Source organism: Geobacillus uzenensis (genome assembly GCF_002217665.1).
GTDB lineage: Bacteria > Bacillota > Bacilli > Bacillales > Anoxybacillaceae > Geobacillus > Geobacillus subterraneus.
Map to the genome: position 1 here is coordinate 230686 of NZ_NEWL01000001.1, position 54234 is coordinate 284919.

At 54.0% G+C, this 54234-nt stretch carries 67 protein-coding genes (2 of these 67 cut by a window edge); 52 read left to right on the forward strand and 15 right to left on the reverse strand.

Annotated elements, in window-relative coordinates; translation table 11 throughout:
- A protein-coding gene (gene sufB / locus B9L21_RS01055; protein ID WP_063164841.1) for a Fe-S cluster assembly protein SufB crosses the window boundary here: on the forward strand, window positions 1-366 show its 3' portion. Its footprint begins 1032 nt before the window's first position; 366 of the gene's 1398 nt are visible here — the last part of the coding sequence; its start codon lies off the left edge, out of view; the stop codon is at window positions 364-366.
- A gap of 512 nt (window positions 367-878) precedes the next feature.
- Here the strand turns inward: sufB and B9L21_RS01060 are convergent.
- Complete coding sequence (locus B9L21_RS01060) at window positions 879-1511, reverse strand: LysE family translocator (RefSeq protein WP_063164842.1); 633 nt, start codon at window positions 1509-1511, stop codon at window positions 879-881.
- 195 nt (window positions 1512-1706) lie between these two features.
- On the opposite strand from B9L21_RS01060, the gene B9L21_RS01065 reads away from it, so the two are divergent.
- The 10 genes from B9L21_RS01065 to B9L21_RS01110 all read left to right on the forward strand — a co-directional run bounded on the left by B9L21_RS01065 (window position 1707) and on the right by B9L21_RS01110 (window position 11034).
- On the forward strand, window positions 1707-2555 hold the full coding sequence (locus tag B9L21_RS01065; protein ID WP_063167274.1) for a DUF72 domain-containing protein: 849 nt from the start codon (window positions 1707-1709) through the stop codon (window positions 2553-2555).
- 15 nt (window positions 2556-2570) lie between these two features.
- Window positions 2571-3473 (forward strand): sulfite exporter TauE/SafE family protein, encoded by a 903-nt coding sequence (locus tag B9L21_RS01070; RefSeq protein ID WP_063164843.1) that lies wholly within the window; start codon window positions 2571-2573, stop codon window positions 3471-3473.
- 20 nt (window positions 3474-3493) lie between these two features.
- A complete protein-coding gene (locus tag B9L21_RS01075; protein ID WP_063167275.1) occupies window positions 3494-4876 on the forward strand; it encodes a bifunctional metallophosphatase/5'-nucleotidase in 1383 nt (460 codons plus the stop codon).
- 61 nt (window positions 4877-4937) lie between these two features.
- On the forward strand, window positions 4938-5240 hold the full coding sequence (locus B9L21_RS01080) for a YunC family protein (protein WP_063164844.1): 303 nt from the start codon (window positions 4938-4940) through the stop codon (window positions 5238-5240).
- A gap of 53 nt (window positions 5241-5293) precedes the next feature.
- Entirely contained in the window at window positions 5294-6040 is a 747-nt protein-coding gene (yunB, locus tag B9L21_RS01085; protein ID WP_063164845.1) for a sporulation protein YunB, read from the forward strand.
- Window positions 6041-6412: 372 nt separating this feature from the next.
- Window positions 6413-7597 (forward strand): ABC transporter substrate-binding protein, encoded by a 1185-nt coding sequence (locus tag B9L21_RS01090; RefSeq protein ID WP_063164846.1) that lies wholly within the window; start codon window positions 6413-6415, stop codon window positions 7595-7597.
- Between the two features lie 105 nt (window positions 7598-7702).
- Window positions 7703-8581, forward strand: a complete 879-nt coding sequence (locus B9L21_RS01095; protein WP_044742715.1) for a branched-chain amino acid ABC transporter permease — start codon at window positions 7703-7705, stop codon at window positions 8579-8581.
- Window positions 8582-8596: 15 nt separating this feature from the next.
- Window positions 8597-9571 carry a branched-chain amino acid ABC transporter permease gene (locus tag B9L21_RS01100; protein WP_063164847.1) on the forward strand — a complete coding sequence of 325 codons (975 nt, stop codon included), beginning with the start codon at window positions 8597-8599 and terminating at the stop codon, window positions 9569-9571.
- A complete protein-coding gene (locus B9L21_RS01105) occupies window positions 9546-10325 on the forward strand; it encodes an ABC transporter ATP-binding protein (protein ID WP_063164848.1) in 780 nt (259 codons plus the stop codon). Before B9L21_RS01100 ends, B9L21_RS01105 begins: the two co-directional genes overlap by 26 nt.
- Window position 10326: 1 nt before the next feature.
- The gene (locus B9L21_RS01110; RefSeq protein ID WP_063164849.1) at window positions 10327-11034 is read left to right on the forward strand and encodes an ABC transporter ATP-binding protein; all 708 of its coding nucleotides are present in this window, start codon (window positions 10327-10329) and stop codon (window positions 11032-11034) included.
- A 122-nt stretch (window positions 11035-11156) separates the two neighbouring features.
- Here B9L21_RS01110 and B9L21_RS01115 read toward each other — a convergent pair whose 3' ends face one another.
- Window positions 11157-12113 (reverse strand): M23 family metallopeptidase, encoded by a 957-nt coding sequence (locus tag B9L21_RS01115; protein WP_225995607.1) that lies wholly within the window; start codon window positions 12111-12113, stop codon window positions 11157-11159.
- Window positions 12114-12309: 196 nt separating this feature from the next.
- On the opposite strand from B9L21_RS01115, the gene lipA reads away from it, so the two are divergent.
- Entirely contained in the window at window positions 12310-13206 is an 897-nt protein-coding gene (lipA, locus tag B9L21_RS01120; protein ID WP_063164851.1) for a lipoyl synthase, read from the forward strand.
- Window positions 13207-13272: 66 nt separating this feature from the next.
- Here the strand turns inward: lipA and B9L21_RS01125 are convergent, their stop codons facing one another.
- Complete coding sequence (locus tag B9L21_RS01125; RefSeq protein WP_063164852.1) at window positions 13273-13959, reverse strand: YhcN/YlaJ family sporulation lipoprotein; 687 nt, start codon at window positions 13957-13959, stop codon at window positions 13273-13275.
- Between the two features lie 112 nt (window positions 13960-14071).
- Here B9L21_RS01125 and B9L21_RS01130 point away from each other — a divergent pair, with 112 nt between their 5' ends.
- The gene (locus B9L21_RS01130) at window positions 14072-14347 is read left to right on the forward strand and encodes a YutD family protein (protein WP_033010389.1); all 276 of its coding nucleotides are present in this window, start codon (window positions 14072-14074) and stop codon (window positions 14345-14347) included.
- Window positions 14348-14568: 221 nt separating this feature from the next.
- Here the strand turns inward: B9L21_RS01130 and B9L21_RS01135 are convergent, their stop codons facing one another.
- Together B9L21_RS01135 and B9L21_RS01140 are read right to left on the reverse strand one after the other, a co-directional pair.
- Window positions 14569-14853: a hypothetical protein gene (locus B9L21_RS01135; protein WP_063164853.1), complete on the reverse strand. Its 285-nt coding sequence runs from the start codon at window positions 14851-14853 to the stop codon at window positions 14569-14571.
- 57 nt (window positions 14854-14910) lie between these two features.
- Window positions 14911-15180: a DUF3055 domain-containing protein gene (locus B9L21_RS01140; RefSeq protein WP_063164854.1), complete on the reverse strand. Its 270-nt coding sequence runs from the start codon at window positions 15178-15180 to the stop codon at window positions 14911-14913.
- A 93-nt stretch (window positions 15181-15273) separates the two neighbouring features.
- On the opposite strand from B9L21_RS01140, the gene hepT reads away from it, so the two are divergent.
- Together hepT and B9L21_RS01150 are read left to right on the forward strand one after the other, a co-directional pair.
- Window positions 15274-15711, forward strand: coding sequence for a type VII toxin-antitoxin system HepT family RNase toxin (gene hepT, locus B9L21_RS01145; protein ID WP_063164855.1), 438 nt, complete (start codon window positions 15274-15276; stop codon window positions 15709-15711).
- 192 nt (window positions 15712-15903) lie between these two features.
- A complete protein-coding gene (locus tag B9L21_RS01150) occupies window positions 15904-16674 on the forward strand; it encodes a TIGR01457 family HAD-type hydrolase (protein WP_063164856.1) in 771 nt (256 codons plus the stop codon).
- 118 nt (window positions 16675-16792) lie between these two features.
- Here B9L21_RS01150 and B9L21_RS01155 read toward each other — a convergent pair whose 3' ends face one another.
- Window positions 16793-17290, reverse strand: coding sequence for a phosphatidylglycerophosphatase A (locus tag B9L21_RS01155; RefSeq protein ID WP_063164857.1), 498 nt, complete (start codon window positions 17288-17290; stop codon window positions 16793-16795).
- Window positions 17291-17634: 344 nt separating this feature from the next.
- On the opposite strand from B9L21_RS01155, the gene yutH reads away from it, so the two are divergent.
- From yutH to thrB, 5 genes are all read left to right on the forward strand, one after another.
- Complete coding sequence (gene yutH / locus B9L21_RS01160; protein WP_063164858.1) at window positions 17635-18636, forward strand: spore coat putative kinase YutH; 1002 nt, start codon at window positions 17635-17637, stop codon at window positions 18634-18636.
- 331 nt (window positions 18637-18967) lie between these two features.
- Window positions 18968-19942, forward strand: a complete 975-nt coding sequence (locus B9L21_RS01165; RefSeq protein WP_063164859.1) for a 2-hydroxyacid dehydrogenase — start codon at window positions 18968-18970, stop codon at window positions 19940-19942.
- A gap of 140 nt (window positions 19943-20082) precedes the next feature.
- Window positions 20083-21381 (forward strand): homoserine dehydrogenase, encoded by a 1299-nt coding sequence (locus tag B9L21_RS01170; protein ID WP_063164860.1) that lies wholly within the window; start codon window positions 20083-20085, stop codon window positions 21379-21381.
- Window positions 21381-22442, forward strand: coding sequence for a threonine synthase (thrC, locus tag B9L21_RS01175; protein WP_063164861.1), 1062 nt, complete (start codon window positions 21381-21383; stop codon window positions 22440-22442). Before B9L21_RS01170 ends, thrC begins: the two co-directional genes overlap by 1 nt.
- Window positions 22439-23353 (forward strand): homoserine kinase, encoded by a 915-nt coding sequence (gene thrB / locus B9L21_RS01180; RefSeq protein WP_063164862.1) that lies wholly within the window; start codon window positions 22439-22441, stop codon window positions 23351-23353. Before thrC ends, thrB begins: the two co-directional genes overlap by 4 nt.
- A gap of 38 nt (window positions 23354-23391) precedes the next feature.
- Here the strand turns inward: thrB and B9L21_RS01185 are convergent, their stop codons facing one another.
- Entirely contained in the window at window positions 23392-23634 is a 243-nt protein-coding gene (locus tag B9L21_RS01185) for a NifU family protein (RefSeq protein ID WP_225995604.1), read from the reverse strand.
- 84 nt (window positions 23635-23718) lie between these two features.
- On the opposite strand from B9L21_RS01185, the gene B9L21_RS01190 reads away from it, so the two are divergent.
- On the forward strand, window positions 23719-24048 hold the full coding sequence (locus tag B9L21_RS01190; RefSeq protein WP_063164863.1) for a DUF1462 family protein: 330 nt from the start codon (window positions 23719-23721) through the stop codon (window positions 24046-24048).
- Window positions 24049-24237: 189 nt separating this feature from the next.
- Here the strand turns inward: B9L21_RS01190 and B9L21_RS01195 are convergent, their stop codons facing one another.
- Entirely contained in the window at window positions 24238-25308 is a 1071-nt protein-coding gene (locus tag B9L21_RS01195; RefSeq protein WP_063164864.1) for an NAD(P)/FAD-dependent oxidoreductase, read from the reverse strand.
- Window positions 25309-25475: 167 nt separating this feature from the next.
- Here B9L21_RS01195 and B9L21_RS01200 point away from each other — a divergent pair, with 167 nt between their 5' ends.
- The 4 genes from B9L21_RS01200 to B9L21_RS01215 all read left to right on the forward strand — a co-directional run bounded on the left by B9L21_RS01200 (window position 25476) and on the right by B9L21_RS01215 (window position 27505).
- Entirely contained in the window at window positions 25476-25715 is a 240-nt protein-coding gene (locus B9L21_RS01200) for a YuzB family protein (protein ID WP_063164865.1), read from the forward strand.
- A gap of 133 nt (window positions 25716-25848) precedes the next feature.
- Window positions 25849-26721 (forward strand): diaminopimelate epimerase, encoded by an 873-nt coding sequence (gene dapF, locus B9L21_RS01205; RefSeq protein WP_063164866.1) that lies wholly within the window; start codon window positions 25849-25851, stop codon window positions 26719-26721.
- A gap of 46 nt (window positions 26722-26767) precedes the next feature.
- A complete protein-coding gene (locus B9L21_RS01210; protein WP_063164867.1) occupies window positions 26768-27133 on the forward strand; it encodes a HesB/IscA family protein in 366 nt (121 codons plus the stop codon).
- Window positions 27134-27505, forward strand: a complete 372-nt coding sequence (locus tag B9L21_RS01215; RefSeq protein ID WP_225995605.1) for a lipopolysaccharide assembly LapA domain-containing protein — start codon at window positions 27134-27136, stop codon at window positions 27503-27505.
- Between the two features lie 119 nt (window positions 27506-27624).
- Here the strand turns inward: B9L21_RS01215 and B9L21_RS01220 are convergent, their stop codons facing one another.
- Window positions 27625-28623 (reverse strand): NAD(P)/FAD-dependent oxidoreductase, encoded by a 999-nt coding sequence (locus B9L21_RS01220; RefSeq protein ID WP_172796419.1) that lies wholly within the window; start codon window positions 28621-28623, stop codon window positions 27625-27627.
- Window positions 28624-28903: 280 nt separating this feature from the next.
- On the opposite strand from B9L21_RS01220, the gene B9L21_RS01225 reads away from it, so the two are divergent.
- The 5 genes from B9L21_RS01225 to B9L21_RS01240 all read left to right on the forward strand — a co-directional run bounded on the left by B9L21_RS01225 (window position 28904) and on the right by B9L21_RS01240 (window position 32332).
- The gene (locus tag B9L21_RS01225; RefSeq protein WP_063167276.1) at window positions 28904-30127 is read left to right on the forward strand and encodes an NAD(P)/FAD-dependent oxidoreductase; all 1224 of its coding nucleotides are present in this window, start codon (window positions 28904-28906) and stop codon (window positions 30125-30127) included.
- Window positions 30128-30244: 117 nt separating this feature from the next.
- Window positions 30245-30742, forward strand: coding sequence for an NUDIX domain-containing protein (locus tag B9L21_RS01230; RefSeq protein ID WP_063164870.1), 498 nt, complete (start codon window positions 30245-30247; stop codon window positions 30740-30742).
- Window positions 30743-30870: 128 nt separating this feature from the next.
- Complete coding sequence (locus B9L21_RS17505) at window positions 30871-31008, forward strand: YuiA family protein (RefSeq protein ID WP_168157866.1); 138 nt, start codon at window positions 30871-30873, stop codon at window positions 31006-31008.
- Window positions 31009-31063: 55 nt separating this feature from the next.
- Window positions 31064-31387 carry a YuiB family protein gene (locus B9L21_RS01235; RefSeq protein WP_063164871.1) on the forward strand — a complete coding sequence of 108 codons (324 nt, stop codon included), beginning with the start codon at window positions 31064-31066 and terminating at the stop codon, window positions 31385-31387.
- A gap of 306 nt (window positions 31388-31693) precedes the next feature.
- On the forward strand, window positions 31694-32332 hold the full coding sequence (locus B9L21_RS01240; protein WP_409071348.1) for a 3D domain-containing protein: 639 nt from the start codon (window positions 31694-31696) through the stop codon (window positions 32330-32332).
- A gap of 19 nt (window positions 32333-32351) precedes the next feature.
- Here the strand turns inward: B9L21_RS01240 and B9L21_RS01245 are convergent, their stop codons facing one another.
- The gene (locus tag B9L21_RS01245; RefSeq protein WP_063164872.1) at window positions 32352-33164 is read right to left on the reverse strand and encodes a cobalamin-binding protein; all 813 of its coding nucleotides are present in this window, start codon (window positions 33162-33164) and stop codon (window positions 32352-32354) included.
- A gap of 207 nt (window positions 33165-33371) precedes the next feature.
- Here B9L21_RS01245 and B9L21_RS01250 point away from each other — a divergent pair, with 207 nt between their 5' ends.
- From B9L21_RS01250 to B9L21_RS01260, 3 genes are all read left to right on the forward strand, one after another.
- The gene (locus B9L21_RS01250; RefSeq protein WP_063164873.1) at window positions 33372-34865 is read left to right on the forward strand and encodes a leucyl aminopeptidase; all 1494 of its coding nucleotides are present in this window, start codon (window positions 33372-33374) and stop codon (window positions 34863-34865) included.
- Window positions 34866-35057: 192 nt separating this feature from the next.
- A complete protein-coding gene (locus B9L21_RS01255; protein ID WP_020961074.1) occupies window positions 35058-35678 on the forward strand; it encodes a DUF47 domain-containing protein in 621 nt (206 codons plus the stop codon).
- A gap of 17 nt (window positions 35679-35695) precedes the next feature.
- The gene (locus B9L21_RS01260) at window positions 35696-36694 is read left to right on the forward strand and encodes an inorganic phosphate transporter (RefSeq protein ID WP_063164874.1); all 999 of its coding nucleotides are present in this window, start codon (window positions 35696-35698) and stop codon (window positions 36692-36694) included.
- A 39-nt stretch (window positions 36695-36733) separates the two neighbouring features.
- Here B9L21_RS01260 and B9L21_RS01265 read toward each other — a convergent pair whose 3' ends face one another.
- Window positions 36734-37342: a biotin transporter BioY gene (locus B9L21_RS01265; RefSeq protein ID WP_063164875.1), complete on the reverse strand. Its 609-nt coding sequence runs from the start codon at window positions 37340-37342 to the stop codon at window positions 36734-36736.
- 184 nt (window positions 37343-37526) lie between these two features.
- Between B9L21_RS01265 and B9L21_RS17510 the strand changes: the two genes are divergently transcribed.
- Together B9L21_RS17510 and B9L21_RS17515 are read left to right on the forward strand one after the other, a co-directional pair.
- Entirely contained in the window at window positions 37527-37685 is a 159-nt protein-coding gene (locus B9L21_RS17510) for a hypothetical protein (protein WP_168157867.1), read from the forward strand.
- 259 nt (window positions 37686-37944) lie between these two features.
- Window positions 37945-38160 (forward strand): hypothetical protein, encoded by a 216-nt coding sequence (locus B9L21_RS17515; RefSeq protein ID WP_156485816.1) that lies wholly within the window; start codon window positions 37945-37947, stop codon window positions 38158-38160.
- Here B9L21_RS17515 and B9L21_RS01275 read toward each other — a convergent pair.
- Entirely contained in the window at window positions 38149-38502 is a 354-nt protein-coding gene (locus tag B9L21_RS01275; protein WP_063164876.1) for a hypothetical protein, read from the reverse strand. The two genes, B9L21_RS17515 and B9L21_RS01275, sit on opposite strands and share 12 nt — an antisense overlap.
- Window positions 38503-38887: 385 nt before the next feature.
- Between B9L21_RS01275 and B9L21_RS01280 the strand changes: the two genes are divergently transcribed.
- The 10 genes from B9L21_RS01280 (at window position 38888) to B9L21_RS01325 (ending at window position 46266) form a co-directional block, all read left to right on the forward strand.
- Window positions 38888-41284 (forward strand): Na+/H+ antiporter subunit A, encoded by a 2397-nt coding sequence (locus tag B9L21_RS01280; protein ID WP_063164877.1) that lies wholly within the window; start codon window positions 38888-38890, stop codon window positions 41282-41284.
- Window positions 41277-41693, forward strand: coding sequence for a Na(+)/H(+) antiporter subunit B (locus tag B9L21_RS01285; RefSeq protein WP_063164878.1), 417 nt, complete (start codon window positions 41277-41279; stop codon window positions 41691-41693). The genes B9L21_RS01280 and B9L21_RS01285 overlap by 8 nt, the downstream gene beginning before the upstream one ends.
- Complete coding sequence (locus B9L21_RS01290) at window positions 41694-42035, forward strand: Na(+)/H(+) antiporter subunit C (protein ID WP_033010707.1); 342 nt, start codon at window positions 41694-41696, stop codon at window positions 42033-42035.
- Entirely contained in the window at window positions 42028-43500 is a 1473-nt protein-coding gene (locus tag B9L21_RS01295) for a Na+/H+ antiporter subunit D (RefSeq protein WP_063164879.1), read from the forward strand. Before B9L21_RS01290 ends, B9L21_RS01295 begins: the two co-directional genes overlap by 8 nt.
- Window positions 43501-43506: 6 nt before the next feature.
- A complete protein-coding gene (locus B9L21_RS01300; RefSeq protein WP_063164880.1) occupies window positions 43507-43983 on the forward strand; it encodes a Na+/H+ antiporter subunit E in 477 nt (158 codons plus the stop codon).
- Window positions 43980-44261, forward strand: coding sequence for a Na(+)/H(+) antiporter subunit F1 (locus B9L21_RS01305; RefSeq protein ID WP_063164881.1), 282 nt, complete (start codon window positions 43980-43982; stop codon window positions 44259-44261). Before B9L21_RS01300 ends, B9L21_RS01305 begins: the two co-directional genes overlap by 4 nt.
- A 22-nt stretch (window positions 44262-44283) precedes the next feature.
- Window positions 44284-44607: a monovalent cation/H(+) antiporter subunit G gene (gene mnhG / locus B9L21_RS01310; protein ID WP_050368719.1), complete on the forward strand. Its 324-nt coding sequence runs from the start codon at window positions 44284-44286 to the stop codon at window positions 44605-44607.
- A gap of 166 nt (window positions 44608-44773) precedes the next feature.
- Window positions 44774-45394, forward strand: coding sequence for a 3'-5' exonuclease KapD (gene kapD, locus B9L21_RS01315; protein WP_063164882.1), 621 nt, complete (start codon window positions 44774-44776; stop codon window positions 45392-45394).
- Between the two features lie 74 nt (window positions 45395-45468).
- A complete protein-coding gene (locus tag B9L21_RS01320) occupies window positions 45469-45684 on the forward strand; it encodes a hypothetical protein (protein WP_063164883.1) in 216 nt (71 codons plus the stop codon).
- Window positions 45685-45783: 99 nt separating this feature from the next.
- Window positions 45784-46266 carry a superoxide dismutase family protein gene (locus tag B9L21_RS01325; protein WP_409071377.1) on the forward strand — a complete coding sequence of 161 codons (483 nt, stop codon included), beginning with the start codon at window positions 45784-45786 and terminating at the stop codon, window positions 46264-46266.
- Window positions 46267-46410: 144 nt separating this feature from the next.
- On the opposite strand, the gene B9L21_RS01330 is transcribed toward B9L21_RS01325, so the two are convergent.
- Window positions 46411-47571, reverse strand: a complete 1161-nt coding sequence (locus B9L21_RS01330) for a MalY/PatB family protein (protein ID WP_063164885.1) — start codon at window positions 47569-47571, stop codon at window positions 46411-46413.
- 83 nt (window positions 47572-47654) lie between these two features.
- Between B9L21_RS01330 and B9L21_RS01335 the strand changes: the two genes are divergently transcribed.
- The 4 genes from B9L21_RS01335 to yugI all read left to right on the forward strand — a co-directional run bounded on the left by B9L21_RS01335 (window position 47655) and on the right by yugI (window position 50116).
- Complete coding sequence (locus B9L21_RS01335; protein WP_063164886.1) at window positions 47655-47921, forward strand: DUF1871 family protein; 267 nt, start codon at window positions 47655-47657, stop codon at window positions 47919-47921.
- Window positions 47922-47976: 55 nt separating this feature from the next.
- The gene (locus B9L21_RS01340) at window positions 47977-48477 is read left to right on the forward strand and encodes an Lrp/AsnC family transcriptional regulator (protein ID WP_063164887.1); all 501 of its coding nucleotides are present in this window, start codon (window positions 47977-47979) and stop codon (window positions 48475-48477) included.
- Window positions 48474-49646, forward strand: coding sequence for an aminotransferase (locus B9L21_RS01345; protein ID WP_063164888.1), 1173 nt, complete (start codon window positions 48474-48476; stop codon window positions 49644-49646). Before B9L21_RS01340 ends, B9L21_RS01345 begins: the two co-directional genes overlap by 4 nt.
- Before the next feature lie 104 nt (window positions 49647-49750).
- On the forward strand, window positions 49751-50116 hold the full coding sequence (gene yugI, locus B9L21_RS01350; RefSeq protein WP_063164889.1) for a S1 domain-containing post-transcriptional regulator GSP13: 366 nt from the start codon (window positions 49751-49753) through the stop codon (window positions 50114-50116).
- Window positions 50117-50148: 32 nt separating this feature from the next.
- Here the strand turns inward: yugI and B9L21_RS01355 are convergent, their stop codons facing one another.
- The gene (locus tag B9L21_RS01355; protein ID WP_063164890.1) at window positions 50149-50382 is read right to left on the reverse strand and encodes a DUF378 domain-containing protein; all 234 of its coding nucleotides are present in this window, start codon (window positions 50380-50382) and stop codon (window positions 50149-50151) included.
- A gap of 147 nt (window positions 50383-50529) precedes the next feature.
- Here B9L21_RS01355 and B9L21_RS01360 point away from each other — a divergent pair, with 147 nt between their 5' ends.
- Window positions 50530-51693, forward strand: a complete 1164-nt coding sequence (locus B9L21_RS01360; RefSeq protein WP_063164891.1) for an iron-containing alcohol dehydrogenase — start codon at window positions 50530-50532, stop codon at window positions 51691-51693.
- Window positions 51694-51974: 281 nt separating this feature from the next.
- Here B9L21_RS01360 and B9L21_RS17200 read toward each other — a convergent pair whose 3' ends face one another.
- Window positions 51975-52160 (reverse strand): hypothetical protein, encoded by a 186-nt coding sequence (locus B9L21_RS17200; RefSeq protein ID WP_143424830.1) that lies wholly within the window; start codon window positions 52158-52160, stop codon window positions 51975-51977.
- Between the two features lie 71 nt (window positions 52161-52231).
- On the opposite strand from B9L21_RS17200, the gene B9L21_RS01365 reads away from it, so the two are divergent.
- Together B9L21_RS01365 and B9L21_RS01370 are read left to right on the forward strand one after the other, a co-directional pair.
- A complete protein-coding gene (locus B9L21_RS01365; protein WP_063164893.1) occupies window positions 52232-53581 on the forward strand; it encodes a glucose-6-phosphate isomerase in 1350 nt (449 codons plus the stop codon).
- A 311-nt stretch (window positions 53582-53892) separates the two neighbouring features.
- Window positions 53893-54234, forward strand: partial view of a YugN-like family protein gene (locus tag B9L21_RS01370; RefSeq protein WP_063164894.1) — the 5' portion only. Its footprint extends 63 nt past the window's final position; the window shows 342 of its 405 coding nt (coding positions 1-342); it begins with the start codon at window positions 53893-53895; its stop codon lies beyond the right edge, outside the window.

The window sequence follows — 54234 nt, forward strand, 5'->3', positions numbered from 1 at the left end:
AAATCGATCTCGAAACAAGGCGGGAAAGTCACGTACCGCGGCATCGTTCATTTCGGCCGCAAAGCGTCCGGTTCGCGTTCAAACATCGAATGCGATACGCTCATTCTTGACAACCAATCGACATCGGATACGATTCCGTACAACGAAATTTTAAATGACAACATCTCGCTTGAACACGAGGCGAAAGTGTCGAAAGTGTCCGAAGAGCAGCTGTTCTACTTGATGAGCCGCGGCATTTCCGAACAGGAAGCGACGGAAATGATCGTCATGGGCTTCATCGAGCCGTTTACCCGAGAGCTGCCGATGGAATACGCCGTCGAGATGAACCGCTTGATCAAGTTTGAAATGGAAGGAAGCATTGGGTAAGCTTGATGAATCAAGGGTGGAGCGCTCCAGCGTGGGCGCTTGACCCACAAAACGCCCACATGATCAACGCAGGACAAAACAAGGGAGCGGCCGCCGTCCCTTATTCTTTCCGGTGATCTCCGGAAGCGTCAAGGCCGCTCCGCAGGCCATTTCTTCCCTCATAGGAGCATGTTTTTAGGGGAGCGCTCTTTTTGGGCGCTCCCCTGTCGTGTGCGCCCGGCATGGGTGCAGTCTATAGGGTGAAAGTCCCGAACTGCGAAGGCAGAAGTAGCAGTTAGCTTAACGCAAGGGTGTCTGCGGCGACGCAGAATCTGAAGGAAGCGGGCGGCAAACTTCCCCAAGGGCTGAAGAGTCTTTATCAACGATATGAATCTCTGCGTCAGACTTAATGGAACCGCCGTATACCGAACGGTACGTACGGTGGTGTGAGAGGACGAGGGTTAGTCACCCTCTCCTACTCGATTCCTTTTCCATGCCAGGCGGCTCTGTTCAGCCGCGCCCGGTCTTCCTGTTTAGCTCTGGACTTTTTCAAGCGCCAATTTGATGCCGAACCCGATCATCACCGCGCCCGTGATGCCTTCGATCCATTTCTTCGTTTTCGGCCGCTTCATGAAATCGCTGATATAATGGATGAAGGAAATGTAAAACAAAAACCATATCGCGGTCATCGCCGTATAAGCCGCCCCCATCAGGAGAAACGGAACAAAGGAGTGCGAGCCCGGTGCTACGAATTGCGGCAAAAAGGTTAAGAAAAAGGCCGCCACTTTCGGATTTAAGAAATCGGTCAGAAACCCTTGCTTGAAGCAGGCGGTATGTTCTCCTCCTCCTCTGATGTCCGTTTCCACACTGGGGGCTTCGCCTTTTTTCATGACCCCATATAATGCCTTAACGCCTAAATACGTTAAGTACACAGCACCCACATACTTCAGGATCGAAAACAGCAAGGCCGATTGCATAATGACGGCGGAAAGCCCGAGCGACGCCGCGGCGGTGTGGAGAAACAAGGCGCAGCAAACCCCTAGTGCGGTTTTCAAGCCGCCGATCTTCCCTGCGGAAATGGTGTTTTTGGTCACCACCGCTGTGTCGGGGCCGGGCAGCACAATCAAAAATATCGATAAGAGAAGAAACGGGTACAGATGGATCATTGGACAGCCCTCCCATTGTCAGAATGTTTCGATGGGTATCATTGTATCGCAATCGTTCCTCGATTGTAAATTATGGACGTTATGAATCTATGAACTGACATTGCCCTTGATGGTGCGGCGGTCATTTTTATTTCGCGCCGCCCGCGCTTATGGTATAGTGAAGATAGCTGGAAATCGAACGAATTGGTGATCGTGATGATTTACATCGGACTGACTGGTTGGGGGGATCATGACAACCTCTATCCGCCAGGTCTTGCGGCGAAAGACAAGTTGCTGGAATACGCGGCCCATTTTCCAACGGTCGAGGTCGATTCGTATTTTTACGCCATTCAACCGCGGACGAACGTGGAAAAATGGATTCGCGAAACGCCGCCGTCGTTTCAGTTTATCGTGAAGGCCTACCAAGGGATGACCGGGCATGAGCGCGGCCCGATTCCATATGAGAACAAGGAAGAGATGTTTGCGGCGTTTTTGGAGTCTGTGGCGCCGTTTCAAGAGGCGGGCAAGCTGGCGATGGTGCTGTTTCAGTTTCCGCCGTGGTTTGACTGCCGGCGCGAGCATGTCGCCTACTTGCGCTCGGTCAAGGCGCGGATGGGAGCGGTGCCTGTCGCCTTGGAGTTTCGTCATCAGTCGTGGTTTTCGCCCCGGTTTTACGATAAAACGCTCCGTTTTATGGAAGAGGAAGGATGGATTCACAGCATCTGCGATGAGCCGCAAGCGGGGGAAGGGTCGGTGCCGACCGTGTTGCATCCGACTGATCAGGAAAAGACGCTCATCCGCCTGCACGGGCGCAATGTGCACGGCTGGAACAAGGCGACGGCCGGAGAGAACTGGCGGGCGGTCCGCTATTTGTACCGCTACAATGAGCGCGAGCTAAGCGAATGGGCGAATCATATCAAGGCATTAATGGGAAAGACGGCACATATTTATGTGTTGTTTAACAACAATTCCGGCGGGGATGCCGCCGACAACGCCAAGCAGTTGATCGATTTGCTTGGCATTGAGTACAAAGGGCTTGCGCCGCGCCAGCTCGGGTTGTTTTGAAGAGGGGGAGGCAAGATGGCTTATGCGTTGCTTCTGTTCATCGGGTTTGTCGCCGGAACGCTCGGGAGCTTGGCCGGCCTCGGCGGCGGGGTGATCATCGTGCCGGCGCTGTTATTTTTCGGCGCCCTTGGCTGGCTCGCGGCGGTGACGCCGCAAGTGGCGGTTGGCACGTCGCTTGTTGTTATTATTTTTAATGGTTTGTCATCGACATTGTCATATATGAAAGATAAAATGGTTGATTACCGAAGCGGGCTGCTGTTTTGCCTCGGCAGTATTCCCGGGACGGTTCTCGGCGCGTGGGTGAACAATACGCTCAGCGTCGCCCATTTTTCATTGTATTTTGGGCTGTTTTTAATCGCCATGTCGCTCTTTTTGTCGTTGAGCCAAAAGAAAACGAAGCCGCGGGCATCGGAAGAGGGCGCGGCGGCAAAGGAAAACGGGCTGGAGCCGGATGCCTTCGCCCCAGAACGAAAGGAAACGGCCCATCCGCCGTGGTGGAGGCGAAAAGTAGTGCGCACGTACACCGGACGGAACGGGGAAATGGCCGTGTACGGCTATCATCCGGTTGCGGCGGTCGCCATCGCGTTTGTCGTCGGCTTTTTCGGCGGGCTGTTTGGCATTGGCGGCGGCTCGCTCATGGTGCCGGCGATGATCGTGCTGTTTCGCTTTCCGCCCCATGTGGCGGTGGCGACGTCGATGTTGATGATTTTCCTGTCCTCCCTCATCGGTTCGCTCACCCATGTCGCGATGGGAAACGTGCAATGGCCGTTTGCCCTTGCCCTCATTCCCGGGGTGTGGATCGGCGCGAAAACAGGGGCGTGGATCAATAAGCGGATGCCGAGCCGGACGCTTGTCGTCGTGCTGCGGCTAGTGCTTGTGCTGCTCGGGGCCCGGCTTGTATGGGAAAGTTTGGCGTAATGGAAGGAGGGGCGCGCGTTTTGAAGCAAACTATCTACATTTATCATACGAACGACGTGCATAGCCATTTTGAACATTGGCCGCAAATCGCCCGCTTTTTGTCGGAACGGAGACGGGAACATCGCGCCCGCAACGAGGCGATGCTGTTGTTTGACGTCGGCGATTTTCTCGATCGCGTGCACCCGATTACCGAGGCGACGCGCGGAAAAGCGAATGTGGATTTGTTGAATGATCTCGGCTATGATGCGGTGACGATCGGCAACAATGAAGGAATCACGCTTGATTACGACGAGCTTGATACGCTGTACGAGCGGGCTCGGTTTCCGGTTGTGGTCGCCAATTTGTTCCGCCGCAACGGCGAGCGGCCGCATTGGGCGCTTCCGTATGTCGTTATCCCGGCGACAGAGACGTTCCGCATCGGCGTAGTCGGTGCCACCGCCCCCTTTTCCCATTTTTACGAGTTGCTTGGCTGGAAAATTGCCCCACCGTTTGATTTGTTGGCCGCAGCGGTGGAGGAAGTGAAACGAAAAGCTGATTGCGTCGTCGTCTTATCCCATCTTGGGGTGAATGAAGATGAAAAAATCGCTGCGACGATTCCGGGCGTGGATATTGTGTTGGGCGCTCATACCCACCATGTGTTTCCAGAAGGCAAGGAAGTAAACGGTGCGCTTCTTTGCGCGGCTGGGAAATACGGACAATATGTCGGCGTCGTTAAGCTGGAAGTGGAAGGGCGACGTCTTGGGCGGGCGTCTGCGAAGGTGGTGGATGCTGGTGTGATGCCGTTTTCCGAAGAAGTGGCGTGCCGCCTTCGCTCCCTTGAACAGAAAAGTTTGGCGCGGCTTGAAGCGGAACAAGTCGCTGTGCTCCATGATGACTTGCCGCTTGACTGGTTCGCTCCGTCGCCGCTTGCCCGTTTGCTTGCGTCTGCGCTGCGCGAATGGTGCCAGGCCGACATCGGCATGGTCAACGCCGGCGTGTTGCTTGAACCGCTGTCAAAAGGACCGGTGACGAAAAAAGATGTGCATCGCATTTGCCCGCATCCGCTCAACCCGTGCAAGGTGAAGCTGCGCGGCGCGGAGCTCAAAGAGATTATCCTTGAGGCCAATACGGAACGGATGAAGCATTTGCGGTTTAAAGGGTTCGGCTTCCGCGGCGAAGTGATGGGGGAAATGGTGTACGACGGCGTCGAGATCGAAACGGAGCTGGAAGAAGACGGCGCCTGGCATATCCGCGCCATTCGAATCAACGGCGAGCCGCTCGAGCCGGAGCGCACCTATGACGTGGCGACGACCGACATGTTTGCCATTGGTCATTTTTACCCGCAAATTCAGCGGGCGGCGGAGAAAACGTACTATATGCCGGAGTTTTTGCGCGATCTTCTCGCCTGGAAATTGGCCCAATAGGCAGGCACTTCTTTTTCCATGCTTCATACATTGGAGTATGGAAAGGAGAGTGACTGCGGCGATGGTGGAAGTGACGCCGATCATCATTGACGGGTATCCGTTGATTGCCGTATCTGTGAAGCTGCCAAAGACGAATTTGCTGGCGGTGGCGAGCGACAAAGGATATATTATGTGCGGGGCGCTCGATGTCGCCTTATTGAACGAAAAGCTGCGCGACCGCGGCATCATCGCCGGCCGGGCGGTCGGGGTGCGCACGATCGAACAGCTGCTTGAAGCACCGCTCGAGTCGGTGACAATCGCCGCCCGAGAGCTTGGCATTGAACCGGGAATGAAAGGGAAAGACGCGCTGTTGAAAATGCGGTGAAAAAATCCCTCCTTGCAAGCATACATATAGCTTGTAAAGGAGGGATTTGTATTTTGGTGCGCCCCCGGTTGCTGCGAAGAGGCCCGCTCCCGTTCCGCTACGTGTTTTTATTGACGTTCGTTTTTTTTATGTTTTCAACGGCGGCAAGCCTTTGGATTGTGAATAAAGGCATGAAGCCCGTGCTGCTGGAAATAGCTGAAACGGAAACGAAGCGGATCGCCAATTTAGTGATCAACAATGCGTTGGAACAACAGTTCAGCAAAGAAAATCCTGAATTCCAGAAAATTGTCACCCTTCAACAAGATCAGAACGGCAAAGTCGTGTCTGTCGATTTCAACACAGAAATCATCAACCGCATTTTAGAAGAAACAGACGATCATGTGATGGAAAGCTTGAAGGCGGCGACAGAGGGGCGGATTGAACGCATGGTGCTCCCTGAAGTCGAATCCGGTCAAGGGAACAGCCGCGGCATCATTTACTACATCCCGCTCGGGCAAGTGACGAACAACGCACTGTTAGCCAACCTCGGCCCGCGCATTCCGGTCCAGTTTCAAATCGTCGGCAACGTCGATTCCGAAGTGACGAAACAAATTCATGCGTATGACATCAACAATTTTTTTATTGAAGTGGATATTCATGTTGCTGTCGATATTCAAGTGATCATCCCGTTTGCTTCAAAAATTTCCACTGTGACAAGCGACATTCCGCTTGTTATGCGCTTCATTCCAGGAGAAGTGCCGCAATTTTATAACAAAGGAAGCGGTCCTGTTGGCCCTTCACTTCAGCTGCCAACACGCTAGAGAGGGAAATGGTTTTGGTAGAAGCATGGAAACATTATACAAAGAAAGCGTTCCCTTTATCAATGGTTATTCAGCTGTTTCGCCAGCATTTGTTCAGAGCGGAACAGCTTTTTCATTTTCAAAAAGAAAACCGCTAGACGAACAGGATGGAATTTTGTAATATTATATTAAATTGAAAATAGTTTTATTATTTATGTAATTGCTAGAGGGGATGTGGGAGCAGAGGACAAAAGGAATGGGGAGAAAGAAGGGTCGGTTTCCAATCCGGCTGCTCCTTCACGACCACAAGTGCGCATGCAGAGGGTTTTTCGCCGATACCGTTAAACTGCGCACTCCGATGACAGAACATTATGAACAATGGGGGGAAAACGAGTGAAAAAGAAAAAAGTAGCAGGTGTCTTTTTCTCGCTCATGCTGACAGCGGGCCTTATGGCCGGCTGCGGCGGCAACCAACAAGGCGGCTCCTCGGGCGGCGGTGGAGGGGGCGGCGATGTCATTAAAATCGGCGCCAACCTTGAGCTCTCCGGCGGGGTCGCTTCGTATGGACAGTCGATCGCCGAAGGAGTAGAGCTGGCGTTTGAGGAAATCAACAAAGAAGGAATCAACGGCAAAAAGTTGGAGCTTGTCAAAGTAGACAACAAATCGGAAGCGGCCGAAGCGACAAACGGCGCCATCAAGCTGATCAGTCAAGATAAAGTCGCTGCCATTATCGGGTCGGCGACGAGCACGAACACGCTCGCTCAAGTGCAAATTGCCAATGACAATAAAGTTCCGATTATTACACCGTCTGGGACGAGCGAAACGGTGACCGTCAAAGATGGCAAAGTGAACGAGTTCGTCTTCCGGACGTGCTTTATCGACCCGTTCCAAGGAACGGTGGCGGCAAAATTCGCATTGGATGACTTGAAAGTGAAAAGTGCGGCGATTTTGATCGACAGCGCGAGCGATTACTCGAAAGGGCTGGCGGCGTCATTTAAAGAAACATTTACAGCCGGCGGCGGCCAAATTGTTGCCGAAGAAGCGTATGTGGCGAAAGACACCGACTTCCGCGCCACGCTGACGAGCATTAAATCGGCCAATCCGGAATTTTTATTCTTGCCGGGCTACTATGAAGAAGTCGGTTTGATCGTCAAACAAGCGCGCGAGCTTGGGTTGAACGTCCCGATCATGGGCGGCGACGGCTGGGATTCGCCAAAACTGATTGAGCTTGCCGGCAAAGACGCGTTGAACAATACGTACATTACGAACCATTATTCGTCGGGCGACCCGGACCCGAAAATTCAAGAATTTGTCAAAGCGTTCCAAGCGAAATACAATAAAGCGCCGGACGCCTTTAACGCCCTTGGCTACGATACGGTATACTTCTTGGCGGATGCCATCAAACGGGCTGGCAGCGCCGATCCGGTGAAAATTAAAGACGCGCTGGCGCAAACGAAAGATTTGCAGCTTGTCACGGGAACATTTACGGTCGATCAAAACCACAATCCTGTCAAATCGGCCATTATTTTGGAATACAAAGACGGGCAGCAGCAATTTAAAACAAAAGTGAATCCGTAATAAAAGGCTGGATGGATGCGTGGACAGGGGAGGCCCCTAAGGGGCGCCCTCCCATCCGGCATTTCTTTTGGCCAACGACGAGTTTTCGTTAAGGAGCGTGCAATCATGGAACTCATTCAACAGCTGGTCAACGGCATTTCGCTAGGCAGCATTTATGCGCTCATCGCGCTTGGCTATACGATGGTGTATGGCATCGTCCGGCTCATTAACTTCGCCCATGGCGACGTCTTTATGATTGGTTCATTCGTCGGTTTTTACGCTGTGACGATGCTCGGCGTCGGTTTTTTCCCAGCGCTGTTGTTGGCGATGGCCGCCTGCGCCGTGCTCGGGGTAGTCATTGAGCGGATTGCGTACAAGCCGCTGCGCAACGCGACGCGCATTGCTGTGCTCATTACGGCCATCGGTGTCTCGCTTTTGATCGAGTACGTGATGATTTATTTGCGCGGGGCACAGCCGGAAGCGTATCCGGGTACGCTGCTTCCAAAGCAGAATTTGGAGCTGTTTGGCGTCGTCATTAGCAGCCAGTCGCTATTCATCCTCGGCACGTCCCTCGTCTTAATGATCCTTCTTCAATTCATCGTTCACCGAACGAAAATCGGGAAAGCGATGCGCGCCGTCTCGCATGATGCGGAAGCGGCTCGATTGATGGGGATTAACGTCGACAATACGATTTCGGCCACGTTTGCCATCGGCTCGGCGCTCGCCGGGGCAGCCGGCGTCATTTTTGGCATTTATTATACGAAGATCGACCCGCTGATGGGCATTCTCCCAGGCTTGAAGGCGTTTGTCGCCGCCGTGTTGGGAGGGATCGGCATCATTCCGGGCGCGATGGTAGGAGGGCTTTTGCTTGGCGTTATCGAATCGCTCGTCAGCGGGCTTGGCTATTCGCTTTGGCGTGACGGGGTGGCGTTCATCATTTTAATTCTCATCCTCATTTTCCGGCCGGCCGGATTGTTTGGGAAAAATGTACGAGAAAAAGTGTAAAGGATGGTATGGAACATGGCAACTTGGAAGCGGACACGTGGGTTTTGGGTTTCCATCATATTGGCGTTCGCCTTTTTCGCCGTTGTCCAGTGGCTGATTACAAGCGGAACGTTAAACATCTTTTATGTGAACACCCTCTTTTTTATGGCGATTAACGTGATTTTGGCGGCCAGTCTCCATTTAATTATCGGAATTACTGGACAATTTTCGATTGGTCATGCCGGCTTTTTCGCTGTCGGTGCTTACGCCTCCGCGATTATGACGATGAAGCTGCAGCTGCCGTTTGCCGTCGGGGTAGTGGCAGCCGGGGTGGCGGCGATGCTCGCTGGTCTTATCATCGGTGTGCCAAGCTTGCGCTTAAAAGGCGATTATTTGGCCATCGCGACGCTCGGGTTTGGCGAAATTGTCCGCATCGTTTTGTTGAACATCGACTATGTGGGCGGAGCGAGCGGCATGACAGTGACCCATATGACGACATGGCCGTGGGTGTTCGCGTGCTTGTTGATCACGATCATGGTCATCGCCAACTTCACGAATTCGACGCATGGGCGGGCGTGCATCTCAATCCGTGAGGATGAAATCGCTGCCGATGCGATGGGGATCAACACGACGTATTACAAAGTCGCAGCGTTTGCGATCGGTTCGTTTTTCGCCGGCATTGCCGGGGCTTTGTACGCCCATCACTTTTACATTATTCAGCCATCGAACTTTGGCTTCCTGAAATCGTTCGACATTTTGATTTTCGTCGTCCTCGGTGGGCTCGGCAGCCTATCCGGCGCGGTGGTGGCCGCGGTGTTGCTGACGATCGTTTCGACGTTCTTGCAAAACTATCCGGAAACGCGGATGATCATTTACAGCATCGTCTTGATTTTGGTGATGCTGTACCGTCCAACCGGGTTGATGGGGACGAAAGAACTATCTTCGCTCTTCAAATGGCGGAAGGCAGCGCAGGGAGGAATGAATCATGGCGGCAAGAACACCGTTGCTTAAAGCGGAAGGGGTCGGCATCCAGTTTGGCGGGCTCAAGGCGCTCTCCGGTGTGACGATGGAGCTATATCAAGGGGAGCTTGTCGGGCTCATCGGCCCGAACGGCGCGGGGAAAACGACGCTGTTTAACTTGTTGACGGGCGTGTATGTGCCGACTGACGGGCGGATTATGCTTGACGGCGAGACGTTGAACGGACTGCCGCCGTATAAAATTACGCGCAAAGGGATCAGCCGGACGTTTCAAAACATTCGCCTGTTTGGCGAGCTGTCGGTGCTCGACAACGTGAAAGTCGCCTACCATGCGCACGCCCGCCATTCGATCGCGAGCTCCATTCTCCGCCTCCCGTCCCATTTCCGCGGGGAAAAGGAAATGGAAGAAAAGGCGATCGAGTTTTTAAAAATTTTCCAGCTTGACGGCATCATGCACGAGAAAGCGAAAAACTTGCCGTACGGCCAGCAGCGCCGGCTTGAGATCGCCCGGGCGCTGGCGGCGCAGCCAAAAGTGCTTTTGCTTGACGAGCCGGCCGCCGGCATGAACCCGCAAGAAACGAAAGAATTGATGAACTTGATCGCGTTTATCCGCGAACGGTTTGCGTTGACGATTTTGTTGATCGAACACGATATGTCGCTTGTGATGGGCATATGCGAGCGCATTTACGTGTTGGACCACGGCCAATTGATCGCCCACGGCACGCCGGAACAAGTGCGCAGCAACCCGAAAGTGATCGAGGCTTACCTTGGCGAGGAGGTGTCGTGACGTGTTGAAAGTGGAGGCAATCGATGTGTTTTACGGCAACATTCATGCCTTAAAAGGCGTATCGCTTGAGGTGAACAAAGGCGAGATCGTCACGCTGATCGGCGCAAACGGCGCCGGCAAAACGACGCTGCTAAAAACGATCTCCGGCTTGTTGAAGCCGAAAAGCGGCGACATCGTCTACGAAGGGGCTTCGATCGCCGGCAAGGCGGCGCAAACGATCGTCAAGCACGGCATTTCCCACGTGCCGGAAGGGCGGCGCGTGTTTGCCAATATGACGGTCGAGGAAAACTTGGAGCTTGGCGCGTTTTTGCGCAAAGACAAAGACGGCATTCAACAAGACTTTGCCAAAGTCTTTCAGCTGTTCCCGCGCCTCGAGGAGCGGCGCAAGCAGCTGGCCGGCACGCTTTCGGGCGGCGAGCAGCAAATGCTGGCGATCGGCCGCGCGCTCATGGCGCGCCCGAAGCTTTTGCTTTTGGACGAGCCGTCGATGGGGCTCGCCCCGCTGCTCGTGAAAACGATTTTCCGCATTATCGAAGAAATTAATGAATCGGGAACGACGATTTTGCTTGTCGAGCAAAACGCCCATATGGCGCTCTCGATCGCGGATCGCGCCTATGTCATCGAATCGGGGCGCGTCGTCCTGTCGGGGGCGGCGAGCGAGCTGCAGGCGAGCGAGCAAGTGAAACAAGCCTATTTAGGCGGACATTGACCGCTAATGGCGGTCAGACGAGGAGGGTGTCTCTCATGCGGCGAGACACCCTTTTTTCTTCATATCGTTTGCCGCAATAGAAAGCGGTCTTTCCACGCAGCCTTTTGGCACGGCGGATGCCGTCAGCGGCGCTTTTGCCGCTGCCGCTCGGCCCGCTCCCACGCTTTCAAGTGCGGATACGGGTCAAACGCCCACTCCGTATAGCCGTTGTCTTTGTACATGCCGTAATGGAGGTGGGGCGGGAACTTTCCAGCGGTGCCCGGCGGCCCGTAGCCGGAGCTGCCGACCGAGCCGATGATCGTGCCCGGCTCGACGATTTGCCCTTCGCGAAGCCCGGCGGCAAAGCCGTTCAAATGGGCAAAATAATGGTACGTGTTGTTGATGTCGCGGATGCCGACGCGCCAGCCGCCGTATTTATTCCATCCTTTCAGTTCGACAATGCCATAGCACGTCGAGCGGACCGGCACGCCGTAGCCGGCGAAAATGTCGGTTCCTTCATGAATGCGGCGCCCGCCCCAGCCGCGCGCATCGCCCCACGTGTCGCGGTAGCTGTAATTCGCCCGCAACGGGAGCGGAAAGACATGGTCATCCAGTTTCAATGTCTTGTATTTTTTGTAAATCTTCACTTTTCCTAAAATCAAATCCACCGTTTTGGAGCGCTGGTAATAGTTCCAAAACGCGATTTTAATATGGCGATGATCGATGCCGTATGTCTGCAAATAGCGCGCCATGGCCATGATGACGTCGTCGTCGTCATCCGACCGCGCCTTGCCGTCCCCGTCTCCGTCCACACCGAGCCCGCCAAACTGGGAAATCGTAAACGGGTTCGTATCGTGCGGATTTTTGTTCAGCGGTCCGGCCCATACGTCCGGTTTCATATAAATGCCGAGAACGCCGGTTGGTTTTGGCAAGTCGCGGCGCGCTTGCCGGATGTTCCGTTCATACTGGTCGATGGCGGCAAAGTAATACCATGGAATGAGCGAAACCGCCTCCGCTTTTTTATACAGCTCCATGCGCTGTTCGTATACTGCGTCGTCGTTTTCCGCCGCGGAAGCCGCGCTGGCCGCTATGAACAACACCGTCGCCACCCATAGGGCGACAAACCATCGGTGCACGTGGAATCCCCCCTTTTCGCCCATTTCATATGTTTAGTTTGGGGAGAAACAGGCGATTCATAAATGTTAAAAAGAGGAAAGCGGCTTATTTTTTTGTGTTTTTTCGCGTTTTTCATTTATAATGAAAATGGAACAATCCTCGACAAGTGGAGTGAGAACGATGGCAACAAACGAAGAACATGTCCGCAAGCCGGACTGGCTGAAGATTAAACTGAACACGAATGAACATTATATCGGATTGAAGAAGCTGATGCGGGAAAACCGTTTACATACTGTGTGCGAAGAGGCGAAGTGCCCGAACATTCATGAGTGCTGGGCGGTAAGGCGGACGGCGACGTTTATGATTTTGGGCAGCGTCTGCACGCGCGCCTGCCGCTTTTGCGCCGTCAAAACCGGGCTCCCGACCGAGCTTGACTGGCAAGAGCCGGAACGCGTCGCCGAGTCGGTGCGCATCATGAATTTAAAACACGTCGTCGTTACGGCCGTCGCCCGCGATGACCTCAAAGACGGCGGGGCGGCGGTGTTTGCGGAAACGGTGCGTGCCATCCGCCGGAAAAATCCGTTTACGACGATTGAAGTGCTGCCATCGGATATGGGCGGCGTGTATGAAAACTTAAAAACGCTGATGGACGCCCGCCCCGATATTTTAAACCATAACATTGAAACGGTGCGCCGCCTGACGCCGCGGGTGCGCACCCGCGCGACGTACGAACGTTCGCTTGAATTTTTGCGGCGCGCGAAAGAACTGCAGCCGGATATTCCGACGAAATCAAGCATCATGGTCGGTCTTGGAGAAACGAAAGAGGAAATTATCGAGGCGATGGACGATTTGCGTGCCAACTACGTTGATATTTTGACGATCGGCCAATATTTGCAGCCGACGAAAAAACATTTGAAAGTCGTGAAATATTACCATCCGGACGAATTTCAAGAGCTGAAAGAGATCGCGCTGAGCAAAGGATTCAGCCATTGCGAGGCCGGTCCGCTCGTCCGTTCGTCATATCATGCCGATGAGCAAGTGAACGAGGCGGCGAAAGCGCGGCAGTTGAAAGCGTAACATCGGCCAGGCAAACAGGAAAACGGTCGTGCCTCTCCATTAAGAAGGCAGACCGTTTTCTTTGCCCTAGCGCCCCTCCGGTGTCGGCCGCGGTGTGCCGTCGCGGAAGTCGCGGTCGAGCTCATCGTTCGTTTCATTGATCATTTCGCCGTTTTCATTTTCCCCGCTGCTGAGCTTTTTCCCTTGCGGATATTTCAGCATTTGCTGGATGGTCGCATCCATGATTCGGTCAACGTCGCGGCTGTTCGAGTCGAGGCGGCCGAAGCGCTCAATCTCTCTCATCAGCTGCGGATTGTCGGCCACATACACATGGTAGTAACGGGGAACGACCGAAAGCGCCGTCTTTTTCACTTGATCGGCTGTTTGCTCCCGGTTATTTGTGTCGGCATCATAGACGACAAGCACTTCCTCGTCTGTGACCAGCGTAGCGACGTCATTGACGTTCGGCAGCTGGGTGCACAACTTGCTGATTAAATCGGCCGCTTGCTCGCGGTTGAATGACGGCATGTCATTATAGCCGTTTGCATCGCCGAGGGTTGGGCTCTTTTGGTGACGGACGTAGCCAAAGTTGTTTAGCGGTGTGTCATCGCCGTTTGGCACCCCGTTTTCGTTATATAGCTCATTGCGGTCGGTAACATTGATCGTATTGCCGCTCCGCTTGTAGACGTCGGTGTTTTCGTCCTGGGCCGCCTGCGCGCAGCCGGCTAGGGCGACGGCCGTTCCGAACATAACGGCCAACCATGGTCGTCTCATCGTCAGCACCCCCTTCACTTTTAGGGTGGCACACGCTCTTCCGTTTGATAACAGTAATTGATTGGGTGTGATACATCGTTTATGATGAAAGTGGAAAGGCGAGGTGAGAGCGGTGATCTGCATCAACAACCATTGTTACGAACTGGTTGAAAACGTCAAAAACGCCTTTAACGAGGAAGCGTTTCGCGCCCGCTATGCGGATATTTTAGGGAAGTATGACTACATTGTCGGCGACTGGGGATACAATCAGCTTCGCCTGCGCGGCTTTTTCGATGACCATAACCAAAAGGCGACATACGATACGAAAATTAGCACGCTGTCGGAGTATTTGTATGAATATTGCAACTTTGGGTGCGCCTATTTTGTGTTGCGCAAAGTGAAGCGGTAACGGTGCGGTCGGATGGCGGCGCGGTGACGCCGCGCTGAAGGCCGCTTCGAACCATCAGCGCGCGGAGGCCAAAGCATCGGCGGATGGACGCGCAACGGTGCCGTGCGACAAAGGCTGTTCCGAACGGAATGCAGGCTGAGGCTAAGGCATGAGCGAATGGCAGGGTCACGCGTGAGAAGGCAAACAAGGCAGCCGCCCGTTTGCGGCGGACGGCTGCTTCGTCATTCGACTTCGTTGTACGGAAACTGTTCGCTTTTGCGCGGATCATCATGCGGCGGGTGGGACGCCGGGTCGCGCCTTGGAATGTTTTGGTGGAACGACTTAAACTCATAGTTGAAGGCGCTGTAATGGCGCTGTCCTTCTTTCCAAGGCGTGCTTTTATTTTCGACCGGGGCGTCGTCGCGGCGCGGCGATCCGTACGGCCCTTCCGGAAATTCTTCGGCCGTTAAAAAATTGCGCTGTTTCTCGACGACGGAAAAATCGGCATACGTTTCCCGTTCCGCCATTCGTCTCACCTTCCTTGGTGCCGGAGTGTTTCATAAGATGCCCAAAATGAAGGAAGGTTATGAAAGACACTCATCCAAAAAGGCGCGCAAATCGTCGGCGTCTTGTTCATCAAGCTGGTAGGCGTGCTCTAAGTAGCCGGGCTCCTCTAAATCGTCGCGGCCAAGAATGGCAAAGCGGTTGCTTTGCAAGTCAAGCACGATGGATTTGCCGTAAAAACGATCCGTTTCGATGAGCGCCAAATCGAACCGCTGCCGTTCGCCGACAAAGCTGACGAAGCGAACCGCCGCTTGGACGGTGTCATCGTACAAGTAAAACCGTTCGCCCATATTGAGCCCTCCTATGGTTTCGTCACTATCCATCATAGCAGACAGACGGCGAAAAGGGGAGGGGATGGGCGCAAGAAAAAGGAGGGATGAGCCGTGTATTTTGTTGATCGAAAAAAAATGGAAGAACGACTTCGTTGCATGGAACAAATGTTGGCTTATTACAAAAGCAAGGACAGCTGGGATGAGCCGCTTCAACGATTGGCGCTTGAACGGATCGCCCATGTCGTCATCGAAGCGGTTTTGGACGTCGGCAACGCGATGATTGACGGCTTCATTATGCGTGACCCGGGCAGCTATGACGATATTATTGACATTTTAGCCGATGAGCAAGTCATTACGCCGGCGGACGCCGAACAGCTGAAAGCGTTCATCGCCCACCGGAAAATGCTCGTTCATGACTATACAAGCGTCGACCATGCGAAACTGCGCGTCAGCCTGGACGCACATTTGCCGGCGCTTGACACGTATCCGAAGGCGGTGCGCGATTATCTTGAAAATGAACTTGGACCGGTGTCGGCGTTTCGCAGTTGACGGGTGGCAGCCTCAACGCCCCCTCTCATTGACGATGGGGGCGCATCCCAGCGCCGGATGCGCCTTTGGCCAACACGAGGCCACGAAGCGGCTTCCATGATGGTCGACCATGCGCCTTTTAGCCGTTGACGCTCATGGAAAAAGCGGGAGAACGAACGACTGGCATACGGAAAAAGAAAGGGAGCGAATGCGTTGAAACGATATAGCGGCTATTTGATCGATTTAGACGGGACGATGTACCGCGGCACGGAGTGCATCTCCGAAGCGCGCGAGTTTGTCAATGAACTGCACCGCCGCGGGATTCCGTATTTGTTTGTCACCAACAACTCGTCGCGCACGCCGGCGCAAGTGGCGGAAAAATTGCGCTCATTTGGCGTGCCGGCGGAAGAGAAGCACGTCTTTACGACAAGCCAGGCGACGGCGAACTACATTTTTGAACGAAAGCCGGACGCGTCCGTTTATGTCATCGGTGAAGAAGGAATCCGCACGGCTTTGGCGGACAAAGGGTTTCGTTTTGCCGGCGAGGACGCGGATGTCGTCGTCATCGGCATCGACCGGCAAATTACATACGAGAAGCTCGCCGTCGCTTGCCTTGCTGTCCGCAACGGCGCGACGTTCATTTCAACAAACGGGGACATCGCTTTGCCGACGGAGCGCGGGCTATTGCCCGGCAACGGGGCCATTACGTCGGTCGTCGCCGTTTCGACGCAAGTGAAGCCGACGTTTATCGGCAAGCCGGAAAAAATCATTATGGAGCAGGCGCTCAAAGTGCTCGGCGTTCCGAAAGCGGACGTGCTCATGATCGGCGACTATTACGAAACCGACATTTTAGCGGGCATGAACGCCGGCATCGATACGCTTTTAGTCCATACAGGCGTCACGACGAAAGAGATGCTCGCCCGCTACGAGCGGCAGCCGACGTATACGGCCGATTCGCTGTTAGAGTGGATGGCGCGCCTGTAAACAACGCCGCTTTGCCAAAAAAAGGCAAGGCGGCGTTTGCTTGCAGACGATGCCGCCGGCTGCGCCGAAACAGCCGGCAATCGGCGATCGGCCTAGCGCGCCGGGGCGTGGTGATCCATTATTCTGCGTTGGCGGCCCGGTGCGCCAAGCGGCTTGATGCCGCCGCGGCAATGGCGCCGACGATATCGTCCAAAAACGTGTTGCATTTGCCGGTCGATTTGTCGTTTAAGTATTGCAGGATGCCCGGTTTTTGTTTGTCGATGTATCCATAGTTTGTAAAGCCGATCGACCCGTAGACGTTGACGATCGACAGGGCTAAAATTTCATCGACGCCATACAGCCCTTCATCGCGGCGGATGATCGATTGCAGCGGCTCATCAAGCTGGCCGGCCTCGGCGAGTTTATCGAGCTGAATGCCGGTTAAAATCGCGTTTTGCACTTCGCGTTTCGAAATGACGCGGTTGACGTTTTCGATGCATTCGTCCATCGTTAAATCCGCATGGTATTTCGATTGTAAATAATAGACGAGTTCAGCGATTTTTTCCACCGTCACTCCCCGCTCCTCGAGCCAACGCCGGGCGGTTTGTTCCAAATGGTTCATCATGGATTCACTCATAAAAGGTCACCTATTTCTTTTGAAAAGTCGTTTTTTATATATATGTATCATGTCATAAAACAGTCCGTCATATAAAGAAAAATGCTCATCGGGCCGCATATATAAACAATAGCCCCTTTCGTCAAAAAAGAAAGGGGGACTGGCGGTTTGTCGCGCCATCATCGGATGGCTTCGGCCGGCCGGCGTGTGGCCAAAAGGTGAACAGCGGCGATGGCGGGAACGAGAGCGGGCATGACGTTTCAGCCCGAAGCCATCATGGATGTCGAAAGTTTTCAGGCGCAAAGCGAACGGGAGGTCAAGTTTCGTCCCGAGACGATCATGGACACGGGCCTGGAGGTGCGGAGATGGAAACATGGGTGCATGAACAGTACGGGGTGCGCGCCGAACGGTTGGAGCGAAGAGGAAGGCATACAGTGGTTTGGCGGCAGCAGGAGCGCTTTCTCCTCGTTCCGGCCGACGGACGGAGCGAAGCGGAGATGGAAGAGCGCCAGCAAATGAGCCGCTATTTGCGGGCAAAAGGGGTGACCGGCGTCGGGGAGCTGGTGAAAACAAAGGCCGGAACGTATCTTGCCGTCTATGAGGGACAGCCGATGGCGCTCGTTCGCGCACCGCTTCCGGCAGTCCGCTTTCGTTCGCTCGGGCGCGAGCTGGCGGTGATGCATGAATACGGGCGCTCTTGTCCGCTGCCGATTGTCGCTTGCCGGCGCATCGGCCAATGGCGGGAACTATGGGCGAAGCGGATCGACCAAATGGAGGCGTTTTGGACGAACATGGTGGCAAACGGTCCGGCGTCGCCGTTTGACCGGCTGTTGATCGAGTCGTTCCCGTATTATTTAGGTTTGGCGGAAAACGCGGTGCAATATGTGGCTGATACGGAGCTCGATGAGGAACCGCTCCGCGTTGATTATGCGGCGTTTTGCCACGAGCGGCTGCCGCAAGCCGGCTGGATCGAGGGGACCGAGGCGAAGCTGCCGACCGATTGGGTGTACGACCATTGCGCCCGCGATTTGGCGGAATGGGTGCGCCATCTGTACCGGCAGCGCGGGTTAGGATGCCAGCGGGCGGTGCGCCAGTTTTTCCAAGACTACGGGCACGTATCGCCGCTGTCGCCGTTTGCCTGGCGGCTCGTTTACGCTCGGTTGTTGTTTCCGCTTTCGTATTTTGAGTGCGTCGAGGCGTACTATACCGCTGCGGACGGGGATGAGCGGGCGCGGCGGGAGAAGGAATTGCGGCATTTGCTTGATGGGTCGCACGAGCATGAACGGTTTTTGGCTTCGTTCGCCGAAATTGCCGGCATCGCGGAACGCGTGCGCTTGCCGGCGGTTGAGTGGCTGCCGCCGGTGTAAAACGGGCAGGCATGCGCGGTTTCGGCGCCGCCGCCCGCCTGTTGCTGTTGTGTGCGAGCGCCCGGCGGCTTTTCGGTGGACGGCGTCCGAAGCCGCTTCTTTTTTGCGGCGGCGGACGATGATTTCTTGCCTGCCGATTTGCTGGAATCCGCTTTTTCTTTTAACATGCAAGCGGCCGGCTGTTTTGTCTGATGGCCGCCGAAACCGCCCTTTTTCGCTGAAGGGCAACAAGGCATCCTTTTTTGGCTGGTTATATCGGGGACAACTCCCCGTTTTTTTTTTAGCCGAAGTTGTGATAAGATTTAGAAAAAATCGGATGGGAGGCTGCATGATGACCAAACCGTACGTTTTTATTATGCGAAAACTGCCAGAGGACGTCGTTGCGCCGCTTTCGGCCATCGCTGAAGTCGAGATGTGGCCGCATGAGGACGTGGCCGTGCCGCGCGATGTGCTTGCGGAAAAAGCGAAACGGGCGGCCGCCATTTTGCCGATGGTATCCGACCCGATCGATGAAGAGGTGTTGTCCGCTTGTCCGGCGCTCAAAGTCGTCGCCAATATGGGGGTTGGCTATGACAATATTGACGTGCCGGCGGCCACTCGGCGCGGCATTGTCGTTTGCAATACGCCCGATGTGTTGACCGATACGACGGCCGATTTGACGTTTGCGCTGCTATTGGCCGCCGCCCGGCGGTTGGTGGAAGCGGCCGAGTTTTTGAAAGAAGGAAAATGGAAAAGCTGGAGCCCGTTTTTGCTTGCTGGCGCCGATGTCCACCATAAAACGATTGGCATCGTCGGCATGGGAAACATCGGCCAAGCGGTGGCCAAGCGGGCGAAAGGGTTTGACATGAACGTGCTGTATTACAACCGTTCCCGCCGCCCGGAGGCGGAAGAGCGGCTTGGCGCCATCTACCGTCCATTTTTCGATTTGTTGGCGGAAAGCGATTTTGTCGTCTGCTTGACGCCGCTCACCCCGGAGACGCGCCATTTGTTTAACCGTGAGGCGTTTCGGCACATGAAGCCGTCCGCTATATTCATCAACGCGGCGCGCGGTGCGGTCGTCGATGAACAGGCGCTGTATGAGGCGCTCGTTCATGGAGAGATCGCGGCGGCTGGGCTCGATGTATTTGAAAAAGAACCGGTTGATCCCGCCCACCCGCTCGTTTCGCTTCCGAACGTCGTCGCCTTGCCGCATATTGGCAGCGCGACGCATGAAACGCGCCGTGCCATGATGACGCTCGCGCGCGACAACATCATCGCCGTGCTTGAAGGGCGGCCGCCATTGACGCCGGTGAACCGGCCGTCATAACGTTTCCGCGATGGGAGGCAGCTGACGCCGGTAAATCGGTCGCAGAAAAAATTTTCATTGCCAAACGGCGGATCGTCTTTTATAATGTCTACTATAAAAATACAAATGTCTACTGTGCGTAAACAGAAGGGGCGGGAAGGATGGAAAAGCCAATTTTTGTTGGATTGTTAGGATTAGGAACGGTCGGAAGCGGTGTGGTCAAAATTATCGAAAACCACCAAGAAAAATTGATGCACCAAGTCGGTTGTCCGGTGAAGGTGAAAAAAATCCTCGTCCGCGATGTACATAAACCCCGTGACGTCGCTGTCGATCCGGCGCTGTTGACGACAAGCGCCGCCGATGTAATCGATGATCCGGACGTTGACGTCATTATTGAAGTGATGGGCGGCATCGAGGAGACGAAAGAATGGTTGCTGCGGGCGCTGCGTCAAGGAAAACATGTGGTGACAGCGAACAAAGATTTAATGGCGGTCTCTGGTTCTGAATTGCTCCGGGTGGCGGCCGAACACCATTGCGATTTGTTTTACGAAGCGAGCGTTGCCGGCGGTATTCCGATTTTGCGCAGCCTAGTGGACGGACTCGCGTCGGACCGGATCACCAAGCTGATGGGGATTGTCAACGGAACGACCAACTACATCTTAACGAAAATGTCGCAAAACGGTGCTTCGTACGAAGCGGTGCTCGCTGAAGCGCAGGCGCTCGGGTTCGCCGAAGCTGATCCGACATCGGACGTCGAAGGGCTTGATGCGGCGCGGAAAATGGCGATTTTGGCCCGGCTTGGCTTTTCGATGGACATCGACTTGGACGATGTACAAGTCAAAGGCATTACGCATGTGACGGAAGAAGATTTAACATACGGGAAACGGCTCGGTTATACGATGAAGCTGATCGGCATCGCCCAGCGCGACGGCAACAAGGTGGAAGTGAGCGTCCAGCCGACGTTCCTTCCGGATTCGCATCCGCTCGCGTCCGTTCATAACGAATATAACGCTGTCTATGTGTACGGCGAGGCAGTGGGGGAAACGATGTTTTACGGACCGGGGGCCGGCAGCTTGCCGACGGCGACGGCGGTCGTCTCCGACTTAGTCGCGGTGATGAAAAATATGCGCCTTGGCGTCAACGGCCACTACGCCGTCGCGCCGCAATATGAAAAACAATTGAAAGCGCCGGCGGAAATTTTCTCGAAATACTTTTTGCGCATTCATGTGAAAGACCAAGTGGGGGCGTTTGCCAAAATTACGACGCTGTTTTCCAAGCGCGGGGTGAGCTTCGAGAAAATTTTGCAGCTGCCGTTGAAAGAAAACGGCTTGGCGGAAATCGTCATCGTGACGCATGACGCTTCACAGCAAGACTACGAAGAGATTTTGCAGCAGCTTGGCGATTTGGAAATCGTCGAGCGGGTGCAAAGCTCGTATCGGGTGGAAGGAGAGAAACGGTGATGGCATGGAAAGGGCTGCTTGACGCTTACGGCGACTTTTTGCCGCTGACCGAAGCAACGCCAAGACTGTCGCTTTGCGAAGGGAATACGCCGCTTATCCCGCTGCCGCGCCTGTCGGAAGAGCTCGGCATTACGCTGTACGTCAAGGTGGAAGGAGCGAACCCGACGGGATCGTTTAAAGACCGCGGCATGGTGATGGCGGTGGCGAAAGCGAAAGAGGAAGGAAGCCATACGATCATTTGCGCGTCGACCGGCAATACGTCCGCTTCCGCCGCCGCGTATGCGGCGCGCGCCGGGCTGCGCTGCCTTGTCGTCATCCCGAACGGAAAAATCGCCCTTGGCAAATTGGCGCAAGCCGCCATGTACGGAGCGGACATTTTTGCGATTGACGGCAACTTTGACGAAGCGCTCAGCATGGTGCGCCGGCTGAGCGAAACGGCGCCGATTACGCTTGTGAACTCGGTCAACCCGTACCGGATCGAAGGGCAAAAAACGGCGGCGTTTGAAGTGTGCGATCAGCTTGGACGCGCGCCGGACGTGCTGGCCATTCCGGTCGGCAACGCGGGCAACATTACCGCCTATTGGAAAGGGTTTAAGGAGTATCACGAAGCAAAAGGAACAGGGCTGCCGCAAATGCGGGGCTTTGAAGCGGAAGGGGCGGCAGCGATCGTCCGCAATCAAGTGATCGAACAGCCGGAGACAGTTGCGACGGCGATCCGCATCGGCAACCCGGCGAGCTGGAAAAAAGCGGTCGAGGCGGCGAACGAATCGCGCGGGAAAATCGATGAAGTGAGCGATGCGGAAATTTTGGCGGCTTACCAACGGCTTGCCCGCACGGAAGGCGTTTTTGCTGAGCCGGCGTCATGCGCTGCCATTGCCGGAGTGATTAAACAGCGCGAGCGGAATGAAATCGAGCGCGGCAGCCTTGTTGTCGCCGTTCTCACCGGCAACGGCTTGAAAGATCCGGCCATTGCCTTGGAGACGGCCGCCATTGAACCGGTCGTTTTGCCGAACGATGAACAAGTGGTGCTTGAGCATTTGCAAGGGGTTGTCCGTACATGAAAGAAGACGAGATGTTGAAGATCGTCGTTCCGGGAAGTACGGCGAACTTAGGACCCGGCTTCGATTCCGTCGGGCTCGCCGTCTCCCGCTACTTAACGCTTGACGTCCGTCTGGCGGAGGCGTGGACGTTTACGCCAAAGACGGCGGAGGTGAGCGGCATTCCGCGCGGAACGGACAATTTAGTATACGAGGTAGCCAGCGAGACGGCGAACGTGCACGGCCGCCGGCTGCCGAGCTGCGCGGTGGATGTGTACAGCGATATTCCGTTTACGCGCGGGCTCGGGAGCAGCGCGGCGGCGGTCGTCGCCGGCATCGAGCTTGCCGATGCGCTGCTTGAACTAGGATTGTCGCGCGAACAAAAGATGGAACTGGCCACCCGCTATGAAGGCCATCCGGATAATGTCGGCGCCTCGCTGTACGGCGGGCTGGTCATCGGCTGCTACCGCGAAGAGGGCGTGGATGTCGTCCATCTTCCGGAGTTGAACGTGGAGCTTGTCGCCATTATCCCGGAGTATGAATTGGAAACGAAAAAAGCGCGCGGGCAGCTGCCTGAACAATGGACGAGGCAGCAGGCCGTCGAGGCGAGCGCCATCAGCAACGTCCTTGTCGCGGCATTGCTGACGAAAAATTGGAAGCTCGCCGGCCGCATGATGGCGGCGGATTTGTTTCATCAGCCGCACCGGAAACCGCTCGTTCCGGAATTGGAGCGGGCGGAGGTGCTCGCTCTTGAATACGGGGCGATCGGCGCGGCGTTAAGCGGGGCGGGGCCGACGGTGCTCGTTTTTGCTGAGCCGGGGAAAGGCGAGCGGCTCAAACGGCAGCTGCGCCCGCATTTCCCGGCTTGCGAAGTCACAACGCTCGCTGTCGAGCCGCACGGCAGCCGCGTTTACAAGCTGGCGCTGGAGGCATAAAAAATCCGAACAGCCTTCTGCTGTTCGGATTTTTTAAGTTAAAACACTTGCTCGACTTCGACGACGCCCGGCACTTCCTCAAACAAGGCGCGTTCGATCCCGGCTTTTAACGTGATCGTCGAGCTCGGGCAGCTGCCGCATGCGCCAAGCAGGCGGAGTTTCACGACGCCGTCTTCCACATCGACAAGTTCGCAGTCGCCGCCGTCGCGAAGCAGGAACGGGCGGAGTTTATCTAAAACTTCTTGCACTTGTTCTTTAATTTCTTGATCCGTCATTTTCATCGACTCCTTTCCTTACTTTTTATTATAATCATGGTAGCGGAAAAAATCTAATGATAAATTTTACTTTCGTAAAGGGTGACCATGATGGCGTTCAAACCGGTTGAAATTTGTGTGTATGGAGCGGAGATCGTTTGCCCGTCGTGCGTGCAGCTGCCGTCGTCAAAAGAGACGTACGAATGGCTCGAGGCTGCGCTGCGCCGCAAATATCCAGATCAGCCGTTCCGCATGGCGTACGTCGATATTTTCCATCCGCCGGCGGATGACGAAGCAAAACGGTCGCTGGCGCAAACGATCGTCGAGAAGGACTGGGTGTACCCGGTCGTCGTTGTGGAAGGAGCGGTTGTCGCGGAAGGGAATCCGCGGCTGAAAGCCATTTATGCCGAAATGGAGAAATACGGCTACCGTTCGTCATAGCAGCGGTGCCGCACGGCGGGGAAAGCGAACGGGCGGCGGGGAATTCCCCGCCGCCTTCGCGATTGGTCGGCCGCCTGGTCAGCTGATAAAATTTTCGGCAATGATGGTTGATTGCGGCCAACATGAAGCGTTCTCAGAGAAACAGCTGCTTTGCCCCGCCTATGCGATTCCATGCCAGCCGTGCGCGGCTTAATAGCCGTTATGGTATTTATACATCCAAAGAACGCCTGATTTTAGCAGGCGCGGCACCCGGCCGGTGAGCGGGCGGTCAGCGACGAGGCCGAAGCCGTGTTTTTTGCCGAGCGAACCGAGAATGCCTTTTAATTTGATCGGCGGGAATTCGCTTGGCGGCTCTTCGCCGTTCCACCGCTTTTGCAGCACTTGAACGATTTGTTCCGCTTGCCCTTCAGCGAGCTGGGCGCTCGGCGAATGCGGCAAGCTTGCACAGTCGCCGACGACGTATGCGTTTTCATAGCCAGGGATGTGGTGCTGCTTCGTCAGTACGACGCGGCCTTGTTTATCTTTTTCCACGTCTAGTTCGCGGACGACGCGGTTCGGCTGAATGCCGGCCGTCCAGACGATGACGTCACAGGGCACTGGCTCGTCATGGTTGTACAAGACGCCCGGCTCGACTTTCGTGACGTTCGAATGGCGGACGATTTCAACGCGATGTTCGATAAACCATCGTTCCACGTAGTCGCTTAGCCGCTTTGGAAACATTGGCAAAATGCGCTCACCGCGGTCAAACAGCTTAATGTGCAAATCCGGGCGGCTTTCCGCCAGTTCGCTGGCCAGCTCGACGCCGCTTAAGCCGGCGCCGACGATGCCGACCGTTGCTTTTGGCGGCAAGTTGTTCAGCGCTTCATAGGCAGCGCGCGCTTTGTCGATCGACTGAATGCTGTACGTGTACGCATCAGCGCCCGGCACCCCGTGGTATTTATCTTCACAGCCCAACCCGATGACCAGGTCGTCGTAACGGACGTGGCTTCCATCTTTCAGATGGACGAGCTGCTTATCAAGGTCGATCGAGACGACTTCGCCGAACTGGTAGGTGAATTGCGGATGTTCCGGAAACGGGACGCGAATGTGATGGTCGCTGATCGTCCCCGCAGCTAAGGCGTAATATTCCGTTTTTAAACAATGGTACGGAACGCGATCAATGAGGATAATATGAATGTCGTTTGGCACTCCGTCCGGGAGAAGGCGTTGCAAAATGCGCATGTTGCCGTATCCCCCGCCAAGCAGTACGAGATGTTTCATGGCTAAAGTCCCCTTTTGTCCAGTTTCTCAAGCCGCCAATGCCATAAAAAAGTATAACGAAATTGTGACAAAAGAACAACAATTTTTCGTCCGACCGCTCGTGAGCATGTTCGTTGACGCCGTGCCGCAAAACCGTTACGATGGGAAGCAGGAAGGTGAACATGCCCATGATCTTACCGATCATCGAGTTTTGCATCAGCAACTTAGCCAGCGGATCGTATAAAGCGATGGAAATGCTTGAAAAGGATCCGAATTTGGATATTATCGAATACAGCTGCTTAAGCTACTGCACGCGCTGCGCCCATACGCTGTTTGCGCTCGTAAACGGCGAGTTTGTCAGCGGTGAGACGCCGGAGCAGCTTGTCGAAAATATTTACCGGCATCTCGAGGAAAACCCGATGGTTTAACGAAAAAAAGGAGGATGCCCACAAGGCGGCATCCTCTTCAATGTATATGAAAAAACGGGGGATATTCCCATTGTGTCCAAAACGCGGTATCGTTATACATAAAGGAGCCAAAAATTTTAGGAGGGGGCATGACGTGTACTCGTTTTCGTTTACGAAAATGCATGGGTTAGGGAACAGTTATATTTACGTTGATCTGTTTCGCGAAACGCTTCCGGAAGACGAGCTGCCGGCGATCGCCCGTTGTGTTGCCGATGTCCATACCGGCATCGGTTCGGACGGCCTCATTCTCATTTGCCCGTCGGAGCAAGCACCGGTGAAAATGCGTATTTTTAACAGCGATGGCTCGGAAGGGAAAAACTGTGGCAACGGCTTGCGCTGTGTGGCGAAGTATGCGTACGAGCACGGCATCGTCCGCGACCGCTCGTTTTTGATTGAAACGCTCTCCGGACTCGTCGCGGCCGAAGTGGCGGTAGAAAACGGCGAGGTGACGAGCGTGACCGTCGATATGGGCAAGCCGCTCCTTCGGCGGAGCGCCATTCCGATGACCGGGCCGGAGGCGGAGCAAGTCGTCGCTGAATCGTTTGCCATTGGCGGCGGCGAGTATGAAATCACCGCTGTATCGATGGGCAACCCGCACGTCATTTTTTATGTGGATGAGATTGAAAAGGCGCCGGTGACCACGCTTGGCCCGCTCGTTGAAAAGGACCCGCGCTTTCCCGAAGGAGTGAACGTCGAATTTGTCGAGGTTGTCAACGAGCGTGAGCTTCATTTCCGCGTTTGGGAGCGCGGCTCGGGCGTCACGCAGGCGTGCGGCACCGGGGCGTGCGCGGCGGTTGTCGCTTCTGTGTTAAACGGCAAAACGGCGCGCGGAGCGGAAACGGTCGTCCATCTGGCCGGCGGTGATTTGACGATCACATGGGGGCATGACGGCAACGTGCGCATGACCGGCCCGGCCGAAACGGTGTGCACCGGCGTGTATTATTACCGCGGCGGGCAGAACGGTTGAGCATCCGAGCGGCAAAGCGGTATACTATAGGTAAGGAGGGATGGACATGACCGAGGCGATCATTACGCTGACGGAAGCGGCAGCGTTTCAAATTAAGGACATGATGAAGGAGCAGGAAGAGGAAAACGCCTATTTGCGCGTCGGCGTCCATGGCGGCGGCTGCAGCGGGCTGTCGTACGGCATGGGGTTTGAGCGCGAGCGGCGCGATGACGACATCGAATTGGAACAGCACGGGATTAAAATTTTGATCGACCGCGACAGTGCCCCCATTTTGCGCGGCACGGTCATCGACTACAAACAGTCGCTTCTTGGCGGCGGGTTTACGATCAACAATCCGAACGCCATTGCGACGTGCGGCTGCGGCTCGTCATTCCGCACAGCGACGAACGCCGGCACGCCGGAGCAATGTTAGGTGTCAGGAGGCCGTGACAAACAACGGTTTGTCAGTAAAGACCGCCAAGGGGGGATGGCAGTGAAAGGGCAAGGAAATGTGATGTTGGCCCTCGTTTTGGCGCTCATCATTGCGCTGCTGGCGGTGGCGAACGTTGAAAACGTGACGATCCATTATTTGGTGGGGGAAACCCGTTTGCCGCTGATCATCGTGATTTTCGGCTCAGCTGTCCTTGGCGGTTTGGTGGTCGGCATGCTCGGTTGGCTGCGGTTGTTTCATTTGCAGAGGCAACTGAAAGCCGCCAACAAGGAGAAAGAGGAGTTGACCGCCCGCTTAGCGGAAAACGACGGTGAACGAGAGGCAGCCGCCGCCAACGAAAGCAAACACGGATGAACGAAAAAGAGGGTGTCTCCAAGGCGGTGGGACACCCTCTTTCCCGCTACATCAACCTATTCGCTTCGTTCGTAAACATTGTCTCTTGTTCTTCGCCCGAATCCGACGGCCCTTTTGAGTTAAAATAAGGACGACGAGTGCGCGGGCTGCATCCGTGCCGTCGGATCGATATACGTTTTTGCGCTGCTGATGGCGATCGGTGCCTCGCCGAAGCCGCAGGCGATCAGCTTAATTTTTCCATCGTACGTGCAAATGTCGCCGGCCGCATACACGCCGGGGATGTTCGTCTCCATCCGCGAGTTGACTTTGATCGAATTTTTTTCGATGTCAAGCCCCCAGTTTTTGATCGGGCCGAGCGAGGAAATAAAGCCGTAGTTGACAACGACGGCATCGACATCGATCGTTTCTTTTGTCCCTTCCTTCACATGTTCAAGGACGACTTGGCGGATGCCTTGTTCGTCGCCGATAAGTTCGGCAGGCACAAACGGTGTTTTCACTTGCACGCGCGATTTCATGAGCTGCTCGACGCTATGTTCATGGGCGCGGAATTTATCGCGACGATGAACGATCGTGACGCTTGCGGCGATCGGTTCGAGCATGAGCGACCAGTCAACTGCCGAGTCGCCGCCGCCGCAGACGAGCACACGCTTCCCGGCAAACTGCTCTAAGTCGCTGATAAAGTAATGCAAGTTTTTCCCTTCATATTGGGAAGCGCTCTCAAGTTCGAGCCGGCGCGGCTGAAAAGCGCCGTTCCCGGCGGTGATGATGACGGTTTTCGAATAATGGATCTCTTTATCCGTGGTGAGTTTAAACGTTCCGTCTTCTTGTTTTTCCAGCGTTTCAACCGACTGGTTCAGGCAGATGGCAGGCGAAAACAGGCTCAGCTGCTCTTTCAGCTGGTTAACGAGTTCTTGGGCGCGCACTTTCGGGAATCCGGCGATGTCGTATATGTATTTTTCCGGGTATAAAGCGGCCAGCTGCCCGCCTAACTGCGGAAGGCTTTCGATGATTTTCACCTTCATTTGCCGCAAGCCGCCGTAAAACGCGGCAAACATCCCGGTTGGTCCGCCGCCGACCACCGTTACATCATACACGTTCCGATCTTCTCTCACCGACATTCCTCCCCGCATAAAATAATGGCACTACAAGTTTATCTTACCATAAATGCCCGCCGTTATAACGTTCAATTTTTGTCGGTCCAGTCGAAAAAAAAAGGCTTGAAAAGAGGAAGAAAAAGGACTAATATGGTTTGTGGAGAGATTGTTAATTTTTTGTGACAGTCTGTCGACATTTTTTTGGGGGTTAACGTGAATAGTTTCACAAACTTCGCTCGATAAAAACGGGGATAGCAGCAAAAGCTATAAGAAACGTGTGGGAAAAAAATTAAAAAGGGTGGAAGTGATTCAGGTGAGAAAACCAAACATCGTCATTTTAGGGGCTGGTTATGGCGGACTCATGACGACGGTTCGCCTGCAAAAACTCGTCGGGGTGAACGAGGCGAATATTACGTTAGTGAATAAGCACGACTATCATTACGAGACAACTTGGCTTCATGAAGCGTCGGCCGGGACGCTGCACCATGACCGCGTCCGCTACCCGATCGCGGATGTCATTGACCGCAATAAAGTGAAATTTGTCCAAGACACTGTCACAAAAATCGTTCCGAACGAAAAGAAAGTGCTGCTCGAAAATGGCGAATTGGCATACGACTACCTTGTCATCGCCCTTGGGTTTGAATCAGAGACGTTCGGCATTAAAGGGTTGAAAGAATACGCGTTTTCGATCGCCAATGTCAATGCGGCGCGGCAAATTCGCGAACATATTGAGTATCAGTTTGCGACGTACAACACGGAAGAGGAAAAGAAAGACGAACGGTTGACGATCGTCGTCGGCGGGGCAGGGTTTACCGGCATCGAGTTTTTAGGCGAACTCGCTAACCGCATTCCGGAGCTGTGCCGCGAGTATGACGTCGATCCGCACAAAGTGCGCATCATTTGCGTCGAAGCGGCGCCGACCGCACTGCCGGGCTTTGATCCGGAGCTTGTCGAATACGCGGTCAGCCAGCTCGAACGCAAAGGGGTCGAATTTAAAATCGGCACCGCCATTAAAGAGTGCACACCGGATGGGATCATTGTCGCCAAGGGCGACGAGGTGGAGGAAATTAAAGCGGGTACCGTCGTTTGGGCAGCTGGCGTCCGCGGCAGCAGCGTCCTTGAACAGTCCGGCTTTGAAACGATGCGTTCGCGCATTAAAGTCGACCCGTTCCTGCGCGTTCCGGGGTATGAAGACATTTTTGTCGTCGGCGACTGTTCGCTCGTCATTGACGAAGAAACGAACCGCCCGTATCCGCCGACGGCGCAAATCGCGATGCAAGAAGGCCAGCTGTGCGCGAAAAACTTAGCGGCGCTCATCCGCGGGCAAGGGGAGCTTGAGCCGTTTAAAGCCGATATTAAAGGGACGGTCTGCTCGCTCGGCCATGATGATGCGATCGGCGTGGTGTTCGGCAAAAAATTGTGGGGGACGAAGGCGAGCTTCATGAAAAAAGTGATCGACAACCGCGCCTTGTATTTAATCGGCGGCTCGTCGCTGGTCATGAAAAAAGGAAAATTTAAATTTTTCTAAGCGGTCAAGAAAGCTTCCGCGCCGGCGGAAGCTTTTTTGTATGGCGGCCAACAGGGAACGGCCGCTTGTTTGTCGAATTACAAACGGTGTACAACGATATGGAAAAGGATGAGAACGATGAACAGCAAACGCGGAAATGTATGGATTGCGGCGGCCGGGCTCGTCATCAATGAAGCGGGGGAATGGCTCGTCGTCAAGAAAAAATATAGCGGGCTGAAAGGAAAATGGTCGCTGCCGGCCGGGTTCGTCCAGCCGGGGGAAATGCTTGATGAAGCGGCTGTTCGCGAGGTGAAGGAGGAAACAGGGATCGATGCCGAACCGATCGCCTTTCTTGGCTTGCGCACCGGCGTTATTGACGGAGAAATTAGCGACAATATGGCCATTTTTCTCCTCCGCCCGCGATCGGAAGACATTACCGTGCAGGAGGATGAGCTGCATGCCGCCGCCTTTTTAAGCAAGCCGGCGCTCTGCGCTGATCCGGCGACGTCGGGGCTGCTTCGCTATTTGTTGGCGCTTGAACCGTTGGCCTTCCTCCCCCCGCACGATGGCTTCAACCCGGGCGATCCGTTCGGGTACACGAAATACCGCCTTTACTTCAAATCGTCAAAATCGTAAGAATAATCAAGAAAACGAAAGCGAGGCGTTGATGTATTCGCTTACATGAACAAAAATAAAGGAGAATCGCCGTTTGTTTTTACAGAAAATTTTGATATATTAACAAAAAAGAAGTGGAGGGGACATCGATGAAACAGACGCTTACGGTCAACGCTTGCCCATACTGTGAGGGGCACGGGTACGTCCAGCTCCTGCTAGGCGGATCGGAAACGTGCTACAGCTGCCAAGGGACGGGAAGCGATCAGGAAGAAGCCGACGAGCATTGACTGTCATCCGCCCATCCAGTACACTGAAAAAGGGTGTAAGGGAGGTTGAGGGCGGATGCAAATGAGTTTGCCGGTTGTACTGATTTCGATGCTTTTATTTTTTGTCTTATTTTTCGGCATTGGTTTTTTGCTAAATATGTTGCTGCGCATGACATGGATTATGGCCATTTGTTTTCCGATCATCGCGATCTTGATTATTGATGATGTGCCATGGACCCGGTATTTGACCGCACCGTCCGCTTCACTGGCGGCGCTCGGCCGGAAAGTCGCTTCGTTGGCCGCCGCCGATTTGCTGATTTTGGCCAGCGGCTTTGCCGGCGCGCTTTGCGCCGGGTGGGCGATCCGAACGCTGCGGGCAAAAGGATATCAAATGTTTTAAAGCGCCTCCGCGCAAGCGGGGGTGTTTTTTGTTTTTAGGAAACAGGTGCCCGCAAGCGGTCGTTGTCATGTCCTGGGGGAGAAAGTTTATGGGCGGTCTGGACGAACATGCGCGTTTTCGCTTGCCATGTTTGTGTTCAGCAAAGCAGACCGCAGATGAGCCTTTTCGATGAGCATGCGTTTATGATGCCGGGGCGGAAATCACAACGTTTCTGGCAAACGGGTTTTTTAGTTTTTTTGCTTTCCTTGCAATGAATATTTCGATTTTGGATGGAGATAAATAGAAGTGTGGGAGGAGTTGAGGACATTGAGCAGTTTTAGGCAATTTGTGCGCAGAACCGCGATGACGCTGTTGTTGATCACAGCGTTGCTCTCCACATTTCAATCTGTTTCTGGGGTCGAAGCGAAAACGGTTCTCCGTTCCTTTCTTAGCGGTGCACCAGTAGATCATGAAGCCGATCGGGGAGCGAAAGGAAGCGCAAAACTTGACAACCGCTCGGCTCCGCGGCTTGAGGAACAGTTTGACTGGTCGAAGTATCCGTCCGTTGAAGTCGTGGCCACCGGCTATACGGCCGGCATCGAATCGACTGGAAAAACCCCCGATCATCCTGAGTATGGCATTACATACTCCGGCGTGCGTGTCAAACGCGACCTTTACTCAACGATTGCTGCGGATTTAAGCATTTTTCCGATCGGCACGATTTTGTTTATCCCCGGTTATGGATTCGGTGTTGTAGCCGATAAAGGCGGGGCGATCAAAGGCCACCGCATTGACTTATACTATGAAACGGTCGAAGATGTATATAAATATTGGGGAAAAAAGAAAGTGAATGTTTACATTGTGCAAAAAGGGGACGGCACGCTGTCAGAGGAAGAATTGATCCGGCTGAACGAGGATGAAACGATGCAAGTGTTCCGCCAGCAATATTTAGAATCGAAAAGTTAACCAAAAGGGCTCCCGCCCGTCAGCGGCTGAAGAGCGGGTCGCTGTCGTCAGCGGGAGGGAACAGCGCCGGATGCAAAAGCGGCGCCAATTTTTTTAATCCGACGAGCAGGCGCGGCGATGGCCGGCAGTAGAGCGCTTCCTCAAGAAGATGGATGCGCCCGGCGCGGACGGCGTCGGTTTGTTCAGCTTTCGGACGCGTGATGACGGCGTTGGCGCTCATTTTTTTCGTTTGTACGCCGACCCAAACGAGCAAAATATGCGACGGGTTGCGGGCGACGACTTCGTCCCATTCCGTCCGGACGCTCGCGTTGGCGCAGTCGGCGAAAAGATTGCGCCCGCCGGCGAGTTCGCTGAGCTCGCTCAGCCAGTTGGCGCCGCCTGGGGTGAACACCGGGCGCGGCCACCATTCCCAATACAAGCGGGCCGGTTCGGCGACGGCGGCTGCCCGCTCACGGTATTCGTTCAGAAAGTCATAGTAGCGGCGGACGAGTTCAGCCGCTTTTTGTTTTTCGCCGAGCGCTTCGCCTAACATGAGAAGATCGGCCGCGATGTCATCCAGCGAATGGGGTGCCAGCACGAGATGGGGGAGGCGGCGGCGGACGAGCTCCTCGATATTGCGCTCCATTCCGGGCACGCTTAAGGAGGCGACGACGAGATCCGGTTTGAGCGCCTCGACTCGATCCATGTCGATGCGCAAATCCGGCCCGACGGTTGGCAGCCGCTTTACTTCGGGCGGCCAGTCGGAAGAATGATCCACGGCGATGACATCGTCCAGCCGGCCAAGATAAGCTAACAGCTCCGTATTGCTCGGGCAAAGAGAAACGATTCTCATGGGCGTTCGTCCTTTCTGGATTCATCGTCTTTTTCCTCATTCGCCCCGGTCTTGTCATTTTCCTTTCTAGTTCCGTTTTGTTTTTTCGACAGCTCCTCCGTTTTCCAAGCGAAGAAAAAAGGGAGGAAGTCAATTAGACAATCGAAATAATGCGCCCATTTCGCTATAATGGGGATGGAACGAATCACCACAGAAAGGGATGAAAGGATGTTTACGGTAAAACCATTGCCATCGGCAGAAACGGCGCACGAGGCGCTGGCCATCGGATTGTTTGAGGGGGCAGAAGCATGGTCCGGCCTTGCCGGCGAGTACGATTCCCGCCTCGGCGGACAGCTGTCCAGACTGCGGAAAGAAGGCGACATTTCCGCCAAACGGGGGCGCGTTGCGGTCGTTCATCCGTTGTTGCCAACCGGAGCGAAACGCCTGTATTTTGTCGGCCTTGGCAAAAAAGAAGAACTGACGTTTGAGCGGCTGCGTGAAGTGTTCGGCAGGCTGTTTCGCACATGGAAGCAGGCGAAACGGGCCGAGGCAGCGATCGTTCTGGATACGTTTGCGACTGAAACGGTTGACCCGAACGAAGCGGCGCATGCGTTAGCCGAGGCGTACTATTTGGCGACATATGAATTCCCCGGCTATAAGCAGAAAAAGTCGGAACCCGATGGCGCGCTTGAATCGCTCACTGTACATACCGAGGCTGATGCGGCGGAAATCGAGGCGAGCCTGTTTGTCGGCTCGGTGTACGGGAAGGCGACCAACTCAGCGCGCACGCTCGTCAATACGCCTGGGAATTTGCTGACGGCGTCCGATTTGGCTGATTATGCGGTGAAGCTCGCCGATCGGTACGATTTTGACTATGAAATTTTGGGAAAAGAAGAGATGGAGCGGCTCGGCATGGGGGCACTGTTGGCGGTCAATCAAGGGTCAACGCAGCCGCCGAAGCTAATCGTCTTAAAGTACCAAGGAAAAGAACAATGGGAGGACGTGATCGCCCTCGTCGGCAAAGGGGTGACATTTGATACGGGCGGGTATTGTTTGAAGCCGCGCGACAGCATGATCGACATGAAAACCGATATGGCTGGCGCCGCCGCGGTGCTCGGAGCGATGGAAGCGATCGGCGAACTCCGTCCCGAGCAAAACGTGCTCGCTGTCATTCCGGCAACTGACAACATGATTAGCGGTCAGGCGCTGAAACCGGATGACGTCATTACATCGCTTTCTGGAAAAACGATTGAAGTGAGAAACACGGATGCGGAAGGGCGGTTGATTTTAGCGGATGCCGTCACGTATGCGAAACAGCATGGCGTCAGCTATATTATCGATGTCGCCACGTTGACCGGCGGGGTGATCGTCGCGCTTGGCACCGACAAAACGGGAGCGATGACGAACAATGAAGCGCTGTTTGAGCAGCTGCTTGAAGCGTCTATGGAGACCGGAGAATTCATTTGGCGGCTGCCGATTACAGAAAAAGACCGCGAGCGGGTGCGAAGCAGCAAAATCGCCGATTTAAACAATTCTCCGGGGCGCGAAGGGCACGCCATTATGGGCGGAGCGTTCATTGGCGAATTCGCCGAAGACACGCCATGGGTGCATTTGGATATCGCTGGTACAGCCGCGACAAAGAAAGACAGCGACCTCGGCCCGGCCGGGGCGACGGGGGTCATGGTGCGCACGCTGGCGGCGTTTGTCGAACGATTTGAATAAGTGAACGAGAGCCCGAAGCTATGGTGCATAGCTTCGGCGTTCTTTTGCCACGCTACATAGTAAGAAAGGCGAACAAAATGTAAAGGGAATGTAAATTTAGTGTAAAGTTTCTTTTTACTTATTGTAAATAAAGTTCAAATTGCTACAATAAGTAGCGGTGATTTTTGATTCCAACAATGGAGGGTGTCCGGTATGATTTTTTCGCCGAAAAAGGACGTTTTCTTCGATATGTTGTTTACGATTTCGGAAAATGTGAAGGAAGCGGCCCAATATTTTGTTGAGTATAAAATTCAAAGCGTGAGCGACTTGAAAGAATTCGCCCGCGTCATGAAAGAGTATGAACGGAAAGGCGATTCGTTCATTCATGAGCTCGTCGTTCAATTAAACAAAACGTTTATTACGCCGATCGAGCGCGAAGACATCCACCAGCTAGCGATGAAAATGGACGATGTGCTCGATGGCTTTGAACAATGTTCAGCCCGGTTTGAAATGTTCTCGTTTACGGACATTGACGAACATATGGTGAAATTTTTCGACTACATTTACCAAAGCACAATTGAAATCGTTCATGCGTTAGAGCTGCTTTCGCATAAAAAATTGCTTGATATGCGCCAGCACGCCATTAAGATTAAGGACTATGAAACGAAATGTGACGAAATTTTGCGCGCCTCGATCAAAAACTTGTTTGTGACGCAAAAGGATCCAATTAAGCTCATCCAATATAAAGAGCTTTATGAAATGCTTGAAGAGATTGCCGACAGCTGTGAAGATGTCGCAAACACGCTTGAGACGATCATCATGCGCAACGCGTAAAAGGGGACGTTGTTTTTATGGATATGATCTTTGTCTTGACGATATTAATTGTCATTTTTGCGCTGGCGTTTGACTTTATTAACGGGTTTCACGATACGGCGAACGCCATCGCTACCTCGGTGTCAACAAGAGCGCTCACGCCGCGCCGCGCCATCTTGCTGGCCGCTGTGATGAACTTCATCGGCGCCTTGACGTTCACCGGTGTGGCCAAAACGATTACGAAAGACATCGTCGACCCGTTTGCTTTGGAAAACGGGCCGGTCATTATTTTAGCCGCCTTAACGTCCGCGATCGCCTGGAACTTGATCACGTGGTATTATGGCATTCCGAGCAGCTCTTCGCATGCGCTCATTGGCTCGATTGCCGGAGCAGCGATTTCTGCGGCCGGTATTGGGATTTTGAATTACGGCGGATTTTTGAAAATTTTACAATCGCTCATCCTTTCTCCATTTTTGGCGTTAGGGGTCGGTTTTGTCATAATGAGTATTTTTCGCTTTATCTTTAAAAATGCGAACTTATACAGTACGACGAGAGGCTTTCGGCTGTTTCAAGTCGTGACAGCGTCATTTCAAGCGTATACACATGGAACAAACGACGCCCAAAAAGCGATGGGGATTATTACGATGGCGTTAATCGCCGGCGGATACCATACAACGACCGACATCCCGGAGTGGGTGCGCATTTCTGCCGCTTTGGCCATGGGGTTGGGAACGGCTGTCGGCGGGTGGAAAATCATTAAAACGGTCGGCGGAAAAATCATGAAAATCCGCCCGATTAACGGGGCGGCGGCCGATTTATCGTCGGCGCTCGTCATTTTTTCGGCGACAGCGTTCCATTTGCCGGTCAGCACGACACACGTTATTTCCTCGGCCATTATGGGGGTCGGCGCCGCGCAGCGGGTGAAAGGGGTCAAATGGGGTGTCGCCCGCCGGATTGTGCTTACATGGGTGATTACGCTCCCGATTTCTGCGCTCATGGCTGGTTTCCTATATCAATTGTTTAATTTGTTTTTCTAATATATAAAACGCGCCTGTTATCAAACAGGCGCGTTTCGTTTATGCCGCCGGACGGCTCGCGGAAGAGGAGCGGCCGATCGCCCGGCAAAGGCGCGGGGCAATCAAACCGGCGACGATCGATAACAAAATGTCTTTTGGCAGCGGAACAAGCATCCAGCCCCATACCATTTCGTACGACAACCCTTTTGGCGCTTCCGCCCATAATTTGTACGCCATATACATCCAGTTCGTGCCGATGACATAGTTGATGACCATACCGACAAGCGCGGCGGTGACAAAGCGGACGGTGGATGCCGGCTGCGGGCCGCGTTCGATGATCCAGCCGGTCACATACGCAGCAGCGATAAAGGATAGAATAAAGCCAAATGTCGGTTGGAAAATGATCGACAATCCGCCGCTAAGTTTGGAAAACACCGGCGCACCGGCCAGGCCGACGAACATATACACGGTCATCGCCACCGCGCCGAGCCGCCGCCCTAACACCGCGCCGGCAAGAACGCAGAAAAACGTCTGCAGCGTGATCGGCACGCCGCCGACGACAAGAAACGGCACCCATGACGTAATGTTTGCGCCGATGCCCATCAAGGCGACGAACATCGCGGCAAGCGTCATGTCGATCGGACGAAGGAATGGGCGTTGTTCACTCATATGTAAACCTCCTTTTTTTGTCTGTTAACAAAATCGTACCGAACAACCGCTAGGCTGTCAATCCTCTTTTTTCGACGGATGATGTGATTCGCCGCGGGGAATGCTAAACAAAAGCGCTGCCCTAAACTGTCGCGAAAAACGAATCAAAGCCGACAAGGACGCGAGAAACGAAAGGGGGATGGCGATGGAGCGGTTTATGCCGGATGAGGAGCTAAGATGGGCAAGCAAAATGGGGGCGAACGAAGACATCATCCATACGAGCAAAAATGACGATGGCTACGATTTGCGCACCCCGGCCGAAATCGGCAAGCGGCAGCCGTTTGATGAAAACGGCAATGCGTGAAAGAAGGGGCGCGGATGGACGGGATCTTTTTCGTCTACATGTTTGAAGAACAAGTGTTGCGCTTTTTAGACTCCAAGGCGGTTAAGCTGACGATGTTGACTTCGTTGGCCTCGATCCTTGTCGGGGCTATCATTTATCAGCGCACGCAATCGAATGCGCCATGGAAACGGAAGAGACCGGCGAGTTCGCCGAGACATTGGACGGGGATGGGACGATCGCCGTCTTTTTTCGTTGACGAACGCCGGGGCAAGAATCGTTTTTGTGTGAAACCGGTTTTTGGCGCGGCAAGACGCCGACGACAGCCCGCTTCCAGCGTCCCGGGCGGAAGCGGTGTTGTCGCATCGGGCGCGGCGCCTTTGAACGGGTGGCCGCTCATCGTCCAATGGCGGCCAACGTGATGAGTGCGAAAAGCGGCGGTTCGCCAACCATTTCCCCGTTTCGCCTGCCGCCGCGATGGCGAAGGCTATCGGTGTGAAGGCGGAAACACGTTCCAACGCAAGCCGACAACGAGCTGGCAGCACGGAAACGCGCCGGGGGGCGGCGACAACGTCAGGCGGATGCCGTCGGGATTGAAATACACCTCGGTTTGCGAGCGGATGCCGAGCGAGCGGATGAGGCGCTTCACTTCATCCGTTTTTCCTTCTTGGGCGGCGGACATGATCGTGGCGGCAAACGAGCGCGATTCGGCCAGCCTTTTTAAAATGACTCCAGCATCGTTCATGAGCGTCTGGGCGGTGGCAGCCGATTGGGAGAAGATGGCGGGGTCGACCGACGGGTACGGCCTTGCCCATGCCGCAGGGGGCAGGAAATAAACCATGGGCTTGCTCCTCCTTTTCTGTGTGATTACTACTTATATACTCGTTGCGCTGCAAGCCGGTGCCATGGAAGACCGGTGAAAAAGGCTGCCGCGCCCCAATCAGCGGCATTTCACCGAAAAAGAAAACGGGATTCACCATGCTTTTTAATGCAAAAAGCGGCTGGGACCAGCAGCATGTTTCACTAAATCACCTGCTCGATCGAAACGATGCGATTGGCGATTGGCAGCGTAAGGGGAAACTTTTTTAGGAATTTTTCGTATACAGATAGGCGGCGAACGTCTGACTTGATTTCCAGCAGGCCGTTGTGCCGACAGAGGCGGGAGTTTATGATACAATGATAAACGGGGCGATGTGAGGGGAAACAATAGGGAAGGAGGATGGTTCATGTTAAACTTGGCAATGGTCTCACCACTGATTTTTGCTTTATTCGTTCCGTTTTTGTATAAATATGTGCGCCCGCTCCATACCGGCTGGTTTGTGCTCCCATTACCGGTTTTATTGTTTTTGTATTTCGTTCAACATCTCCCGCTTGAACCTTACGGACAAACGATCCCTTGGATTCCGTCTCTCGGAATGGATTTTCAAGTCTATATGGATGGGTTAGGGCTGCTCTTTTCGCTGCTAATCACAGGGATCGGCTCTCTTGTCGTGCTGTATTCGATTTATTATTTGCCGAAGGAAAAGGAAAAACTTGGGCACTTTTACGTGTATTTGCTTTTGTTTATGGGAGCGATGCTTGGCGTCGTTCTTTCGGACAACGCCATGGCGCTCTATCTGTTTTGGGAATTGACATCGTTTTCCTCCTTTTTGTTGATTGGCTACTGGAATGAGCGTGAACGTTCCCGATACGGGGCACAAAAATCGATGCTCATCACCGTGCTTGGCGGGCTGTCTCTGCTTGGGGGATTTTTATTGCTTTCGGTCATGAGCGGAGGGTCGTACAGCATTCGCGATTGGATGGCTATGGCGGATGCGTGGCCGCAGCATCCGTTGTTTGTGCCGGCGATGCTCTTGATTTTGCTTGGCGCGTTTACGAAATCCGCGCAGTTTCCGTTTTACATTTGGCTTCCGGACGCGATGGAAGCACCCACCCCGGTCAGCGCGTATTTGCATTCGGCCACCATGGTGAAAGCCGGCATTTATTTAGTGGCTCGCTTCACCCCGATTTTTGCTGTTTCTTCGTTATGGGTTTGGCTTGTGATAGGGATTGGAATGGCGACGCTTTGCTGGGCGTCATTTCATGCCGCCCGTCAGACGGATTTGAAAGGGTTGCTCGCCTATTCGACGGTGAGCCAGCTCGGGTTGATTATGTCGCTGCTTGGCGCCGGGGCGCTGGCCTTTCATGGCGATCCGGGCGACCGCCGTTTATATATGGCGGCCGTGGTGGCAGCGGTGTTTCACTTAATCAACCACGCGACGTTTAAAGGAAGCTTGTTTATGGCGGCCGGCATTGTCGATCATGAGACCGGGACGCGGGATATCCGGCGTCTTGGCGGGTTGCTCAGCGTCATGCCCATCACGTTTACGGTTGCGGTCATCGGTTCGTTGTCGATGGCGGGTGTGCCTCCGTTTAACGGATTTTTAAGCAAAGAAATGTTTTTTGCGGCGATGGTGCAAGTGGCGAACGCCCAATGGTTGTCGCTTGATGTGTGGGGGATCTTGTTTCCGGTGCTCGCTTGGGTGGGCAGCGTGTTCACCTTTTTGTACAGCCTTCTTTTTGTTGGGAAAACGTTTCTTGGTGCTCCGAAGCCTTCCGAATGGCCGAAACAGCCGCATGAAGCCCCGGTGGGGATGCTTGTGGCGCCGGTCGTTTTGGCCGTTCTTGTCATCGGCTTTGGACTGTTTCCGAATGTGTTGTCCAACACGGTGATTGCTCCGGCGGTCGATGCTGTCGTCAACGGCGTGTTCCGCCAAGAGGGGCTTTCCGTGCACATTAGTCATTGGCACGGATGGACGATTGAAGTGTGGATGACGATCGGAGTGATTGTTCTTGGCGTGTGGCTGTATCGGACGTTTGATTCATGGAAGCGCGTATACGGTGTTTTTTCGCGGCGGCTTTCACTGAATCACTTATATGACACGGTCGTGCGGCAAATGGAAGAGCGGTCGTATTCGCTGACAAGCCGTTACATGACCGGGTATGTTCGGACGTATTTCTTGTATATTTTGTCCGCGATGATCGCATTGCTTATCGCAACGATCGCTTTGAAAGTAGATGGAAGGCTCTCGCTAAGCCATTTAGCGGAAGTGGGCATCCATGAACTGATGTTGGCGTTGGTCGCCTTGATCGGAACGGCGACGACTGTGGCGGCCAAATCACGTCTTGTGGCGATTATCGCGTTAGGTTCGGTCGGCTATACGGTGTCGCTTTTCTTTGTGTTGTTCCGGGCGCCTGATTTGGCGTTGACGCAGCTCGTCATTGAAACGATTTCCGTCGCGCTGTTTTTGCTCTGTTTTTATCACTTGCCGAAGCTTAGCCGCCATGAGAAAGGCGTGCGATTCCGGCTTGGGAACGCTCTTATTTCGCTCGGAGTCGGCGCGTTGGTCAGCGCGATCGCCTTGTTGGCGTACAGTGAGAAAAACTTTGCCTCGATTGCTCAATACCATATTGAAAACGCGTATGAAAAAGCGGCTGGAAAAAATATTGTCAACGTGATCTTAGTCGACTTCCGCGGATTTGATACACTTTTTGAAATTTGTGTGCTGGCGATCGCGGCGCTCGGCATTTACGCTTTAGTGAAGCTGAAAGCTCCGAAAGGGGAGAGCGGCAAATATGAATGAGCTCATTTTGCGCACGGTAACGGCCGTTGTCACGTTTATGATCATTTTATTTGGGATTCAGCTTTTTTTTGCCGGCCACTATTATCCAGGCGGCGGATTCATTGCCGGCCTCGTTACCGCCGGCGCCATTATTTTGCTGCTGCTGGCGTTTGACATCAAAACCGTCCGGTCGATGATCCCGGTTTCGTATCGCACGCTCATTGGCATCGGGCTGTTGTTTGCCTTAGGAACAGGTCTTGGCGGCTTAGTCTTCAATGTCCCGTTTTTAACGCACGCCCACGGCCATGTCATGCTGCCGCTGCTTGGGGATGTGTCGCTCCATACGGCCGTCTTGTTTGACTTAGGAGTGTATTTGGTCGTTGTCGGGGTCACCATGACGATTATCGAAACGATAGGAGAGGAAGAATAAATGGAAGTCGTCATGATTATTGTCATCGGCTGTTTGTTTGCCGGCGCTACGTACTTAATGTTAAGCAAAAGTTTGCTTCGGATCATTATCGGCACGGGATTGTTAAGCCATGGAGCGCACTTGCTGTTATTGACGATGGGAGGATTGAAAAAAGGAGCGCCGCCGCTGCTTGACGTGCAGGCGGAACACTATGTCGACCCTGTTCCGCAGGCGCTGATTTTGACGGCGATTGTCATTAGCTTTGGGGTCACGGCGTTTTTGCTCGTTTTGGCGTATCGTTCTTATCAGGAGATCGGGACGGACAACATTGAACGGATGAGGGGAAAGGAAGACCATGACTAATGCCGTAATTTTTCCGATTGCGATTCCATTGACGACAGCAGTTCTCTTGATGTTTTGCGTGAAATCATTGAGAGCGCAAAAAATGATTTCCCTCGTGTCAGCAGGGGCGCTCATCGCTGCGGGCGCTTGGCTTGTGCGTCTTGTCGACCATGAAGGGATGCAAAAGCTCGACGTCGGAAACTGGCCGGCGCCGTTTGGGATTACGCTCGTCTCCGACATGCTTTCAGCGCTGTTGGTGTTGACAACGAGCGTGATCGCGCTCGCCTGCCTGCTGTATTCCTTTTTCACGATTGACGCGAAGCAGGCGTCCATGTACTACTATGTTTTTTTTCAGTTTCTCATTGTTGGAGTGAACGGGGCGTTTACGACAGGGGATATTTTTAACTTATTCGTGTTTTATGAAGTGATGCTCATGTCATCGTATGCGCTCCTCGTTCATGGCGGTACGAAAATCCAGCTTCAGGAAACGATGAAATATATGGTGATCAACGTGTTTTCATCAGCGTTGTTTGTCATCGCCGTCGGCTATTTGTACGCCGTGACCGGCACATTGAATATGGCGCACTTAGCCGTACGGATTTCTCAAGCAGACAACACTGCTGTATTGACGGTCATTTGCTTGCTTTTTCTCATTGTCTTTGGGTTAAAGGGGGCGTTGTTTCCGTTTTATGTTTGGATGCCGGGGGCTTATTCCGCTCCGCCGTCAGCTGTGCTTGCGTTGTTTGGCGGCTTGTTGACAAAAGTCGGTGTGTATTCGATCTTGCGCACTTTCTCGCTCATTTTCCGTCAAGATGTCGGCTATACGCATACGATTTTAGCGTGGTTGGCGATCGCGACCGTTGTGTTTGGCGTCATTGGCGCCGTGGCTTACCGCGATATGCGGCAAATCGCCATTTATAACATTGTGGCGGCCATCGGTGTGATGGCGTTTGGCATTTCGTTAATGACAGAAGAAAGTATGGAAGGCACGATCTTTTACTTGCTGCAAGACATGGTCATGAAAACGGCGCTCTTTTTCATTGTCGGGGCGATTGCGTATGTCGCGGGAACGAATCAACTCGGGCGGTTCAGCGGACTGCTCGGTTCGTATCCACTGCTTAGCTGGACCGTATTCCTTTCCGCTCTTGCGCTAAGCGGCATTCCTCCGTTCAGCGGGTTTATCGGAAAAGCGCTCATTATTCGGGCGGCGTTTGAAAAAGGACAGCTTCTGTTCGCGCTGGTTGTGTTATTATCCAGCTTGCTTGTGCTTTATTCGGTGATGAAAATTTTTATTCAATCTTGTTGGGGAGAAGCGCGCGGGTATGAGCAAAAACGAGTCGCCCCGCTGTATGTGCCGATTGTCGCGCTTCTTTCCTTGGCCGTTTTATACGGCGTCGGGGCCGAATTTGTTCGTCCATATATCGCCCAGGCGGCGGCGACGTTGGCGGATCCGTCAATGTATATTGAGTCCGTGCTGAAGGAGTAGAGGCAAATGGCGCAACAATTGCTGCTCAACGTGATATTGGCATTCGTTTGGATGTTTCTTGCTGATTCGTTTAGCGGATCATCGTTTGTCATTGGATATCTCCTTGGTTTAGGCATCCTTTTTGTGCTGCGAAGATATTTTTCGACAACGTTTTATGTCGTCCCGTTGTTTGTGATTGGAAAGCTGACGCTCATTTTCATCAAAGAATTGTTGTTGGCCAACTGGGCTGTTTTGAAGATTGTTCTTTCCCCGTCGCTGAACATGAAGCCTTGCATCTTCGCCCTTCCGCTCGAAGTGAAAAAAGACTGGGAAATTACGCTGTTATCCAACTTGATTACGTTGACGCCCGGGACGTTTGTGATCGACGTCTCTGATGACAAGAAAGAGATTTATATTCATACGATTGATGCTCCGGATGTGGATGAAGTGGTCCGGCAAATCAAGACATCGTTTGAAAAAACGATTTTGGAGGTGAGCCGATGACCGTGATGTTCTATATCGCCCTCGCTCTTTTGTCGCTCGCCATTGGCTGTTTCGTTTATCGGGTCGTCAAAGGACCGACCGTCGCGGATCGGGTCATTGCGCTTGACGCGATCGGGATTTGTCTGGCAGGCATTGTGGCGGTGCTGTCGATCTTGTTGGAGACGAGCGTGTTTTTAGAAATTATTTTGCTGATTGGAATTTTGGCGTTTCTTGGCACGGCGGCGTTTGCCAAGTTTTTGCAAAAAGGGGTTGTGATTGAACGTGACGGAAATCATTGATGGGTTGATCGTGTTGTTCGTCATGGCTGGTGCGCTGTTAACATTGATTTCGGCCATCGGCGTCCTCCGTCTTCCCGACGTCTATACGAGAAGCCATGCCATTAGCAAAAGCACGACGCTAGGGATGATTTTCATCTTAATGGGGACGTTATTTTACTTTTGGTTGAAGCACGATCATTTCAATTCCCGTTTGTTGTTGGCTATTGTCTTTCTGTTTTTAACATCCCCGGTGTCGGCTCATTTGATTAGCCGTGCGGCATACTACTCCGGCGTTCGACCGTGGGAAGGGACGGTTCGCGACGATTTGGCCGAACGGAGAGAGAATAGAACGAAAAGCGCAAAGTAGAGAAGAAATAGCGGGATGTCCTTTCGGTTTCTCCAGGCCACTCCGTTTTCACGGCATCCGCCCCTTTTTCGCCATTTTCTGAAAAAAGAAATAAACAATCGCTTTCCCGTGATATAATAATAGTAAGACGGACTGTGGCTGTGCGTCAGAAAGGGGGGAAGCGACGATGGACGTCCCGCAATATTTGTTTCTCGATTTTGAATTTACGATGCCGGAGACGAAAACGACCCCGGATAGGTTTTATCCGGAAATTATCGAAGTGGGCCTTGTCGCGGTCGTTGACGAGCAAATTGTGAGCCAGTTTTCCGCTTATGTGAAACCGCTCCGTTTTCCGCAGCTCACCGACCGATGCAAGTCATTTCTCAATATCACTCAAGAACAAATCGACCGCGGAATGAGTTTTTATGAACTTGTTTCCTTGCTTCGGCAATATGACCGCGAGCGCCCGACGACGGTCGTGACATGGGGAAGCATGGATATGAAAGTGCTTCGGGAAAACTGCCAGTCGGCGCGGGTGGAGTTTCCGTTCACCGGCGAACACCGCGATTTGGCGATGGAGTATAAACGTTTTTTTGGAAACAAAAACCAAACCGGATTGCGCAAGGCCGTACAAGAGTACGGGAACGAAGGGATTGGAAAAGCCCATTGCGCGCTCGATGACGCATTTACCGCGTATACGATTTTCCGGCTCGTTGAAAACGATAAAAAATATTTGGCGAAGACGAAGCCCACGACGATCGGGGAGCGGATCGATTTCACCCAGCTGCGGAAAAAATTCGCTTTATAGCTGCTGCATTGGCGGCAGTTTTTTTGTGCTATAATGGGAATGGACGATTTCGAGGCAGAAAGGTTGTTTGTGCAATGTGGCCATGGGTGCTCAATTTATTTTTATACTTTCCGGAAGATAAGCGTGAGTATATTCCTGCAGCCATTTCATTTGCAGTGTTTTTTCTCATCGCCGTGCTGACGATGCGGCTTATCCTTGTCATTTCGCGGCGCCAAGAGAAGGAAGCAAAACGGCTCGAGCAGGAGTTGCTCGGGAAAACGGACGAGTCCGGTCGGACGCCGGATGTATAAATTCGTCTTTCCTTGGCAATAATGGCAGGTAACATCTGCCATGCTGGGGGGAGTGTTGTGTTGTACGGAAAATATGGGATCCTTTTGGCTGCGGCGCTCATGTTAGCGGGCTGCGGCCAAGAGGACGGCACGAGCCGGACGGTGGAGATGATCAATGCGGACAGCGATCCGATTGGCACCATTGAGTTGACGGAACAGGCGGAAGGGGTTCGGTTGAAACTCGACCTAGAAGGGCTTCCGCCGGGAGAGCGTGCCATTCATATTCATGAAAAAGGGAGCTGCGAACCGCCCGATTTTCAATCGGCCGGCGGGCATTACAATCCCGATGGGAAAAAGCACGGGCTTCTCCACCCGGAAGGCGCGCATGCCGGTGATTTGCCGAACATTATTGTCAAAGACGACGGCACGGTCAACGTTGAACTGACGGCGCCAAACGTGACGTTACGGGAAGGGGAAAAAGGGTCACTGCTGACAAAAGACGGAACGTCGATCGTCATTCATGCGAAGAAGGACGACGGCATGACCCAACCGGCGGGGGATGCGGGCGGACGCATCGCCTGTGGGGAAATTAAATCATCGTAAACGCTCCCGTTTGCATTCATGTTTCGAAGCGGGAGCTTCCCGGCTTGAATGGCAAAAGGTGTCCCAAATCAGCAACGGGACACCTTTTTTTGATGGGGTGGACCGAAAAAATGACCACCGTGTCCTATGCTGGATGGACGTGATTTAGCGCAGCGCGCTCACTAGCCGCCGCAGCCCTTCCTCAAGCGTCGGGCGCGGACAGGCGACGTTCAGACGGATAAAGCCGTTTCCTTCCTGTCCGAATTTGCTGCCGAACTCAACAGCGATTTTCCCTTTTTCCAGAAGCTGTTTTTTGAGTTCGGCTTCAGAAAGACCGAGGCCGCGGGCATCGATCCAGACGAGATACGTCGCTTCCGGGCGGATGGGGCGGAGGGCTGGAAGCTCGGCCGCCAAATAGGAGACAGTGGCGTCGATGTTTTGCTGCAAATACGCAAGCAAGGCGTCAAGCCACGGCCCGCCATGGCGGTAAGCCGCCTCCGCTCCGACAACGGCAAACGGGCTGAGCGTGAAAAACCCTTGCCGCTGTTGGACGCGGCGGAACGCCCGGCGCCGCGGCTCGTCAGGGATGATCGCCTCGGCCGCCTGCAAGCCGGCGAGATTGAATGTTTTCGTCGGCGCCCGGAACGTGGCGCTTTGTCTTGCCAACTCCGGATGGAGCGAAGCGAACGGCACATGCCGATGCGGCGGGAACGTCAAATCGGCGTGAATTTCGTCGGAAAGGACGAAGACGCCGTGCTTCAGACACAGCTCCCCGAGCCGTTCGAGTTCTTCTGTTCTCCACGATTTGCCGCCCGGGTTATGCGGGTGGCAAAGAATGAGCAGCTTTGCTCCGGACAGGTTCCGCTCCAAGTCATCCCAGTCGATGACATAATTGTCTTCCGTCAAGCGAAGGGGGCTAAACACAAGCGCGCGGCCGTGGCGGCGGACGAGATCAAACAGCGGCCGGTAAACCGGGGAAAAGACAACGATGCGCTCTCCCGGCTCGGAAAACGCCTCAATGGCAGCGGCGACCGCCGGCACGACACCGTGGGCAAACGTGAGCCAACCCGGGTCGATGCTCCACCCGTGGCGGCGCTGAAGCCATTCGCACACCGCCTCGTTCAACGAATCAGGAATGACGGTGTAACCAAAAATCCCGTGTTCGATTCGCGCTTGCAGCGCGTCTTGCACCGCTTTAGGAGCCGGAAAATCCATATCGGCCACCCACATCGGCCATACATCTTCATACCCAAACACCCGCTTCGTATCATCCCATTTCACCGACTGCGTCCCTCGGCGGTCGATGACTTGGTCAAACGAAAACATCGCATGTTCTCCCTTCTTTTTTTTTGATCGATGGCTTATAATTGGTTATATCATACATCAAGAAAGAAGGTGGATGGCGGCGCATGAACGGACAACCGTTGAACCGGCTGCTTCTTGACACCATTCGCGCCTGGGATCCGTTCGGTTACGGAAACGACGCGTACGAGGTGGAGGCGATCGACGTGCTTCAGGCCGTATATGATACGGATGATGCCCGCGCGCTCGCTGCTCGCATTCTGTCCATATATGAATTCGCGTTTGACGCGGCAATTCCTTTTCGCGATTGCCTACAACTTGCCAGCCGGCTGCTCGAACTGAAACGAACGGCGTCTTGTTCGTTCCCGGCATGACGTTGATCAGACGGGCTGCCGGCTTAGCGAAACCGTTCAAGTGGAGGGATGTTCTGTGAAACTGAGCGATAAAGAGCTTGAAATTATCGAAATATTGGAAAAAGATGCGCGGACGCCGATCGATGTGCTGGCGAAAATGATCGAGTTGCCCGTCGAAGAAACAGAGGCGCTCGTCAAAAAGCTGGAGGAGGCAAACGTGATCGTCCAATATACGGCGCTTGTCGATTGGCGGAAGGCGGACGGCCATGAAGGGGTGACGGCGATGATCGATGTGAAAGTGACCCCGAAGCGCGGCGTCGGTTTTGATGAGGTGGCGGAGCGCATTTACCGTTTTCCTGAAGTGAAATCGGTGTATTTAATGTCCGGTGCTTATGATTTGTCGGTCGTCATTGAAGGGCGGTCGATGGCGGACGTCGCCCAGTTCGTTTCCGAAAAACTGTCAACGCTTGATTCCGTCATTTCGACGACCACCCATTTCATCTTGAAAAAATATAAACATGACGGCATCATCTTTGACCAAGGAGATCAAGATCGCCGCATCGTGGTGGCGCCATGAAGCCGCACACGAGAAAAACGTATGTGTCGGAAACGGTCGCGGGCTTGAAGCCGTCCGGCATCCGCCGGTTTTTCGACCTCGCCTCAAGCCTTGACGACGTCGTTTCCCTCGGCGTCGGCGAGCCGGACTTTGTCACATCTTGGAGCATCCGCGAGGCGAGCATTTTGTCGCTCGAGCAAGGCTATACGTCCTATACCGCGAACGCCGGGCTGTTCGAGCTGCGCCAAGAAATCGCCGCCTACTTGCGCCGCAAGTTTCATGTCGAATACCGTCCGGAAGCGGAAATTTTGGTAACAGTTGGGGCGAGCCAGGCGATTGATTTGGCGCTAAGGGCGATCGTCAATCCAGGTGATGAAGTGATCGTGGTGGAACCGGGCTTTGTCGCTTATGAACCGCTTGTGGTGCTTGCCGGCGGGACGCCGGTGGCTGTTCATGCGTCCGGCGCCGACGGGTTTCAGCTCGCGCCGGCGCGCATCGAACAAGCGATCACCGAGCGGACGAAGGCCGTAATCATTTGTTCGCCGAACAATCCGACCGGAACGGTGCTTCGCCCGTCCGAACTCGACGCGCTCGCCCGCCTGGCGGAGCGGCATGATTTCCTTGTCATTGCCGACGAAATTTACGCCGAGCTCACGTATGAAGGAGAGTATACAAGCATGGCCGCCGTTCCCGGCATGCGCGAACGGACGATTTTAATTTCCGGCTTCTCGAAAGGGTTTGCGATGACCGGCTGGCGGCTCGGCTTTGCGGCCGCGCCGCAAGACATTTTGCAGGCGATGCTGAAAATCCATCAATATGCGATGATGTGTGCGCCGACGATGGCGCAATACGGCGCCCTTGAAGCGCTCCGCAACGGGGAGCACGAGGTCGAACATATGCGCAACAGCTATCGGCGGCGGCGCAACTATTTTGTCGCCGCGCTGAATGAAATCGGGTTGCCTTGCCACCTGCCGGGCGGGGCGTTTTACGCGTTCCCGTCCATTCGCCATACCGGCTTGACGTCCGAACAGTTTGCCGAGCGGCTGCTTTTGGAAGAAAAAGTGGCCGTTGTTCCGGGCAATGTCTTTGGCGCCAGCGGGGAAGGCTATATCCGCTGCTCGTACGCTTCATCGCTCGAGCAGCTGCAGGAAGCCATTAAACGGATGAAGCGGTTTTTGGCGCGCCTGTAACCGATGATGTTCCGCCATGGGCGGGACATCTTTTTTTGGGTTTTCCCTTCCGGTTATGTTATAATACAAAAACATAGATAAAACTAACAATAGGAGTGTTTTGCTTGCCAACGATGAAACGAGGAGCGATTGTGAAAGGGAAGGTGACAGGCATCCAGCCATATGGCGCGTTCGTCCAACTTGAGGACGGCATGCAAGGGCTCATTCATATTTCGGAAATTTCCCACCAGTTTGTGAAAGATGTGCGCGATTATGTCCAGATCGGTGACGAAGTGACCGTCAAAGTGCTCGATGTCGACTATAAGGCAGGGCGGGCGAGCCTATCTTTAAAGGCGCTCGAGCCGGGCGGAGAGAGGGAAAAGCGCCAGGCGCGCATGAAAATGCCGCTTGAGTCCGGCTTTCGTCCGTTAAAAGAAAAGCTGCGCGAATGGATTGAGCAGTCGAAGAAAGAGGATTTACCGAAAAAATAAGACACCCACCGCCAAGCGGTGAGTGTCTCGCGTTATGTGCGCGTCGCTTTTGGCTCGGCGCGCTCAAGCTCTTCGGTCGGCTTGAACAGCAGCGCTAAGTTGACGAGGCCGGCGATGCCGACAAGGCTGTAAATAATGCGCGACCAGACCGAATCTTGGCCGCCGAAAATGGCGGCAACTAGATCAAATTGAAAAAATCCAATCAGTCCCCAGTTGATGGCACCAATGATCGTTAACAATAAGGCAATGCGCTGCCATGCTCCCATCATGTACGCCTCCTTTGGGAATTTTCTTTCATTCATTTGTAGGATGAGTCATAGCCGCAAAAAATATGCATAATTTGCCGCCGAAGCGTACGGCTTTACAACCGTAGCGGGCATCGCCATAATAGAAACAAAAGGAGGGGGATACATATGCAAAACTTTACGTTTCGCAATCCGACGAAACTCATTTTCGGGAGAGGGCAAATTGAACAGCTGAAAGAAGAAGTGCCGCAGTACGGCAAAAAGGTGCTGCTTGTCTATGGGGGCGGCAGCATTAAACGAAGCGGGCTGTATGATGAAGTGATCGGCCGATTGACGGACATTGGCGCCGAAGTCGTCGAACTGCCCGGCGTTGAGCCGAACCCGCGCCTTTCCACCGTCAGAAAAGGGGTGGACATTTGCAAGCGCGAAGGGATTGAGTTTTTGCTTGCCGTTGGCGGCGGCAGCGTGATCGACTGTACGAAAGCGATCGCAGCCGGCGCGAAATTTGATGGCGACCCGTGGGAGTTCATTACGAAAAAAGCGGCCGTCACCGACGCGCTGCCGTTTGGAACGGTTCTGACGCTGGCGGCAACCGGCTCGGAAATGAACGCCGGCTCGGTGATCACGAACTGGGAGACGAAAGAAAAATACGGCTGGGGCAGCCCGGTGACATTCCCGCAATTTTCGATTTTGGACCCGACATACACGATGACGGTGCCGAAAGATCATACCGTTTACGGCATCGTCGATATGATGTCGCACGTGTTTGAGCAATATTTCCATCATACGCCGAACACGCCGCTGCAAGACCGGATGTGCGAGGCGGTGTTAAAAACGGTCATCGAGGCGGCGCCGAAACTCGTCAATGATTTGGAGAACTATGAGCTGCGCGAAACGATCATGTACTCCGGCACGATCGCCTTAAACGGCTTTTTGCAAATGGGCGTGCGCGGCGATTGGGCGACGCACAACATCGAGCACGCCGTCTCCGCCGTGTACGATATCCCGCATGCCGGGGGATTGGCCATTTTGTTTCCGAACTGGATGAAGCATGTGCTTGATGAAAACGTCAGCCGTTTCGCCCAGCTGGCGGTGCGCGTCTTTGACGTCGACCCGACGGGCAAAGCGGAACGCGACGTGGCGCTGGAGGGCATCGAGCGGCTGCGCGCGTTTTGGTCGAGCCTCGGGGCGCCGTCGCGATTGGCCGATTATGGCATCGGCGAGGAACATCTCGAGCTGATGGCGGATAAAGCGATGGCGTTCGGTGAGTTCGGCCATTTCAAAACGCTCAACCGTGACGATGTGCTTTCCATTTTGCGCGCGTCCTTATAAGAAGCCTTCAAAGCCGGCCGGCGGATGTGACTGCCAGGCCGGCTTTTTCGAGTGCGCCCGGCATGGGTGCAGTCTATAGGGTGAAAGTCCCGAACTGCGAAGGCAGAAGTAGCAGTTAGCTTAACGCAAGGGTGTCTGCGGCGACGCAGAATCTGAAGGAAGCGGGCGGCAAACTTCCCCAAGGGCTGAAGAGTCTTTATCAACGATATGAATCTCTGCGTCAGACTTAATGGAACCGCCGTATACCGAACGGTACGTACGGTGGTGTGAGAGGACGAGGGTTAGTCACCCTCTCCTACTCGATTGGCAACCCCATGCCTGTGCCCAACGATGGCAGCTCCGCCTCGGTGAAGACCGCCGCGCCGCCCTTGGACGAAGCGGCGCTCTCCTGCCCGTTGGCCGCCGGAGAAAGCCGCTATGGCCCGGCGAAAATTGTCGGAATTGAATCCGCTTTCGCCTAACGGCATCGCTTGATTTCCCTTGTCCGTTCGGCTAAAGTGAAAGAAGGCAATGATTCTTGAAGGGGAGGCGGAATGGAATGACCCATATTCGTTTCGATTATTCCAAAGCGCTCGCCTTTTTTGGCGAACATGAGCTTACATACTTGCGCGATGCGGTGAAAGTCGCGCATCATTCGCTCCATGAAAAAACCGGCACCGGCAGCGACTTTTTAGGGTGGCTCGACTGGCCGGTCGACTATGACAAAGACGAATTCGCCCGCATCAAGCAGGCGGCGAAAACCATTCAATCCGACTCCGATGTCCTTCTTGTCATCGGCATCGGCGGTTCGTACCTCGGGGCGCGCGCGGCGATTGAGATGCTGCACCATTCGTTTTACAACGCTTTGCCGAAAGAGAAGCGGAACACGCCGCAAATCATTTTTGTCGGCAACAACATCAGCTCGACGTATATGAAAGATGTCATCGATTTTCTCGAAGGAAAAGATTTTTCGATCAACGTCATTTCCAAATCGGGGACGACGACTGAGCCGGCGATCGCCTTCCGTATTTTCCGCAAGCTGCTTGAGAACAAATACGGCAAAGCAGAAGCGCGCCGCCGCATTTACGCGACGACCGACAGCCAGCGCGGCGCCTTGCGGACGCTCGCTGAGGAGGAAGGGTACGAAACGTTCGTCATTCCGGACGACATCGGCGGCCGCTATTCGGTGCTGACAGCGGTCGGGCTGCTGCCGATTGCCGCCAGCGGCGCGGACATCGACGCGATGATGGAAGGGGCGGCCAAGGCGCGCGAAGACTTCAGCCGCTCGGAGCTTGACGAAAACGCCGCTTACCAATACGCGGCTATCCGCAACATTTTGTACAACAAAGGGAAAACGATCGAACTGCTCGTCAACTACGAACCGGCGTTGCACTATTTCGCCGAATGGTGGAAGCAGCTGTTCGGCGAAAGCGAAGGGAAAGACCAAAAAGGCATTTATCCGGCTTCCGCCGACTTCTCGACCGACTTGCATTCGCTCGGCCAATACATTCAAGAAGGGCGCCGCGACTTGTTTGAAACGGTGTTGAAACTTGAAGAGCCGCGCCATGAACTGGTCATCGAAGCAGAGGAAAACGACCTTGACGGCCTGAACTATTTAGCCGGCCAAACGGTCGACTTCGTCAACACGAAAGCGTTCGAAGGGACGCTTCTCGCCCATACGGACGGCGGCGTGCCGAATTTGGTCGTCACGTTGCCGAAGCTCGATGAATATACGTTCGGCTACCTCGTTTACTTCTTTGAAAAAGCGTGCGCCATGAGCGGCTATTTGCTCGGGGTCAACCCGTTTGACCAGCCGGGCGTGGAGGCGTACAAGAAAAACATGTTCGCCCTTTTAGGCAAACCGGGCTACGAAGCGCTGAAAGAGGAGCTAGAGAAACGGTTGAAATAACAAAAGGATGGTCAAGCGCTTTTTCACGACATGTCCGGCCGATGTTGGACGCATTTTCCAGAGTGAATCGAAAAACGTCTCTTCTCCCTTAGTCGGGGGAAGAGGCGTTTTTTTGTCTTTGTGCTCCGTTCGCTTGTTGTCCATGCCTCCGGCGTTCGGTTAAGGCGGATGATCGAAGCGGTGAAGGCTGCATTCCTTCTATGGCGCCAAGGATCGCCAAAGGGTTCTCCGTGACGTTGTGTTCCTTCTCGGCGGTTGGGCAAATAATTGCCGCCAAACGGGAAACGATAAAAGGGAAGGAGGGGTTGTGCATGATTGAAATTCCATCACGGTTGGAAGGAAAGCAGTTTTCGTTGCATCAGCTGGAGCAAACACTCAAGCCGCTCGGGTATGCGATCGGCGGCGGCTGGGATTATGATCACGGCTATTTTGACTATAAAATCGCGGATCATTTAGGCTACCAATTTTTGCGCGTGCCGTTTCAAGCGGTCGACGGGCAGCTCGATTCGCATGGCACAACGGTCGAGCTCGGGCGTCCGTTTTTGCTTGCACATAAATATCAGCGCGGCATTGATGATTTCGCCGATGTCGGCAATGCGGGAGCGGCGTTCAACCAGTTTGCCGAACCGCAAGACCCGGACGCGACCGTTCCA

Excerpts from the sequence above, each read along its gene's own strand:
- B9L21_RS01060 (WP_063164842.1), bottom strand. The coding sequence starts at position 1,511 with ATGATCCATCTGTACCCGTTTCTTCTCTTATCGATATTTTTGATTGTG.
- B9L21_RS01065 (WP_063167274.1), top strand. The coding sequence starts at position 1,707 with ATGATTTACATCGGACTGACTGGTTGGGGGGATCATGACAACCTCTAT.
- B9L21_RS01070 (WP_063164843.1), top strand. The coding sequence starts at position 2,571 with ATGGCTTATGCGTTGCTTCTGTTCATCGGGTTTGTCGCCGGAACGCTC.
- B9L21_RS01080 (WP_063164844.1), top strand. The coding sequence starts at position 4,938 with ATGGTGGAAGTGACGCCGATCATCATTGACGGGTATCCGTTGATTGCC.
- B9L21_RS01095 (WP_044742715.1), top strand. The coding sequence starts at position 7,703 with ATGGAACTCATTCAACAGCTGGTCAACGGCATTTCGCTAGGCAGCATT.
- B9L21_RS01100 (WP_063164847.1), top strand. The coding sequence starts at position 8,597 with ATGGCAACTTGGAAGCGGACACGTGGGTTTTGGGTTTCCATCATATTG.
- B9L21_RS01105 (WP_063164848.1), top strand. The coding sequence starts at position 9,546 with ATGGCGGCAAGAACACCGTTGCTTAAAGCGGAAGGGGTCGGCATCCAG.
- lipA (WP_063164851.1), top strand. The coding sequence starts at position 12,310 with ATGGCAACAAACGAAGAACATGTCCGCAAGCCGGACTGGCTGAAGATT.
- B9L21_RS01125 (WP_063164852.1), bottom strand. The coding sequence starts at position 13,959 with ATGAGACGACCATGGTTGGCCGTTATGTTCGGAACGGCCGTCGCCCTA.
- B9L21_RS01135 (WP_063164853.1), bottom strand. The coding sequence starts at position 14,853 with ATGGCGGAACGGGAAACGTATGCCGATTTTTCCGTCGTCGAGAAACAG.
- B9L21_RS01140 (WP_063164854.1), bottom strand. The coding sequence starts at position 15,180 with ATGGGCGAACGGTTTTACTTGTACGATGACACCGTCCAAGCGGCGGTT.
- B9L21_RS01155 (WP_063164857.1), bottom strand. The coding sequence starts at position 17,290 with ATGAGTGAATCCATGATGAACCATTTGGAACAAACCGCCCGGCGTTGG.
- yutH (WP_063164858.1), top strand. The coding sequence starts at position 17,635 with ATGGAAACATGGGTGCATGAACAGTACGGGGTGCGCGCCGAACGGTTG.
- B9L21_RS01165 (WP_063164859.1), top strand. The coding sequence starts at position 18,968 with ATGACCAAACCGTACGTTTTTATTATGCGAAAACTGCCAGAGGACGTC.
- B9L21_RS01170 (WP_063164860.1), top strand. The coding sequence starts at position 20,083 with ATGGAAAAGCCAATTTTTGTTGGATTGTTAGGATTAGGAACGGTCGGA.
- thrC (WP_063164861.1), top strand. The coding sequence starts at position 21,381 with ATGGCATGGAAAGGGCTGCTTGACGCTTACGGCGACTTTTTGCCGCTG.
- thrB (WP_063164862.1), top strand. The coding sequence starts at position 22,439 with ATGAAAGAAGACGAGATGTTGAAGATCGTCGTTCCGGGAAGTACGGCG.
- B9L21_RS01185 (WP_225995604.1), bottom strand. The coding sequence starts at position 23,634 with ATGAAAATGACGGATCAAGAAATTAAAGAACAAGTGCAAGAAGTTTTA.
- B9L21_RS01190 (WP_063164863.1), top strand. The coding sequence starts at position 23,719 with ATGGCGTTCAAACCGGTTGAAATTTGTGTGTATGGAGCGGAGATCGTT.
- B9L21_RS01195 (WP_063164864.1), bottom strand. The coding sequence starts at position 25,308 with ATGAAACATCTCGTACTGCTTGGCGGGGGATACGGCAACATGCGCATT.
- B9L21_RS01200 (WP_063164865.1), top strand. The coding sequence starts at position 25,476 with ATGATCTTACCGATCATCGAGTTTTGCATCAGCAACTTAGCCAGCGGA.
- B9L21_RS01210 (WP_063164867.1), top strand. The coding sequence starts at position 26,768 with ATGACCGAGGCGATCATTACGCTGACGGAAGCGGCAGCGTTTCAAATT.
- B9L21_RS01220 (WP_172796419.1), bottom strand. The coding sequence starts at position 28,623 with ATGTCGGTGAGAGAAGATCGGAACGTGTATGATGTAACGGTGGTCGGC.
- B9L21_RS01230 (WP_063164870.1), top strand. The coding sequence starts at position 30,245 with ATGAACAGCAAACGCGGAAATGTATGGATTGCGGCGGCCGGGCTCGTC.
- B9L21_RS17505 (WP_168157866.1), top strand. The coding sequence starts at position 30,871 with ATGAAACAGACGCTTACGGTCAACGCTTGCCCATACTGTGAGGGGCAC.
- B9L21_RS01235 (WP_063164871.1), top strand. The coding sequence starts at position 31,064 with ATGCAAATGAGTTTGCCGGTTGTACTGATTTCGATGCTTTTATTTTTT.
- B9L21_RS01245 (WP_063164872.1), bottom strand. The coding sequence starts at position 33,164 with ATGAGAATCGTTTCTCTTTGCCCGAGCAATACGGAGCTGTTAGCTTAT.
- B9L21_RS01250 (WP_063164873.1), top strand. The coding sequence starts at position 33,372 with ATGTTTACGGTAAAACCATTGCCATCGGCAGAAACGGCGCACGAGGCG.
- B9L21_RS01255 (WP_020961074.1), top strand. The coding sequence starts at position 35,058 with ATGATTTTTTCGCCGAAAAAGGACGTTTTCTTCGATATGTTGTTTACG.
- B9L21_RS01260 (WP_063164874.1), top strand. The coding sequence starts at position 35,696 with ATGGATATGATCTTTGTCTTGACGATATTAATTGTCATTTTTGCGCTG.
- B9L21_RS01265 (WP_063164875.1), bottom strand. The coding sequence starts at position 37,342 with ATGAGTGAACAACGCCCATTCCTTCGTCCGATCGACATGACGCTTGCC.
- B9L21_RS17510 (WP_168157867.1), top strand. The coding sequence starts at position 37,527 with ATGGAGCGGTTTATGCCGGATGAGGAGCTAAGATGGGCAAGCAAAATG.
- B9L21_RS01275 (WP_063164876.1), bottom strand. The coding sequence starts at position 38,502 with ATGGTTTATTTCCTGCCCCCTGCGGCATGGGCAAGGCCGTACCCGTCG.
- B9L21_RS01280 (WP_063164877.1), top strand. The coding sequence starts at position 38,888 with ATGTTAAACTTGGCAATGGTCTCACCACTGATTTTTGCTTTATTCGTT.
- B9L21_RS01285 (WP_063164878.1), top strand. The coding sequence starts at position 41,277 with ATGAATGAGCTCATTTTGCGCACGGTAACGGCCGTTGTCACGTTTATG.
- B9L21_RS01290 (WP_033010707.1), top strand. The coding sequence starts at position 41,694 with ATGGAAGTCGTCATGATTATTGTCATCGGCTGTTTGTTTGCCGGCGCT.
- B9L21_RS01295 (WP_063164879.1), top strand. The coding sequence starts at position 42,028 with ATGACTAATGCCGTAATTTTTCCGATTGCGATTCCATTGACGACAGCA.
- B9L21_RS01300 (WP_063164880.1), top strand. The coding sequence starts at position 43,507 with ATGGCGCAACAATTGCTGCTCAACGTGATATTGGCATTCGTTTGGATG.
- B9L21_RS01305 (WP_063164881.1), top strand. The coding sequence starts at position 43,980 with ATGACCGTGATGTTCTATATCGCCCTCGCTCTTTTGTCGCTCGCCATT.
- mnhG (WP_050368719.1), top strand. The coding sequence starts at position 44,284 with ATGGCTGGTGCGCTGTTAACATTGATTTCGGCCATCGGCGTCCTCCGT.
- kapD (WP_063164882.1), top strand. The coding sequence starts at position 44,774 with ATGGACGTCCCGCAATATTTGTTTCTCGATTTTGAATTTACGATGCCG.
- B9L21_RS01320 (WP_063164883.1), top strand. The coding sequence starts at position 45,469 with ATGTGGCCATGGGTGCTCAATTTATTTTTATACTTTCCGGAAGATAAG.
- B9L21_RS01325 (WP_409071377.1), top strand. The coding sequence starts at position 45,784 with ATGTTAGCGGGCTGCGGCCAAGAGGACGGCACGAGCCGGACGGTGGAG.
- B9L21_RS01330 (WP_063164885.1), bottom strand. The coding sequence starts at position 47,571 with ATGTTTTCGTTTGACCAAGTCATCGACCGCCGAGGGACGCAGTCGGTG.
- B9L21_RS01335 (WP_063164886.1), top strand. The coding sequence starts at position 47,655 with ATGAACGGACAACCGTTGAACCGGCTGCTTCTTGACACCATTCGCGCC.
- B9L21_RS01345 (WP_063164888.1), top strand. The coding sequence starts at position 48,474 with ATGAAGCCGCACACGAGAAAAACGTATGTGTCGGAAACGGTCGCGGGC.
- B9L21_RS01355 (WP_063164890.1), bottom strand. The coding sequence starts at position 50,382 with ATGGGAGCATGGCAGCGCATTGCCTTATTGTTAACGATCATTGGTGCC.
- B9L21_RS01360 (WP_063164891.1), top strand. The coding sequence starts at position 50,530 with ATGCAAAACTTTACGTTTCGCAATCCGACGAAACTCATTTTCGGGAGA.
- B9L21_RS17200 (WP_143424830.1), bottom strand. The coding sequence starts at position 52,160 with ATGCCGTTAGGCGAAAGCGGATTCAATTCCGACAATTTTCGCCGGGCC.
- B9L21_RS01365 (WP_063164893.1), top strand. The coding sequence starts at position 52,232 with ATGACCCATATTCGTTTCGATTATTCCAAAGCGCTCGCCTTTTTTGGC.